The sequence below is a fragment of the Arthrobacter sp. Y3221159 genome, assembly GCF_059089885.1.
This window is the reverse complement of record NZ_JBNHFC010000012.1, coordinates 1-55,462: the sequence shown is the minus strand read 5'-3', so window position 1 is coordinate 55,462 and position 55,462 is coordinate 1. Positions and strand designations below refer to the sequence as shown.

Annotated in this window: 53 protein-coding genes, 1 tRNA gene and 2 riboswitches (1 of these 56 cut by a window edge); of the genes, 22 read left to right on the top strand and 32 right to left on the bottom strand. The window is 66.4% G+C overall.

Annotation, left to right across the window (positions count from 1 at the left end; all coding sequences use genetic code 11):
- Together AC5RT3_RS13555 and AC5RT3_RS13550 are read left to right on the top strand one after the other, a co-directional pair.
- Window positions 1–1,081 carry the 3' portion of a VIT1/CCC1 transporter family protein gene (locus AC5RT3_RS13555; RefSeq protein WP_494124412.1) on the top strand. Its footprint begins 116 nt before the window's first position, so 1,081 of the gene's 1,197 nt are visible here — the last part of the coding sequence; its start codon lies beyond the left edge, outside the window; the stop codon is at window positions 1,079–1,081.
- Between the two features lie 31 nt (window positions 1,082–1,112).
- On the top strand, window positions 1,113–2,027 hold the full coding sequence (locus AC5RT3_RS13550; RefSeq protein WP_494124411.1) for a matrixin family metalloprotease: 915 nt from the start codon (window positions 1,113–1,115) through the stop codon (window positions 2,025–2,027).
- Between the two features lie 19 nt (window positions 2,028–2,046).
- On the opposite strand, the gene AC5RT3_RS13545 is transcribed toward AC5RT3_RS13550, so the two are convergent.
- Window positions 2,047–3,180: an LOG family protein gene (locus AC5RT3_RS13545; RefSeq protein ID WP_494124410.1), complete on the bottom strand. Its 1,134-nt coding sequence runs from the start codon at window positions 3,178–3,180 to the stop codon at window positions 2,047–2,049.
- 219 nt (window positions 3,181–3,399) lie between these two features.
- Here AC5RT3_RS13545 and AC5RT3_RS13540 point away from each other — a divergent pair, with 219 nt between their 5' ends.
- Together AC5RT3_RS13540 and AC5RT3_RS13535 are read left to right on the top strand one after the other, a co-directional pair.
- Window positions 3,400–3,759: an ArsR/SmtB family transcription factor gene (locus tag AC5RT3_RS13540; RefSeq protein ID WP_494124409.1), complete on the top strand. Its 360-nt coding sequence runs from the start codon at window positions 3,400–3,402 to the stop codon at window positions 3,757–3,759.
- Window positions 3,756–4,238, top strand: a complete 483-nt coding sequence (locus tag AC5RT3_RS13535) for an SRPBCC family protein (RefSeq protein ID WP_494124408.1) — start codon at window positions 3,756–3,758, stop codon at window positions 4,236–4,238. Before AC5RT3_RS13540 ends, AC5RT3_RS13535 begins: the two co-directional genes overlap by 4 nt.
- A gap of 146 nt (window positions 4,239–4,384) precedes the next feature.
- Here AC5RT3_RS13535 and sucD read toward each other — a convergent pair whose 3' ends face one another.
- From sucD to AC5RT3_RS13505, 6 genes are all read right to left on the bottom strand, one after another.
- Entirely contained in the window at window positions 4,385–5,287 is a 903-nt protein-coding gene (sucD, locus tag AC5RT3_RS13530; protein WP_494011683.1) for a succinate--CoA ligase subunit alpha, read from the bottom strand.
- Between the two features lie 11 nt (window positions 5,288–5,298).
- On the bottom strand, window positions 5,299–6,468 hold the full coding sequence (sucC, locus tag AC5RT3_RS13525; RefSeq protein ID WP_494011684.1) for an ADP-forming succinate--CoA ligase subunit beta: 1,170 nt from the start codon (window positions 6,466–6,468) through the stop codon (window positions 5,299–5,301).
- Between the two features lie 223 nt (window positions 6,469–6,691).
- Complete coding sequence (locus tag AC5RT3_RS13520) at window positions 6,692–7,399, bottom strand: hypothetical protein (protein WP_494124407.1); 708 nt, start codon at window positions 7,397–7,399, stop codon at window positions 6,692–6,694.
- Window positions 7,400–7,447: 48 nt separating this feature from the next.
- Window positions 7,448–7,921 (bottom strand): glycosyltransferase, encoded by a 474-nt coding sequence (locus AC5RT3_RS13515; protein ID WP_494052830.1) that lies wholly within the window; start codon window positions 7,919–7,921, stop codon window positions 7,448–7,450.
- A 337-nt stretch (window positions 7,922–8,258) separates the two neighbouring features.
- Window positions 8,259–10,778, bottom strand: coding sequence for a DNA helicase PcrA (gene pcrA, locus AC5RT3_RS13510; protein WP_494124460.1), 2,520 nt, complete (start codon window positions 10,776–10,778; stop codon window positions 8,259–8,261).
- A gap of 97 nt (window positions 10,779–10,875) precedes the next feature.
- Window positions 10,876–11,706, bottom strand: coding sequence for an inositol monophosphatase family protein (locus AC5RT3_RS13505; RefSeq protein WP_494124406.1), 831 nt, complete (start codon window positions 11,704–11,706; stop codon window positions 10,876–10,878).
- A gap of 32 nt (window positions 11,707–11,738) precedes the next feature.
- Between AC5RT3_RS13505 and AC5RT3_RS13500 the strand changes: the two genes are divergently transcribed.
- Window positions 11,739–12,368: a hypothetical protein gene (locus tag AC5RT3_RS13500; RefSeq protein ID WP_494124405.1), complete on the top strand. Its 630-nt coding sequence runs from the start codon at window positions 11,739–11,741 to the stop codon at window positions 12,366–12,368.
- Here the strand turns inward: AC5RT3_RS13500 and AC5RT3_RS13495 are convergent.
- Window positions 12,361–13,119, bottom strand: coding sequence for a DUF998 domain-containing protein (locus tag AC5RT3_RS13495; RefSeq protein ID WP_494124404.1), 759 nt, complete (start codon window positions 13,117–13,119; stop codon window positions 12,361–12,363). The genes AC5RT3_RS13500 and AC5RT3_RS13495 overlap by 8 nt on opposite strands.
- A gap of 77 nt (window positions 13,120–13,196) precedes the next feature.
- Here AC5RT3_RS13495 and AC5RT3_RS13490 point away from each other — a divergent pair.
- The 3 genes from AC5RT3_RS13490 (at window position 13,197) to AC5RT3_RS13480 (ending at window position 14,187) form a co-directional block, all read left to right on the top strand.
- A tRNA-Arg gene (locus tag AC5RT3_RS13490) sits at window positions 13,197–13,269 on the top strand.
- 1 nt (window position 13,270) lies between these two features.
- Window positions 13,271–13,762 carry a DUF6314 family protein gene (locus tag AC5RT3_RS13485; RefSeq protein ID WP_494124403.1) on the top strand — a complete coding sequence of 164 codons (492 nt, stop codon included), beginning with the start codon at window positions 13,271–13,273 and terminating at the stop codon, window positions 13,760–13,762.
- Window positions 13,759–14,187, top strand: a complete 429-nt coding sequence (locus AC5RT3_RS13480) for an NUDIX hydrolase (protein WP_494052824.1) — start codon at window positions 13,759–13,761, stop codon at window positions 14,185–14,187. The genes AC5RT3_RS13485 and AC5RT3_RS13480 overlap by 4 nt, the downstream gene beginning before the upstream one ends.
- Before the next feature lie 19 nt (window positions 14,188–14,206).
- Here the strand turns inward: AC5RT3_RS13480 and AC5RT3_RS13475 are convergent, their stop codons facing one another.
- Together AC5RT3_RS13475 and abc-f are read right to left on the bottom strand one after the other, a co-directional pair.
- Window positions 14,207–16,120, bottom strand: coding sequence for an ABC transporter ATP-binding protein (locus tag AC5RT3_RS13475; RefSeq protein WP_494124402.1), 1,914 nt, complete (start codon window positions 16,118–16,120; stop codon window positions 14,207–14,209).
- A gap of 30 nt (window positions 16,121–16,150) precedes the next feature.
- Complete coding sequence (abc-f, locus tag AC5RT3_RS13470; RefSeq protein ID WP_494124401.1) at window positions 16,151–17,818, bottom strand: ribosomal protection-like ABC-F family protein; 1,668 nt, start codon at window positions 17,816–17,818, stop codon at window positions 16,151–16,153.
- Between the two features lie 238 nt (window positions 17,819–18,056).
- Between abc-f and AC5RT3_RS13465 the strand changes: the two genes are divergently transcribed.
- Both AC5RT3_RS13465 and AC5RT3_RS13460 read left to right on the top strand, forming a co-directional pair.
- Window positions 18,057–18,794 (top strand): hypothetical protein, encoded by a 738-nt coding sequence (locus AC5RT3_RS13465; protein WP_494052821.1) that lies wholly within the window; start codon window positions 18,057–18,059, stop codon window positions 18,792–18,794.
- Window positions 18,791–19,528, top strand: coding sequence for a hypothetical protein (locus AC5RT3_RS13460; RefSeq protein ID WP_494124400.1), 738 nt, complete (start codon window positions 18,791–18,793; stop codon window positions 19,526–19,528). Before AC5RT3_RS13465 ends, AC5RT3_RS13460 begins: the two co-directional genes overlap by 4 nt.
- A gap of 259 nt (window positions 19,529–19,787) precedes the next feature.
- Here AC5RT3_RS13460 and AC5RT3_RS13455 read toward each other — a convergent pair whose 3' ends face one another.
- From AC5RT3_RS13455 to AC5RT3_RS13410, 10 genes are all read right to left on the bottom strand, one after another.
- On the bottom strand, window positions 19,788–22,820 hold the full coding sequence (locus AC5RT3_RS13455; RefSeq protein WP_494124399.1) for an alpha-mannosidase: 3,033 nt from the start codon (window positions 22,818–22,820) through the stop codon (window positions 19,788–19,790).
- A gap of 118 nt (window positions 22,821–22,938) precedes the next feature.
- Entirely contained in the window at window positions 22,939–23,817 is an 879-nt protein-coding gene (gene fdhD, locus AC5RT3_RS13450) for a formate dehydrogenase accessory sulfurtransferase FdhD (RefSeq protein WP_494011698.1), read from the bottom strand.
- Window positions 23,818–23,930: 113 nt separating this feature from the next.
- Window positions 23,931–25,307: a molybdopterin molybdotransferase MoeA gene (locus AC5RT3_RS13445; RefSeq protein WP_494124398.1), complete on the bottom strand. Its 1,377-nt coding sequence runs from the start codon at window positions 25,305–25,307 to the stop codon at window positions 23,931–23,933.
- Window positions 25,304–25,597, bottom strand: coding sequence for a DUF6457 domain-containing protein (locus AC5RT3_RS13440; RefSeq protein WP_165976987.1), 294 nt, complete (start codon window positions 25,595–25,597; stop codon window positions 25,304–25,306). Before AC5RT3_RS13440 ends, AC5RT3_RS13445 begins: the two co-directional genes overlap by 4 nt.
- 15 nt (window positions 25,598–25,612) lie before the next feature.
- Complete coding sequence (mobA, locus tag AC5RT3_RS13435) at window positions 25,613–26,287, bottom strand: molybdenum cofactor guanylyltransferase (protein WP_494124397.1); 675 nt, start codon at window positions 26,285–26,287, stop codon at window positions 25,613–25,615.
- A 52-nt stretch (window positions 26,288–26,339) separates the two neighbouring features.
- Window positions 26,340–26,840 carry an HNH endonuclease gene (locus tag AC5RT3_RS13430; RefSeq protein WP_494052816.1) on the bottom strand — a complete coding sequence of 167 codons (501 nt, stop codon included), beginning with the start codon at window positions 26,838–26,840 and terminating at the stop codon, window positions 26,340–26,342.
- 290 nt (window positions 26,841–27,130) lie between these two features.
- A complete protein-coding gene (locus AC5RT3_RS13425) occupies window positions 27,131–27,904 on the bottom strand; it encodes an NlpC/P60 family protein (RefSeq protein WP_494052815.1) in 774 nt (257 codons plus the stop codon).
- A gap of 160 nt (window positions 27,905–28,064) precedes the next feature.
- Entirely contained in the window at window positions 28,065–28,748 is a 684-nt protein-coding gene (locus tag AC5RT3_RS13420) for a C40 family peptidase (protein ID WP_494124396.1), read from the bottom strand.
- 70 nt (window positions 28,749–28,818) lie between these two features.
- A riboswitch (cyclic di-AMP (ydaO/yuaA leader) is annotated at window positions 28,819–28,997 on the bottom strand.
- 128 nt (window positions 28,998–29,125) lie between these two features.
- The gene (locus AC5RT3_RS13415) at window positions 29,126–29,947 is read right to left on the bottom strand and encodes a M23 family metallopeptidase (protein WP_494052908.1); all 822 of its coding nucleotides are present in this window, start codon (window positions 29,945–29,947) and stop codon (window positions 29,126–29,128) included.
- Between the two features lie 10 nt (window positions 29,948–29,957).
- A riboswitch (cyclic di-AMP (ydaO/yuaA leader) is annotated at window positions 29,958–30,177 on the bottom strand.
- A gap of 131 nt (window positions 30,178–30,308) precedes the next feature.
- Window positions 30,309–31,004, bottom strand: a complete 696-nt coding sequence (locus AC5RT3_RS13410; protein WP_494052813.1) for an iron-dependent transcriptional repressor DtxR — start codon at window positions 31,002–31,004, stop codon at window positions 30,309–30,311.
- A gap of 282 nt (window positions 31,005–31,286) precedes the next feature.
- Here AC5RT3_RS13410 and serC point away from each other — a divergent pair, with 282 nt between their 5' ends.
- Entirely contained in the window at window positions 31,287–32,417 is a 1,131-nt protein-coding gene (gene serC / locus AC5RT3_RS13405; protein WP_494052812.1) for a phosphoserine transaminase, read from the top strand.
- Between the two features lie 82 nt (window positions 32,418–32,499).
- Here serC and AC5RT3_RS13400 read toward each other — a convergent pair whose 3' ends face one another.
- Together AC5RT3_RS13400 and AC5RT3_RS13395 are read right to left on the bottom strand one after the other, a co-directional pair.
- On the bottom strand, window positions 32,500–33,114 hold the full coding sequence (locus tag AC5RT3_RS13400) for a DUF3027 domain-containing protein (RefSeq protein WP_494052811.1): 615 nt from the start codon (window positions 33,112–33,114) through the stop codon (window positions 32,500–32,502).
- Window positions 33,115–33,120: 6 nt separating this feature from the next.
- Window positions 33,121–33,504 carry a cold-shock protein gene (locus AC5RT3_RS13395; protein ID WP_493976444.1) on the bottom strand — a complete coding sequence of 128 codons (384 nt, stop codon included), beginning with the start codon at window positions 33,502–33,504 and terminating at the stop codon, window positions 33,121–33,123.
- A 203-nt stretch (window positions 33,505–33,707) separates the two neighbouring features.
- Between AC5RT3_RS13395 and AC5RT3_RS13390 the strand changes: the two genes are divergently transcribed.
- The 7 genes from AC5RT3_RS13390 (at window position 33,708) to AC5RT3_RS13360 (ending at window position 41,276) form a co-directional block, all read left to right on the top strand.
- Window positions 33,708–33,941, top strand: coding sequence for a hypothetical protein (locus AC5RT3_RS13390; RefSeq protein ID WP_494052809.1), 234 nt, complete (start codon window positions 33,708–33,710; stop codon window positions 33,939–33,941).
- A gap of 11 nt (window positions 33,942–33,952) precedes the next feature.
- Complete coding sequence (locus AC5RT3_RS13385; RefSeq protein ID WP_494124395.1) at window positions 33,953–36,436, top strand: helicase-associated domain-containing protein; 2,484 nt, start codon at window positions 33,953–33,955, stop codon at window positions 36,434–36,436.
- A gap of 13 nt (window positions 36,437–36,449) precedes the next feature.
- Window positions 36,450–38,096 (top strand): DNA repair helicase XPB, encoded by a 1,647-nt coding sequence (locus AC5RT3_RS13380; RefSeq protein ID WP_494052807.1) that lies wholly within the window; start codon window positions 36,450–36,452, stop codon window positions 38,094–38,096.
- A gap of 43 nt (window positions 38,097–38,139) precedes the next feature.
- The gene (locus AC5RT3_RS13375; RefSeq protein WP_494124394.1) at window positions 38,140–38,640 is read left to right on the top strand and encodes a DUF427 domain-containing protein; all 501 of its coding nucleotides are present in this window, start codon (window positions 38,140–38,142) and stop codon (window positions 38,638–38,640) included.
- Window positions 38,641–38,695: 55 nt separating this feature from the next.
- The gene (locus AC5RT3_RS13370; protein ID WP_009358145.1) at window positions 38,696–39,406 is read left to right on the top strand and encodes a response regulator transcription factor; all 711 of its coding nucleotides are present in this window, start codon (window positions 38,696–38,698) and stop codon (window positions 39,404–39,406) included.
- A gap of 2 nt (window positions 39,407–39,408) precedes the next feature.
- Window positions 39,409–40,881 (top strand): sensor histidine kinase, encoded by a 1,473-nt coding sequence (locus AC5RT3_RS13365; protein ID WP_494052805.1) that lies wholly within the window; start codon window positions 39,409–39,411, stop codon window positions 40,879–40,881.
- A 107-nt stretch (window positions 40,882–40,988) separates the two neighbouring features.
- Window positions 40,989–41,276 carry a WXG100 family type VII secretion target gene (locus AC5RT3_RS13360; RefSeq protein WP_494052804.1) on the top strand — a complete coding sequence of 96 codons (288 nt, stop codon included), beginning with the start codon at window positions 40,989–40,991 and terminating at the stop codon, window positions 41,274–41,276.
- A gap of 19 nt (window positions 41,277–41,295) precedes the next feature.
- Here AC5RT3_RS13360 and AC5RT3_RS13355 read toward each other — a convergent pair whose 3' ends face one another.
- The gene (locus tag AC5RT3_RS13355) at window positions 41,296–42,324 is read right to left on the bottom strand and encodes an RNase H family protein (protein ID WP_494052803.1); all 1,029 of its coding nucleotides are present in this window, start codon (window positions 42,322–42,324) and stop codon (window positions 41,296–41,298) included.
- Between the two features lie 216 nt (window positions 42,325–42,540).
- On the opposite strand from AC5RT3_RS13355, the gene AC5RT3_RS13350 reads away from it, so the two are divergent.
- Window positions 42,541–43,851 (top strand): ABC transporter substrate-binding protein, encoded by a 1,311-nt coding sequence (locus AC5RT3_RS13350; protein WP_494124393.1) that lies wholly within the window; start codon window positions 42,541–42,543, stop codon window positions 43,849–43,851.
- A gap of 98 nt (window positions 43,852–43,949) precedes the next feature.
- Here AC5RT3_RS13350 and groL read toward each other — a convergent pair whose 3' ends face one another.
- The 5 genes from groL to AC5RT3_RS13325 form a co-directional block, all read right to left on the bottom strand.
- Window positions 43,950–45,578 carry a chaperonin GroEL gene (gene groL / locus AC5RT3_RS13345; RefSeq protein ID WP_138134342.1) on the bottom strand — a complete coding sequence of 543 codons (1,629 nt, stop codon included), beginning with the start codon at window positions 45,576–45,578 and terminating at the stop codon, window positions 43,950–43,952.
- 297 nt (window positions 45,579–45,875) lie between these two features.
- A complete protein-coding gene (locus tag AC5RT3_RS13340) occupies window positions 45,876–47,144 on the bottom strand; it encodes an ABC transporter substrate-binding protein (protein WP_494124392.1) in 1,269 nt (422 codons plus the stop codon).
- On the bottom strand, window positions 47,141–47,347 hold the full coding sequence (locus tag AC5RT3_RS13335; protein WP_494011715.1) for a cold-shock protein: 207 nt from the start codon (window positions 47,345–47,347) through the stop codon (window positions 47,141–47,143). Before AC5RT3_RS13335 ends, AC5RT3_RS13340 begins: the two co-directional genes overlap by 4 nt.
- Window positions 47,348–47,517: 170 nt before the next feature.
- Window positions 47,518–48,162, bottom strand: a complete 645-nt coding sequence (locus AC5RT3_RS13330; protein WP_494052800.1) for a LytR C-terminal domain-containing protein — start codon at window positions 48,160–48,162, stop codon at window positions 47,518–47,520.
- Between the two features lie 42 nt (window positions 48,163–48,204).
- A complete protein-coding gene (locus tag AC5RT3_RS13325) occupies window positions 48,205–48,546 on the bottom strand; it encodes a DUF3263 domain-containing protein (protein ID WP_494124391.1) in 342 nt (113 codons plus the stop codon).
- A gap of 138 nt (window positions 48,547–48,684) precedes the next feature.
- Here AC5RT3_RS13325 and AC5RT3_RS13320 point away from each other — a divergent pair, with 138 nt between their 5' ends.
- Together AC5RT3_RS13320 and AC5RT3_RS13315 are read left to right on the top strand one after the other, a co-directional pair.
- Complete coding sequence (locus AC5RT3_RS13320; RefSeq protein ID WP_494124390.1) at window positions 48,685–49,455, top strand: uracil-DNA glycosylase; 771 nt, start codon at window positions 48,685–48,687, stop codon at window positions 49,453–49,455.
- 14 nt (window positions 49,456–49,469) lie between these two features.
- Window positions 49,470–50,309, top strand: coding sequence for a siderophore-interacting protein (locus AC5RT3_RS13315; protein ID WP_494124389.1), 840 nt, complete (start codon window positions 49,470–49,472; stop codon window positions 50,307–50,309).
- Window positions 50,310–50,347: 38 nt separating this feature from the next.
- Here AC5RT3_RS13315 and AC5RT3_RS13310 read toward each other — a convergent pair whose 3' ends face one another.
- The 3 genes from AC5RT3_RS13310 to AC5RT3_RS13300 form a co-directional block, all read right to left on the bottom strand.
- A complete protein-coding gene (locus tag AC5RT3_RS13310) occupies window positions 50,348–51,955 on the bottom strand; it encodes a threonine/serine exporter family protein (RefSeq protein ID WP_494124388.1) in 1,608 nt (535 codons plus the stop codon).
- 51 nt (window positions 51,956–52,006) lie between these two features.
- Window positions 52,007–53,323, bottom strand: a complete 1,317-nt coding sequence (locus AC5RT3_RS13305; protein ID WP_494124387.1) for a peptidoglycan bridge formation glycyltransferase FemA/FemB family protein — start codon at window positions 53,321–53,323, stop codon at window positions 52,007–52,009.
- Between the two features lie 105 nt (window positions 53,324–53,428).
- Complete coding sequence (locus AC5RT3_RS13300) at window positions 53,429–54,562, bottom strand: lipid II:glycine glycyltransferase FemX (protein ID WP_494052794.1); 1,134 nt, start codon at window positions 54,560–54,562, stop codon at window positions 53,429–53,431.
- Window positions 54,563–54,640: 78 nt separating this feature from the next.
- Here AC5RT3_RS13300 and AC5RT3_RS13295 point away from each other — a divergent pair, with 78 nt between their 5' ends.
- Window positions 54,641–55,186: a TspO/MBR family protein gene (locus tag AC5RT3_RS13295; protein ID WP_494124386.1), complete on the top strand. Its 546-nt coding sequence runs from the start codon at window positions 54,641–54,643 to the stop codon at window positions 55,184–55,186.
- A 33-nt stretch (window positions 55,187–55,219) separates the two neighbouring features.
- Here the strand turns inward: AC5RT3_RS13295 and AC5RT3_RS13290 are convergent.
- Window positions 55,220–55,462 (bottom strand): L-serine ammonia-lyase, iron-sulfur-dependent, subunit alpha (locus tag AC5RT3_RS13290; RefSeq protein WP_494124385.1); only part of this gene is annotated, 243 nt, incomplete at its 5' end.

Below are 55,462 nucleotides of genomic sequence, written 5' to 3'. Positions count from 1 at the left end.
GGCCCCCACGGCTGCAGACATCAAGCGGTGGCGCCAATACCTCGCCGACGAGCGTGCCGAGGCCGCCGTCTACCGCGATCTGGCACAGAACCGGCAGGGCGAGGAACGCGAGATCCTTTTGGCGCTGGCCGAGGCGGAGGGCCGGCATGAGGCCCACTGGCTGGCACTGCTAGGTGACCAGGCAGGCAAGGCGCGGCAGGCCTCGTTCCGCAGCCGGTTCGTCGGCTTCCTGGCCAGGCATTTCGGCTCTGTGTTCGTGCTGGCACTGGCCCAGCGGGCGGAGGGCCGCTCCCCTTACGCCAAAGATCCCAACGCCACCGATGCCATGGCCGCGGACGAGCAAATCCATGAGGAAGTTGTCCGCGGGCTGGCGACACGCGGGCGCAACCGCCTGGCCGGAAGCTTCCGTGCCGCTGTCTTCGGCGCCAACGACGGCCTGGTCAGCAACCTGTCCCTGGTAATGGGCATGGCCGCCTCCGGGGTCGCCAGCAGCGTTGTGCTGCTCAGCGGCATCGCGGGCCTGCTCGCAGGCGCCATGTCCATGGGCGCCGGCGAGTTCATCTCGGTCCGATCCCAGCGGGAGCTGTTGGCTGCAACCCGGCCCACCCAGATCACCCTGGCCGCCGCCCCCAAACTGGATATCGAGCACAACGAACTCCTCCTGGTCTACCTGGCCCGGGGCATGTCCCACGAAGCGGCCGAACACCGCGTCCAGGAACGCATGGGACTGCTGTCCTGCGACTGCGACCCGAGCCTGTCGCTGCAGCCGGAACTGCCCGAGGACGAGGACCAGCACGAGGCCGTCGGCACCGCATGGGGCGCGGCACTGTCCAGCTTCTGCTTCTTCGCCTCAGGCGCTGTCGTCCCCATCCTGCCGTTCATCTTCGGGCTGACCGGAGTGGCGGCCCTGGTGGTGGCGGGCGTCCTGGTGGGCATCGCCCTGCTGGCCACCGGCGGCATCGTGGGCCTGCTCTCCGGCACGTCCCCCCTGACGCGGGGACTGCGCCAGCTTGGCATCGGGCTGGGAGCAGCCGCGGTGACCTACCTGCTGGGGCTGGTCTTCGGCACCGTGGTGGGTTGATGGCCGGCATTGCCGCCCTGGCACGGACCACATGACCGAGACCCGTCCGCCGCGCCACGCCGGCGACAAACCCCGCGCGGGGCTGGGATACCGGTCCGTGCTGGCAGGCGCACTCCTGTTGGCGGCAGTATCAGGCGGCGCGCTGGTGCTGGACGATTCCCGGGTCAAACACCTCCTGGACGTCCGGATCGGCCCCGGGAATCCGCAGGCCAAGCCAAAGGAAGGCAGCAACCCTTCGGGTGGCGCCGGCGCGCCACAACCTGCCGAAGCCCACGTTGACACTCCTCCCCCGGGCTATGAGGAAGCAGACGCCCCGCTGGCTACCCCCAGCCCGCCCGCCGTCGGCAGCGACTCCTACCGTTTCCTGGCCGTCAATGGCGACGGCAGCCCGGTAGGGTATTCGCCCTGCCGCCCGCTCCACTACGTGGTCAACGCGGACCTTGCCCCAGCGGGCTCGGAGCGGCTGGTTCCGGACGCCATTGCCACGATCTCGGCGGCAACGGGCATTTCGTTCATCTACGACGGCACCACCGATGAGCAGCCGTCACCGCAGCGGCCGCCGTTCCAGCCTGATGCCTACGGCGAGCGCTGGGCGCCGCTGCTCATTGCCTGGACGACGCCCGAGGTCGCCCCGCAGCTCGAGGGGAAAGTGATCGGCACCGGCGGCAGCACCCATTTCAGCTACGACGGCGGACCCAAGACCTTCGTCACCGGCGGGCTGGACCTGGACGCGCCGCAGATCGCCAACGAACTGCTGAATCCGGACGGCCACCTGTATGCAACCGCGGTGATCCTGCATGAGCTGAGCCACGTGATGGGCCTGGACCATGTGGAAGACCCCCGGCAGCTCATGTACCCGGAGATCGGCACACCGGAGGGGCTGTCCGCCGGTGACCTGAACGGCCTCTACGAACTGGGCAAGGCGCAGTGCCGGAAGGACCTCTGAGCAGCCGGACTCGACGCCGCTAACCCCGGAGGACTGCCACGGCCTCGTCCACGCTGTCCACCAGGAATATCCGCTCTTCCATGGCCCGGCCCGACGCCATCTTGCGCAGCAGGGGCCACGCCGGATATTTCTGTTCCCAGTGGCGCCTGCCCACCAGGATCATCGGCGTGACCTTCTCCCTGGCCCCGTAGTAGTTCTCGCAGGCGTCCTGGAAGATCTCCTGGATGGTGCCTGCCGCTCCGGGCAGGAAGACGATGCCGCCTTGGCACAGTTCCAGCAGGATGGCTTCGCGGATGGCATTGGCAAAGTACTTGGCGATGGCAGTGGCGAAGTAGTTGGGCGGCTCGTGTCCGTAGAACCAGGTGGGGATTCCCAGTGACGGCGTCCCGCCCGGAAAGCGTTCGACGACGGCGGACGCCGCGCGTGCCCACGCCGAGACCGAGGGACGGAAGCCGGGAACGGCGGCGAGCATGTCCAGCGCAGCCGGGAGCGCGCCGTCGCCCGCTTGGCTGAGGTAGGCGCCAAGGTTGGCCGCCTCCATGGCGCCCGGTCCCCCGCCGGTGGCAACAGAGAATCCGTTTTGTGCCAGGAGGCTGCCGAGCCTTGCCGCCGCGGCATAGTCCACGCTGCCCCGCTGGGCCGCGTGTCCGCCCATGACGCCCACCGTCGGGCGCCCGGACCAGGGAGGGGATGCTGCCAGTTCTTCAAGAGCGTCACCAATGGCATGGTCGTGCAGGGCAGACGCCAGTGTTGCGTCCACCCGGTGGCGCTGCCCCGGTTGGACGCTCCACTGGTAGATCCGGGCGTCGGGCAGGTCCTCGTAGCGCGCTTCCGCCAGGCCTGCGTAGAGCTCCCCGGGCGAGTACAGCGTGGAGCGGTATGGGTTGAAAGGCACCCCCGCAAGCCGGGGAAAGATCAGCGCGCCGCGCCGCCGCAGGCCGTCTTCCACCCCGTCGTCGAACATGCAGCCCATGAACAGCGCGCCCGCCACGTCAAGGCCGTCAAGAACCGTGGACCTGCCGCGCAGGTCCAGGGACTGGGCATGCCAGCCCTGCAGGTGAACCGCGCCGGCGGATACCAGTCGGTCAAAACTTTCGAGGTCCTCCACCTCCAGGCTGTGGGGGTTGGGCCCCAGGTTTCCGGAGAGATTCATGCGCGCCGCCACCTTCCGCTGCTCATCTCCACAGCGTAACCAGAAGTCATTCCTGTACAGCAAGACGCCGGAGACCACGCCGGTGGCGTAGCCGAAAAGCAGGCCCCCCACGTCCATGCTCGAAACCGGGGAAGCCTGGGTCTTGAATCCCTCGGAAGCTGGTTGTACTCTTAAACAACCAAAAGGTTGATAAAGCAGTTAGTTGATTAAGAGGCTGGTATGGACTCCGACAACATGGCATTGGACTCGGCCTTTATGGCCCTGGCCGATCCTGTCCGGCGGAGCATCATTGCCCGGCTCAGCCGGGGCCCGGCCACCGTGAATGAGTTGGCGGAACCATTCGAAATTTCCAAGCAGGCAGTTTCGAAGCACATCCAGGTCCTCGAGCAGGCGCAGTTGGTCACCCGCACCAGGGAAGCCCAGCGCAGGCCCGTCCACCTGAATCCCGCACGGCTGGAGGCGCTCACCGCCTGGATCGACCAGTACAGGCTGGTCCGGGAGGGGCAGTTCCGCAGCCTGGATGCCGTGCTTCAATCCAGCGCCGGGCATGACGGCGCCAAGGCAAAGGACAAGAAATGACCAACGCACTGAAGCTCTCCGTTCCCGAAGGTGTGCCCTTCATCGACTACGAACGCGAGTTCGATTTCCCTGTCGCGGACGTGTTCCGGGCCCACAAGGAGCCGGACCTGATTGTGCAGTGGCTCGGCCCGCGGGGCTACAAGATGGAGATCGGCCACTACGACTTCCGGACCGGAGGCAGCTACAGCTACCTGCACACGGGACCGGAAGGTGTCCCGTATGAGTTCAAGGGCATCTTCCACACTGTGCGCGAGAACGAATTCGCCATCCAGACCTTCGAGTTCGGCGGATACCCGGACGTGGTCAGCCTGGAATTCATGACGTTCGAGGACCTCGGAAACGGCCGGACCCGGCTCCGTGGACACTCGGTCTACCCCAGCCAGGAAGCCCGGGACGGGATGGCCCAGTCCGGCATGGAGGGTGGAATGAGCGAGGGCTACGAGCGGCTCGATGAGTTGCTGAGCAGCGCCAAGGTATAAGGGGCACCAGAAGGGCGACGCCGGGCGGCGCGTCACCGGGAAAGGCGCCGCCCGTCGTCGTACTGAAAACAAACGCGGGGCCCTCCACGGCCGCTCCGAAAAGTGGAACGGCCGGGGAGTGACCCCGCAGTGTCTGTAAGGAGACCCTAGAGGGCTGCGTATACCTCGCGCAGCAGCTTGGCGGTCTCGGACGGCGTCTTGCCGACCTTCACGCCGGCAGCCTCGAGGGCTTCCTTCTTGGCCTGAGCGGTACCGGCGGAACCGGAGACGATGGCACCGGCGTGGCCCATGGTCTTGCCTTCAGGAGCGGTGAAGCCTGCCACGTAGCCGACAACCGGCTTGGTGACATTGGCCTTGATGAAGTCGGCGGCACGCTCTTCGGCGTCGCCACCGATCTCACCGATCATGACGATTGCCTTGGTCTCGGGGTCAGCCTCGAATGCGGCCAGGGCATCGATGTGCGTGGTGCCGATGACGGGGTCACCGCCGATGCCGATGGCGGTGGAGAAGCCAAGGTCGCGCAGTTCGTACATCATCTGGTAGGTCAGGGTGCCGGACTTGGAAACCAGGCCGATGGGGCCCTTGCCCGTGATGTTGGCGGGGGTGATGCCCACCAGAGCCTCGCCGGGAGTGATGATGCCGGGGCAGTTCGGTCCGATGATACGGGTGACCTGGTTGCCGTCGGCGTCCACCTTGGACTGGGCAAGTGCCCAGAATTCGGCGGAGTCCTGGACCGGAACACCCTCGGTGATGACAACCACGAGGCCGATGCCGGCTTCGATGGCTTCCACAACGGCGTTCTTGGTGAAGGCCGGCGGAACGAACACGATGGAGACGTCGGCGCCGGTTTCCGCCATGGCTTCCTTGACGGTGCCGTAGACGTTGATTTCCTGGTCGCCGTGCAGGACCGTGGTGCCGGCCTTGCGGGCGTTGACGCCGCCAACAATGTTGGTTCCGGCCTTCAGCATCAGGGCGGTGTGCTTGGTGCCTTCGCCGCCGGTGATGCCCTGGACGATGACCTTGGAGTCCTTGTTCAGATAGATAGACATGGTGCGTCCCTTTACTTAGCTGCGTTGGCGAGCTCGGCGGCCTTGTCGGCGCCCTCGTCCATGGTGGCGGCCAGGGTAACCAGCGGGTGGTTGGCCTCGTTCAGGATGCGGCGGCCTTCCTCGACGTTGTTGCCGTCAAGGCGGACTACCAGCGGCTTGTTCGCGGTGTGGCCGAGCTCTGCCAGTGCGCCGACGATGCCCTTCGCGACGGCGTCGCAGGCGGTGATGCCGCCGAAGACGTTGACGAACACGGACTTGACCTGCTCGTCGCCGAGGATGACGTCCAGGCCGGCAGCCATGACCTCGGCGGAGGCTCCGCCGCCGATGTCCAGGAAGTTTGCGGGCTTGACGTTGCCGTGGTTTTCACCGGCGTAGGCAACGACGTCGAGGGTGGACATCACGAGGCCGGCACCGTTGCCGATGATGCCGACTTCGCCGTCGAGCTTGACGTAGTTGAGGTCCTGCGCCTTTGCCTTGGCCTCAAGCGGATCGGCGGCGTCCTTGTCCTCGAGCAGCGCGTGCTTGGCGTGCCGGAACTCTGCGTTTTCGTCCAAGGAGACCTTGCCGTCAAGGGCGATGATCTCGCCGGCGCCGGTCCGGACGAGCGGGTTGACCTCCACCAGGGTTGCGTCTTCCTTCTTGAAGACGTCCCAGAGCTTGAGGATGACGTCGGCCACCTTGCCGCGCAGTTCCTCAGCGAAGCCGGCCGTGGCGACGATTTCGTCGGCCTTGGCCTGGTCGATGCCGACAGCGGGGTCGATGGCTACCTTGGCCAGCGCCTCCGGGCGTTCGACGGCGAGCTGCTCGATGTCCATGCCGCCTTCAACCGAGCACATGGCCAGGTAGTTGCGGTTGGCCCGGTCCAGCAGGACGGAGAAGTAGAATTCCTCGGCGATGTCCGCACCCTGGGCAATCATCACCTTTTTGACGGTGTGGCCCTTGATGTCCATGCCCAGGATGTTGGTGGCGTGCTCGAGTGCCTCGTCAGCGGACTTTGCGACCTTCACGCCGCCGGCCTTGCCGCGGCCGCCGATCTTGACCTGTGCCTTGACGACGGTGACGCCGCCAATCTTTTCGGCAGCTGCCTTTGCTTCTTCTGGGGTGTACGCCACGATGCCGGCCAGCACGGGTACACCGTGCGCCTCGAACATATCGCGCGCCTGGTATTCAAACAGGTCCACGGTTTAGTGTCCTTCTACGTCGAAGTAGTTTCTGTACAGTCGGACACCATCGATAGACGATGACCGGGCTGCGGATTGCACGCACCGGCGGCCTGTCTGGAAACGAGCCACGCGGCGTGATGCTCCTCTGGGAACTCTAGTCCTTAATGGGGACCGGCCCGTCCAAGACTACCGCTTATGTGAGTAAGGACACTATTCTATGAGGCGTAGAAAAACCGCGGATTTACGGGGTTTTTGGGGCCTCGGCCGGTGCCGGTGAGGCCACTCCCCCGGGCCCTGGAATCAGTTCGTAGCTCCCGGATGACACGAAGAATCCGACGCCGGCAGACACGTTTCCGCATGCCACGCCGCCGTTGTAGGCCGAGCACCGCAGCCCGTTGCGTTCCAGGTTCTGCCCCTCGGCCAGGACCGGCAGCTGGGCCAGCGCACCTGTGCGGCTGCCCTTGGGCCCGTAGGTCGCCTCCATTTGTGTGACGCCGGACCGGCACTCCCCGTACCAGGCCTTGTCCGGCGTGAGTAGGGCAACACCGCCGAGATAACCGAGCCCGGTTCCGGCGCAGTCGTCCCTGACGTCGTCCGCGCCGGGCTTGGGGTAGGTTGCCAGTTCGCAGTGCGCAACCGGGACGATGGCAAACCTGTTGTTTGCCGAATCGCTGTAGCCGTTTGTTTCATACGGGAGGTTGATGTGCTCCCCCCGGGCGGACGTGAGGGAGCATGCCACAGTGCGGTCTTCGGTGATGAACGAGAGGATGTCCTCACCATTGGAAAAATCCTGGGGGTTGGCCAGGGCGGCCTGTTTCAGCTGGTCCATGGGCGCGGGCGGAGGCGGCGGCACGTAGCCGGGATCCTCAGTGGTGACAGTGCACCCGGTGGCAGCTGCCAGGAAAAGGGCGGCGAGAATCCCCCGTACAGTCCGTCGCATGGCCCCCATTATGCTTCATGACTGGGCGCTCCTGGATCCGCCCACGCTTTCTATAACTTATGCTGCGGCCTGGGCAGGATCGTGCCGGGCAAAGTCATGCTGCATCTGTTGCGCCCGGTTTTTCCACTTCGGATCGGACAGGATGGAACGCACGGCTGCTCGAATCTTCTCCGGCGATGGGGAGTCGGTCCGCAGGTCGATGCCGGCACCGGCAAAGTCCACGCGCGCGTTGACGTCGCTCTTGCCTTCATTGATCCCGGACACCACCAGCGGGACCCCCTTGGAGAGGGCCAACTGCACCCCGCCGAACCCGCCGTTGGTGACGAAGACGTCCGTGGACTCAAAGACGGTGGCGAAGTCCACATAGTCCCGGATATGGGTGTTCGGCTGCGGGTAGCGGTCGCGCAGCTCCCTGGTTTCCCTGCCGCCGGTGGCCACAATGACCAGGGCGTCCAGATCCTTGAGTGCCTCCAGCGCGGGCTTGATGAGCTTGTTCTGGTCGGCGTTATCCACGGTCCCCTGGGTGACCACAATTGTTGTGCCGTATCCCAGCGGCAACGGTTCCTGCTGCGTTGCATCGAGGCGCCGGTAGGGCAGGAGTGCCCCACGTAGTGGACCCGGGGATTGATGTTGCGGCGGGGGAAGTCCAGGGACAGGGTGCCGGCCTGGATGATGGCCGCCGAGCAGCGGTAGGGCTCGTCCGTCAGCCTGCCCCCTTTGGGAACTTCCTGCCCGTAGAGGTTGTGATGATGCCGGTAGCTACAGCTCGCCGGGCGGAGGATGAGCTTGTCCGACAGCAGCCCGGCGGCTGTCTGAAGGACCTTCGCGGAAGCGGGCAAGGGCCCGCTCCCGCGGTTAATGGGCGTCCCTAGGCGTCCAGCTTGGTCAGCGGCGCGTAGCGGAGCAGGAGCCGCTTCTCGCCGACGTCGAACTTCACCTTGGCCACGGTCTTGTCCCCGACACCTTCCAAGGCAAGCACGGTCCCGTTGCCGAAGCTTGTGTGGTTCACCTTGTCCCCCACTGTGACGGCGATGATTTCCTTTTGCGGCTGCACCCGGTTCCGGGCGATGACCGCGGGAACGTCGGCGTCGAAGCCGGCAGCGGCACCGCGGGAGGTACCCGCGCCCCAGAAGGATCCGCTGTACTTGCCGGAGCCGATGGACCCGCCGCCGCTCCAGGCTGCCTGCCTGCTGGTGCCTTCCCGCTTCCACTCCAGGAGTTCGGCAGGGATTTCCTCGAGGAACTGGCTGGCGGGGTTGTACTGGCTCTGGCCCCACATGCTGCGGACCTCGGATCGGGTGACGTAGAGCCGCTTCCTGGCACGGGTGAGCCCCACGTATGCAAGCCTGCGTTCCTCGGCCAGTTCCTTGGGGTCCGTGGCCGAGCGCTGGTGCGGGAACAGTCCGTGCTCCATGCCGGTCAGGAACACCACGGGGAATTCAAGCCCCTTCGCGGTGTGGAGCGTCATCAGGGTGACGACGCCCAGCCGTTTGGCCTCGGCCACCGCGGAATCGATGTCGGCGCCCGGGGCGTCCGGGATCTGGTCGGCGTCGGCCACCAGGGACACCTGCTCCAGGAACGCCTCCAGGGTCCCTTCCGGGTTGTCGCGCTCATATTCACGGACGACGGCCACGAGTTCCGCCAGGTTCTCCACCCGGGACTCATCCTGGGGGTCGCTACTTGCCCGCAATGCTGCCAGGTAGCCGGTTTGCTCCAGGACCGCTTCGAGGGCGGCGGCGGCGCCGGAGCCGGCTGCCACCTCGGCGAGGTCGTCCAGCAGCTTCACGAAGCCAAGGACGGCGTTGACGGAGCGGGTGGCCATGCCCGGGGCCTGTTCGGCGCGGCGGGCGGCGGCCATGAACGAAATCCGTTCACGCTGGGCAAGGGCGGCGACCGCACCTTCGGCGCGGTCACCGATCCCCCGTTTGGGTTCGTTGAGGACACGTCGGAGGTTGACGTCGTCGTCGGGGTTGACCAGGACCCGGAGGTACGCGAGGGCGTCCTTGATTTCCTTGCGCTCGTAGAACCGGGTGCCGCCCACTACCTTGTACGGCAGGCCCACCCGGACCAGGACGTCCTCAATGGACCGGGACTGGGCATTGGTCCGGTAGAAGATGGCGACGTCACCCGGGCGCAGGTTGTCCTCGTCCTGGAGCCGGTCGATCTCCTTGGCGATGAACTGGGCTTCGTCGTGCTCGTTCTCGCCCACGTAGCCGATGATCTTGTGGCCTTCCCCCTCTGCGGTCCACAGCCGCTTTTCGGGGCGGTTCGGGTTGCGGGAGATGACCGAGTTCGCAGCACTGAGGATGTTCTGCGTGGAGCGGTAGTTCTGCTCCAGCTTGATGGTGCGGGCCTCGGGGTAGTCCTTCTCGAATTCGACGATGTTGCGGATGTCTGCACCACGGAAGGCGTAGATGGACTGGTCCGAGTCGCCCACCACGGTGAGCTCCGACGCCCCGGGTCCCTCCCCCACGATCTCGCGCACCAGGGCGTACTGCGCATGGTTGGTGTCCTGGTATTCGTCCACCAGGACGTGCCGGAACCGGCGGCGGTAGGACTCGGCGAGCGCCGGGAACGCGCGGAACATGAACACGGTCTCGGCGATGAGGTCATCAAAGTCCATGGCGTTGGCCTGGCGGAGCCGCTGCGTGTAGCCCTTGTAGACCTCGGCGACGGCCTGTTCGAAGGGATCGTTGTAGTTCGCGGCCGAGGCGTAGGAATCGGCGTCGATAAGCTCGTTCTTGAGCGCCGAGATCTTGTGCTGGATGGCCTTGGGGGCGAACTTCTTGGGGTCCAGGTCCAGCGCCTTGGACACCTGGGTGACCAGCCGCAGGGAATCCGCGGAATCGTAGATGGAGAAGTTGGACTTCAGGCCCACATTCGCAGCTTCCTGGCGCAGGATCCGCACACAGGACGAGTGGAACGTTGAAATCCACATGATCTTGGCGCGTCCGCCCACCAGCGCCTCGATGCGCTCCCGCATTTCCGCTGCGGCCTTGTTGGTGAACGTGATGGCCAGGATTTCACCGTGATGGGCACGGCCGGTGGCGATCAGGTAGGCAATACGGTTACTGAGGACGCGGGTCTTGCCGGACCCTGCACCGGCCACGATCAGCAGCGCGGAGCCGGCGTGCTTGACCGCTTCCTCCTGCTGCGGGTTGAGCCCCTCCAGGAGCTTGGCGGCGTCGAGCCGGGACTTGCCAGGGTGCTGCCCCGGGCCGCCACCGGGGTGCCCGCCGCTTGCCTCCCGGCCGCCGGCAGGAATCCCGGCGGGGACACTGCCGCCCGGACCGGCCGCCGTGACGACGCCGTCCGGGCGCGCCTTGGTGCGGGCAGCAGCTGCGGGAGCGGCCTTGAACGGTCCGTCAGAGTACGGGTCAAACAACATATCCATGGTGCCTACAAGTCTAGGCGGTGGGACCGACACGCACTTCCGGCCTGTGGATTACGCCACGGAATCTACCGGCATTGCCCCGTCCCCCGGCTTAGGCCACCGAGCCTGACTTGAGGGCCGCACGCAACTCCCGCACCGCCGTCGTGCCTCCTGCCATGAACCATTCCAGGCCGTTGACCCGGACAGTGTCCACGGCGCCCCCGGCGGCACGCACGATGGCCTTGCCCGGCAGCCAGTCCCATTCGGGGCAGCTGTGCTGGAACCAGCAGCCGAGCTGCCCGTCCGCCACCCTGCCCAGATCGCAGGAGCCGGAACCCAGCATGCGCAGGGTTGCGGCGGAGGTTGCGGCGGCGTGCCAGGGCATGGCGCACATCGGATCCATCAGCCAGCGGGGATGGATGTACGTGGCGGCGCCGAGTTCGGCGACGGCCGTTCCGTTGCGTTCGCCGCGGTTGTCGTGGAATACCGTGAGCGGCTCGCCGTTGAGGGTGGCAGGGTGCGACCGTCCGCCCAGCCAGAGCTTGTCCTCCTCCGGCTGGTAGATGGCCCCGAGCAGCACGTCGGTTCCGTCCTTCAATGCAATGGCGGAGCACCAGTACGTGGAGCCGTGCAGGAAGTTGTAGGTGCCGTCAACGGGGTCGATGACCCAGGTCCGGCCGCTGCTGCCCTGTACTGAAGCGCCCTCTTCACCCAGGATGCCGTCCTCGGGCCGGCAGCGCTGCAGCTGCTCCAGCACGTAGGCCTCGGCGGCGTGGTCCGCGGCCGTCACCACGTCCGAAATGGATGTCTTCTGCTGGGACTGCAGCCCGGCCATCCGCATCAGGAGCGCCAGCTGCCCGGCCTCCCGCACCAGGGCTGCTGCCAGCTGGTGGTCATCCAACGAAGGGTCAAGTTCAACAGCGCTGTGCCGGCCAATGGTCATGGCTTCAGTGTATGGGGCGGAATAATGGTGCCATGGCCAAGACCCCTGCCCAGCGGATCAAGAAGCACGGCGCCAAGGCGGCCGTGCCGCAGCACCACCTGCCGCCGGTTATCAACCCGACCACCAGCCGGACACCTGAAAAAGCCCAGAGCAACAGCAACCTGATCCTGGTCGCCGGCGTCGTGGCCAGCCTGTTCCTGTTCTGGTACCTGCACCTGCTGACCCTGGACCAGCTCCGGCAGCTGACCGGCGGGCTGGCGATGCCGGACTCGCTCATCGGCGGCTTTGACCCGGCCTACATCGGCCAGCTCCAGGCGGTGATGGACGCTGATGCACGCGGCCAGCTCAACTACGTCCACAAGACCGCCGGCACGCTGTTTCCGCTGATCTTCGGCTTCACGTGGCTGCTGCTGATCGGCACCAACGTCGCCCGCAAGGCACTCCGCTGGGCACTGTGGGCGTTGCCGCTGCTGTTCGTGGTGGTCCGGCTCTGGGGCAACGTTGCCATTGACGGCGTGCTCGCTGCGGAAGCGCCCGACGCCGGGCAGGTGGCCCTGGCGTCCGGCCTTACCGTTGCCGGGTGGGTCCTTTTGGTCCTGAGCCTCCTAGCAGGCGCCGCAGCCGTGCTGCTGAAGGCGCGGGGCAGGACAGCCGTCAGCTGACGGCCGCTGCCGCCTGTACCTGCTTCCGGTGCCGGTGCACCCGCTGCGCAATCACCAGGCCGGCCGTCGCCATTCCCACGGTGACGGGATAGCCCATGAGGCGCTCCAGCGTGCCGGGCTCGGGAATGTCCATCCGGGTCAGGCCGCCGGTGACCAACGCGGCCAGGGACACCCCGCCGCAGACCAGGATGAACCAGGCCATGGCCGATTTCCGCAGCCAGAGGATGCCGAGCACCAGCAACGCCGCGGCGCCGGCAAGGAAGTACATGACGGCACCGGTGAAGTGCCAGCCGGAGCCGGCGTCCTCGGGAACCAGCCCCACAATGACGGTGCCCGCCCCGGCGGTTCCGGTCAGGATCCGCACCCAGAGAGCCGCGAGCCAGGGCCTGCTGCGGCCCGGCTGGACGCGCGCACCCGCCCGCGCCGCCACGCACAGCAGGCCCGAGCTCAGCAGGATGGCGCCCAGCAGCATCCCCAAACCCTGGACCACAAAGGAGGCGTTCATCAGCCAGTTCAGCGGGGAACACACCTCCCGCCCGTCGAAGATGCCACAGTTCAGGGCACCCAGGTCGCTGATGTAGCCGGTCCGCAGGTCGTAGGGTCGGGGGCCTGCCCACGCCGCGATCACCGCAGCTTCTGCGGCAAAATACTGCAGCACGCTCAAAACCGACCACGCACCGATGTACTGCCGGGTGGACGCGGTATCCGGAATGAACGCCGCCGCTGGCGCCGTGGACGGTGCTGGACTCATGCCTTGAGCGTAGTACGGCCCGGCACCTTGTATGCTTGTAACCGTGTTCGAGCCGGTCCGCCGGTCACCGGATGCCAGCCCTCGTAGCTCAGTGGATAGAGCACGGCTCTCCTAAAGCCGGTGTCGTTGGTTCGAATCCAATCGAGGGCACTTGAACCCTGATCCCCGGGAGTTGAACCTCCGCGCCTACCTGCTCGGCACCGGCGGGCGCAGCCCCGCCGGCAGCACGGTGGCGGGCGGCCTGTGGACGGTTGAACGTGAATTGCTGGACCGGGCCAGCGGCACCCGCGGAACCTTCACCGGCGTCGTACGTTTCGTCCCGGACGACGACGGCGGCCTGGCCTTCCGCGAAGAAGGCACCGTGCGCTGGCCTTCCTTCACCGGGCCCGCCTTCCGGGAGTACCTGCTGCGGCCCGCCGGGCAGCCCGACGCCCTGGACGTGTTCTTTCCCGACGGACGGCCCTTCCACCGGATGAGCTTCACCCCGCACGACAACCTGGACAACCACTGGTGCGATCCCGATACCTACCGCGTGGCCTACACCTTTGAAGGCCCTGGCCGCTTCAGCTACAGCTGGGACGTGTCCGGCCCCCGCAAGGACCTGCTGCTGACATCGCACCTGGTCCGGGGCGTTGCCGCATGAAGGCCCGGATTGTGGTGTCCGCCGTCTGCGTGTTCGATCCCTCCGGCCGGCTCCTGACCGTCCGCAAGCGGGGCACGGGCATGTTCATGCATCCCGGCGGCAAGCCGGAGGCCGGCGAATCAGCTGTCCAGGCGGCAGCCCGTGAGCTTGCGGAAGAGGTGGGCATCGTGATCGATCCGCAGGACCTGGAGCTGATGGGCGTCTGGATCGCGGACGCGGCGAACGAGGCCGCCACGGATATCGAAGCCACCGTGTTCCGCGCGCCCGGCACCTGGCATGCCCACCCGTCCGCAGAAATCGCCGAGATCCGCTGGCTGGACCTGGCTGCCCTCCACAGCGGGGAGGCCCTGCCTCCAGACCTGGCACCGCTGCTGACGGACCATATCCTTCCGGAACTGGCCGCGGCGCGGGACGCAGGCGCGTAGCCGGCGCCACGGCGGAAGGCTACAGCTCGGGAACCGCCTCCTGCGCCACGGCGGCGGCCTCCGCGAACTGGGTGCGGTACAGCTCCGCGTAGCGGCCGTCCGCGGCGAGCAGCTCGGTGTGGGTGCCCCGCTCCACGATCCGACCGTCCTCCACCACCAGGATGGCGTCGGCGGCGCGGATGGTGGACAGCCGGTGGGCGATCACGACGGCGGTGCGCCCCTCGAGTGCAGCGCCCAGGGCTGCCTGCACGGCTGCCTCGTTGGTGGAGTCCAGGGCCGCGGTGGCTTCGTCCAGGATGACCACCCGGGGCTGGGCGATCAGCAGCCGGGCAATGGTGAGGCGTTGGCGCTCACCGCCCGAGAGCCGGTAGCCGCGCTCCCCCACCACGGTCTCCAGCCCGTCCGGCAGGGACCGGATCATCGTTTCCAGCCGCGCCTGCCGGATGACGTCCCACATGTCCTTCTCGGTGGCGTCGGGCCGGGCCAGGCGAAGGTTGGAGGCGATGGTCTCGTGGAAGAGGTGGCCGTCCTGGGTGACCATGCCCAGCGTGTCCCGGAGTGAGTCGAAGGTGGCATCCCGCAGGTCCAGGCCGGAGCCCGGCACGCTGCCGCCCAGCCGGATGGCGCCGGAATCGACGTCGTACAGCCGGGCCAGCAGCTGGGCAATGGTGGACTTGCCGGCGCCGGAGGACCCGACCAGCGCCACCGTCTGCCCGGGTTCCACCCGGAAGCTGATTCCGTGCAGCACTTCCTCGCCGCCACGGGTGTCCAGGGTGGACACTTCCTCCAGCGAGGCCAGTGAGACCTTGTCCGCGGACGGGTAGGCGAAGCGGACGTCGTCGAACTCTACGGACACCGGGCCCGGCGGAACCGGAACGGCGCCGGGCTTCTGCTGGATCAGCGGCTGGAGGTCCAGGATCTCAAAAACGCGTTCAAAGCTGACCAGGGCGCTCATGATCTCCACCCTTGCGTTGGACAGCGCCGTCAGCGGAGCGTACAGCCGGGTGAGCAGCAGAGCCAGGACCACCACGTCGCCCGCGGCCAGCTGGCCGGTAATGGCAAACCAGCCGCCCAGTCCGTAGACCAGCGCCAGGGCAAGGGCGGATACCAGGGTCAGTGCCGTCACGAAGGTGAACTGCAGCATGGCTGTCCGGATGCCGATGTCGCGGACCCGGCCGGCGCGGACGGCGAACTCCCGGGATTCGTCCGCGGGCCGGCCGAACAGCTTGACCAGCGTGGCGCCCGGGGCGGAGAAGCGTTCGGTCATCTGGGTGCCCATGGCCGCATTGTGTTCGGCCGCCTCGCGGCGCAGGTCTGCCAGCTTGGATCCCATCCGCCGGGCGGGGACCAGGAACACGGGCAGCAGGAGCATGGCCAGGACCGTCACCTGCCACGAGGTCCCCAGCATGACCGCCAGGGTCAGGACCAGGGCCACCACGTTGCTGACCACGCCGGACAGGGTCCCGGCGAATGCCGACTGTGCTCCGATGACGTCATTGTTCAGGCGGCTGACAAGGGCGCCGGTCCGGGTGCGGGTGAAGAAGGCGATCGGCATTTTTTGCACATGGTCAAAGACGCGTGTGCGCAGGTCGAGGATCACGCCTTCGCCGATGGTGGAGGACAGCCAGCGGTTGACCAGGCCCAGGCCCGCTTCGGCAACGGCGACGACGGCGATCAGCAGGGCCAGCCGGATGACCTCGCCCTCGCTGGCGCGCGCCACGATGGCGTCCACCACTTGGCCGGCCAGGACCGGGGTGGCCACGGCAAGGAAGGCCGTCGCAACGGACATGGCGATGAAGGCCAGCAGTTTGCCGCGGTGCGGCCGGGCAAAAGCCAGGACCCGCTTGAGGGTTTCCTTGGAGAACGGCTTGGATCCGCTCTTGGCCCTGACGAGGTTGTAAAGGGAACCCCGGGCAACCTGTTCCATGCTCATCGATACTGCTCCGCGGTCAAAAGTTGTTCCCTAACTGTCGGTCCTCATGCTGCTTGAGATGTGCTGCTCGGTGACCGTGCCGTTGTCCAGTTCCCAACGTACATCCAGCCGCACGTTCTCGAGCAGCCTGCGGTCGTGGGTCACCAGCAGGAGGGCGCCGTCGTAGCTGTCCAGGGCCTCTTCGAGCTGCTCGATGGCCGGCAGGTCGAGGTGGTTGGTGGGTTCATCCAGGACCAGCAGGTTCACGCCGCGCGCCTGGAGCAGGGCCAGCGCGGCCCGGGTGCGTTCCCCGGGCGAGAGGGAATCAACGGGCCGCCCGGTGTGGTCGGCCTTCAGGCCGAACTTGGCCAGCAGGGTGCGGACCTCCGCCGGGGTCATGTCGCCAAGGACTTCCCCGACGGCGTCAGCGAGGGCCAGGTGCCCCTGCAGCAGCCCGCGTGCCTGGTCAATCTCGCCAATGGCAACGGAGGCGCCCATGGACGCGCTGCCTGCGTCGGGCTCAACGGCGCCGAGGAGGAGGCGGAGCAGCGTGGACTTGCCTGCACCGTTGGGACCGGTGATGCCGATCCGCTCCCCCGCGTTCAGCTGCAGGTTGACCGGTCCCAAGGTAAACCCGCCCAGGCGGACCTCGGCCTCGCGGAGGGTGGCCACCACCGAACTTGACCGCGGGGCCTGGCCGATGGAGAACTGCAGCTGCCATTCCTTCCGCGGTTCCTCCACCGCATCCAGCCGCGCGATCCGGGATTCCATCTGCCGGACCTTCTGCGCCTGCTTTTCCGAGGACTCCGTGCTGGCCGCGCGGCGGATCTTGTCGTTGTCCGGGCTCTTCCGCATGGCGTTGCGGACGCCCTGGGAGCTCCACTCCCGCTGCGTCCGGGCACGGGACACCAGGTCCGCCTTCGTGGCGGCGAACTCCTCGTACTTCTCGCGGGCGTGGCGGCGCGCGACTGCACGTTCCTCCAGGTAGGCGTCATACCCGCCGTCGTACACCGAGACGGCGTTCTGTGCCTGGTCCAGCTCCACCACGGTGGTGACGCAGCGGGCCAGGAACTCGCGGTCGTGGCTGACCAGGACCACGCCGCCGCGCAGCCCCTTCACGAAGTCCTCCAGCCGGGCGAGCCCGGCCAGGTCCAGGTCGTTGGTGGGCTCGTCCAGGAGCACCACGTCGAACCGGCTCAGCAGCAGGGCAGCCAGCGCAACCCGGGCGGCCTGGCCGCCGGAAAGGCCGGTCATGGGGGCGTCTGCGCCCGCTTCCAGGCCAAGATCGGCAAGGACGGCAGGGATGCGGTCGTCTAGGTCGGCGGCGCCGGAGGCCATCCACCGGTCGAAAGCCCGGGCGTACGCATCGTCGGCGCCCGGCGCGCCGCTGCCTAATGCCTCTGCCGTGGATTCCATTTCAGCGGTGGCCTGTGCGCAGCCCGTACGGCGGGCGATGTAGCCGGCCACGGTCTCTCCCGGCACCCGCTCGTGCTCCTGGGGAAGCCAGCCCACAAACGCGTCCGCCGGAGCCAGGCTTACGGCCCCGGCCTGCGGCTGGTCCGCGCCGGCGAGGATCCGCAGCAGTGTTGTCTTGCCTGCCCCGTTGGCTCCAACCACTCCCACAACATCGCCGGGCGCGACGGTCAGGGAAAGTCCTGCGAAGAGCTGGCGGTGGTCATGCCCGCCCGCGATGTTCTTGGCAACGAGGGTTGCAGTCATTGGTCCATCCTTTCACCGGTACAGCCCGGTTTTCTGCCGGACCAGGGCCGGCGCCGCCGTGCGGAATACCGGGGATCCCGGACGCAGGGCATGAAAGAACCCGCTGGTCCGGACTTGGGGGGTGTACGGACCAACGGGCTCGACCATCAAGCATAGTCGAAACAGCATCGGCGGTAAAATCGGCCGAATTGGCGGCACGCTAAAATTGATTCACCGTCCGTTCTGCAGAGAGCACCCCATGACCCTTCCTGCCAAGGCGTTCCAGCGCTGGCTGCAAGGCATCGCCCCCGATGCCAGCACCGCAGACGTCTGCAGGGTCTCCGGGATCAAAAGGACAACGCTCGCCCAGCAGCTGGTCAGGGGCAAGGTCTCCGTGACCACCGTGGTCAGCATCGCCCGGGCCTTCAACGTCAATCCCGTGGCCGCATTGGCGTATTTCGAAGACTTCCGTGAACTGGCCGGCCCGCTCCCGCCGCCCACGCGCTGTGAGCTGATCAGCCAGATCTCCACCCCGGACCTGCTGCAGGCGGCGCTGGCGCGCCCCGCTATGGATCCCTCCGGAAACCCAAGACCGCAGCCGCCGGCCCTTAGCCCCGCCCCGCACCCCACCTCGGTGAAGAACTGGGTTGACGCCATAGACGACGGCGAGGTGCGGCACCGCGTCTCGGCTGCCACCGGGGTGGCACCCCAGAACTACTCCGCCCAGCTGACTGCCAACCGGCTCTCCCCGGAACTTGCCCTTGCAACGTCGCGGGCGGCCGGAGTGGGACCCACAGGGGGCCTGGTGGCCACAGGGCTGGTCACGGAGGAAGAGGCAGGCTGGCCGCCGGGTGCGCGCCAGGCGGCCCTGGACAGCATGTCCGACGGCGACCTGGCCACCCTTGCCGGTGACAGGCTCCAGGCGCTGGGCAAGGTATTGCGGCGCCAGGAGCAGGACCAAGCACAGACAGAAAAGATCTGGGAGAACCTGGGATGATTGAAATCCTGCAATGGACCACGCTGGCAGTCTGCGGCCTTACCGCCATAGCGCGGATACCCAGCCTGCTGCGGGGTGAGAACCGGTCGCCCTTCTACATCTTCGCCCTGATGACCCTTGCCATCCTGCTGAGCATCGAGGCGCCCTATGTGCTTATCGACCAGGCACTGGGCGGGATCAATCTGGCCAACCTCCTGCTGCGGTTCGTCATCTTCGCCACCATCTTCCTCCTGGGCATCCGCGTCACCAAGGGATTTGGTGCCGAGGGCGCTTACCGGCTGGTCACCGGAAGGGCCGGCATGATGGTGCTGCTGGTCATTTCCGTGGTGATGGTGGCCGTGTTCTTCCTCATGGATACCGCCGGATCGTCGGCAGGGCTCATGGGCCCGGCCCGGCGGGACGCCCGCAACGCTGTCCTGGTGGAGTACTACGGGGCGGCGGGCCGGGCCTACCCGTCCTATGTTTCGCTGGTGCTGTTGCCTGCCATGGTCCGTGCCGTGCGCAGCCGCCTGCCCATCCTCATACGAATAGCGGCCGGGCTCCTGGCACTGGGCGGAGTTGCCATCGCCCTGTCACTGCTGTTCCCGTTCATCCCCCGCTCCTGGGACGCCATAGAGTTCGTCGTGAACTACACGGCGGTGCTGTGCTTCGTGATCGGGCTCGCCCTGATCTGGGCCGCAAGGGTGAAAAGCGGAAAGAGCATCGGCAGGCAAAGGACATCTACCGAAAAGTAACAAGGCAGCTTTCACAAATTCATTAGAATGTGAAACAATCATGAATGTGTGAAGGTGGGACCGAGCGGCGTTTACGAACGGGGATAAATTCTTGAACGCCTCCTGTCCCGGGGGCCTTTGCACGCATTGGGGGGATGAGTGGTGGCGGCCGTTGGGGACCGCCCCCACTCAGCCTATTTAAGGCCTGTTTCCCGCGAAGTTTTTGGGCAGATACGGCGCCCTCCGAGGCCCTGAAGTCGCCATATCTGCCCAAAAACTCTTACCCGCGGGCGAACCTCAGCGTGACCAGCTGGAACGGGCGGAGCCGCAGGGCAGCAACGCCGGCCCCGGCTTCCACTCCCGGCGCCTGGACATCGCGCTCCAGCAGGTCCACGGCGCGGACAGCCGCTGCCGCGAAATTGGCAGTGACGCGCCCGGCGGAGCGCTGCCCCAACGATTCGTACAGCCTGACGACCACATCGCCGGAGCCATCCTCGGCAAGCTTGACGGCTTCGATCACCAGGGCCGGGTTGGTTACAGCGAACAACGGCTCAACCGGCGCGGCCCCATGGACTATCCGGGGTGCGAGGTTGGTGCGGTAGCCCTCCTGGACAGCCTCGGCAATGCCGGCGCCGGGCCGGATGGTGACGGTCAGGTCGTGAAGCCCGCGGTCCGACTCCGGGTCCGGGAACTTGGGCGCCCGCAGCAGGGACAGGCGCACGGTGGTGGTGGTGCCGCCGTCGGACTCCCGGATGTTCCGGGCCACGTCATGTCCGTAGGTGGACGCGTTGGAGACCGCCACCCCGTAGCCGGGTTCGGCAACGTGGATCCACCGGTGCGCGCAGATCTCGAATTTCGCTGCTTCCCAGGAAGTGTTGGTGTGGGTGGGCCGGAAAACGTGCCCGAACTGCGTCTCGGCGGCGGAGCGGTCTGCCCGGACGTCCAGGGCGAACCCCAGCTTCAGCAGCTTCTCCCGTTCCTGCCAGTCCACGGCGGTGGTGATGGACAGCGAGGGGCTGCCCGGCTCGAGCGCTATCCGCTGGGTGATCGCAGAGGCTCCGGCCAGCCGTTCCACCACCACGATGGCGGTTCCGCCCTGCCTTTCCAGCCGGACCGATTCCGCGCTGGTCAGTGCAGTGACGTTGCGCCGGTAGAACTCGTCGATGTCCCAGGCATCCCACTCATTGGGGGTATCCCGGTGCAGCTCCAGCAGGTTGCCGTACTGGTCCGGGGCAATGGCTTCCCGGCCGCTGGCATAATCCCGCAGGGACGTCAGGAGGCCATTTCCGTCCAGCACCGCGCGGATAACCCCGTTGTCCAGGACGTATGCGCCCGCTTCGGCCGTTGCGCTGACGGCTTCGGAATGAATGCCCGGCTCTGCCGCCGCCAGGGCGGGCACGCCGTCCCTGGCATGCGGTGCGGCATTGAGGAGGAACTTCCGTTCCCCCGCACCCAGCACCGCGGAAGCGGCCTGGCCGATCAGTGCTTCCAGCCCGGCTTCGATCGCCTGGTAGTTGCGCTCCGCATCCTGGTGGACCCAGGCGATGGAGCTGCCGGGAAGGATGTCGTGGAACTGCTGCAGGAGCACCAGCCGCCACAGGCGCTTGAGCTCGGCTGCCGGGTAGGCATAGGCGCCGTCCGTCCGGACCGCTGCCGTGGCGCACCACAGTTCGGCCTCCCGCAACAGGTGCTCGCTGCGCCGGTTGCCCTTCTTGGTCCGGGCCTGGCTGGTGTACGTTCCGCGGTGCAGCTCAAGGTACATCTCACCCACCCAGACGGGCAGCGAGGTGTAGTCCTGTTCGGCCTGCCGGAAGAAACTCTCCGCAGACCCGATCCGCACCTTCGGCGAGCCCTCGAGGTCCGCGGTGCGGGCCGCCGCAGCAAGCATCTCCCGGGTAGGTCCGCCGCCGCCGTCGCCAAAGCCGAACGGCACCAGTGACACTGTTCCCCTGCCGTGGTCCCGGTAGTTCCGTTCGGCGTGGGCCAGCTCCCGCCCGCTGAGTTCGGAGTTGTAGGTGTCCACCGGCGGGAAGTGCGTGAAAAGCCGGGTGCCGTCGATGCCCTCCCAGTTGAAGGTGTGGTGCGGCATCCGGTTGGTCTGGTTCCAGGAGATCTTCTGGGTAAGGAACCAGCGGCTGCCCGCGGACTTTACAATCTGCGGAAGGGCTGCAGAGTACCCGAACGAATCCGGCAGCCACGCTTCCCGGCATTCGATGCCGAACTCCGACAGGAAGAAGCTCTTGCCCTCCAAGAACTGGCGGGCCATTGCCTCGCCGCCGGGCATGTTGGTGTCCGATTCCACCCACATGCCGCCCACGGGCACGAACTGGCCGGAACGGACCTTTTCGCGGATCCTGCTGAAGAGTTCCGGGTAGAACTCCTTGATCCACGCCAGCTGCTGTGCGGATGAGCAGGAGAAGACGAAGTCCGGGTTGTCGTCCATCAGGGACACAACATTGGAAAAGGTCCGCGCGCATTTGCGCATGGTTTCCCTGACCGGCCACAGCCAGGCGGAATCGATGTGGGCATGGCCGGTGGCAACCAGTTGGTGGGCGGATGCGTAGGCGGGCCTGGCCAGGACGCCGGCGAGGGCTTCGCGGCCGGCCGCCGCCGTTCCGGCAACATTATCCGGGTCCATGACGTCCATCATGCGTTCAAGGGCGCGGAGGATTTCGTGCCGGCGGGGAAGCTCCAGCGGCAGTTGCTCCATCAGTCCCGCGAGGGTCCAGACGTCCTGCTGGAGCTCCCACACAGTCTGGTTGAGTTCAGCGATCGCAATGGTCCCCAGCCGGTATTGCGGCGCCGTTCCGGCAGTGGACTTGTCCCCATAGGGTGTTGCGGCAAAGGTCCAGCCCTGGGCAACGTCAGGATTGGCGGCGGCTTCCACATAGAAGTCCACTGCCATGCCGCCACCCAGCAGCTTCAACGGGATGTACTGGTTGCGCGGGGAGACGGCCTTGATGATGGTTCCGTCCGGCCGCCAGGCAATGCCCTCGCACTGGAAACCCGGCGTCTCGATGGTGAAGCCCAGGTCCACCACCACTTCCACCGTGGTGTCCGGCTCGGTGCCCCATGACTCAGGGACCTCACCCTGGAGTCGAAGCCACTTGGTGCCCCACGGTTTGCCCCAGGCAGCACCATGCTCCTGCGGGAGGAATTCCTGCCGCATGGCCTCCAGCGCAGGGACCGGCTCATCCGGCACATCCCAGCTGCTCAAGGCAAGGGGAAGGCTCCGGCCGTAGACGGAAGGGGTGATGCGCTCACGCACGAACCTCTCGAGGCGGACTTCCGTTATCCGGCGGTCGTCATGCAATGTGTGCCTTCTTTAGAGTTTGGAAGTGGACCATGGTGTCCATTCGATGGACAAATCTACCCGCTAGTAGCCTCTTATCCAACCCCTCCAGAATGATCCGTGGCCATCTGCAGCCGCCTCAGGACGCCGGCACTTCCGCCGCCGGCCTGAGCACCCGGGCATCGCCGGCGTATACGTTGAGGCTGGTTCCCCGGCTGAAGCCCGCCAGCGTCAGGCCGCTCGCCTCCGCAAGTTCCACCGCCAGGCTGGATGGCGCGCTGACCGCGGAGAGTACAGGGATTCCCGCCAGGGCAGCTTTCTGCACCAGTTCAAAGGATGCCCGGCCGGAGACCTGCAGCACTGTGCCGCGCAGTGGAAGGAGGCCTTCGCGCAGGGCCCAGCCCACCACCTTGTCCACGGCGTTGTGCCGCCCCACGTCCTCACGGAGGCACAGAAGCTGGACCCCGCCGTCGTCCGCAATCCTGAACAGCCCGGCCGCGTGCACTCCCCCGGTTTCCTCAAAGACGCGCTGGGATTCCCGCAGCAGCGCCGGCAGCGACGCAAGCACGTGGGCGTCCACGGTGACGGGATCGTCCTGGGGGCTGTAGTGCGAGGATTTCCGGACCGAGTCGATGGAGTCAGTACCGCAGATACCGCAGGAACTGGAGGTGTAGACGTTGCGTCCCGTGTCCGGGAGGGGAACGTCGGGCCGCAGCTGGGCTTCCACCACGTTGAAGGTCTGCATGCCGTTTTCGTCCTCGCCGGCGCAGAACCGGAGGGACACCAGCTGGTCGGCACTCCAGATGACGCCCTCGGACACCAGGAATCCCGCCACCAGGTCAAAGTCGTCGCCGGGAGTACGCATGGTGACGGAGAAGGACATCCGTCCCAGCCGGATTTCCAGCGGTTCCTCCACCGCCAGGACGTCTTCCCGGTGCCGGACCGGAAACTCGAGGGCCTTTGGCGAGCCGTCCAGCAGATACTTGTGCACCTTGCGGCGCTGGGTTACGCGTCCCATGCTTCCTGCCTGTTCATAACTCAATCATTGCAACCGCAGTGCCCCCGCTCAACTGGAGGGCAGTGTTGCCCTTAACGTCCTGCGGGAACTCTTTCGGTCGGGGGGAATACTGCCTAGCCAAGCAGGGCGCTCCAGTCCACCGGGCCGGTAGGAGCCGGCTTACCCGCGGCCCGGCCAGCCCGGCTGCTCTTCGGCTTCGCTTTGGCGGGGGTGTCCGCCGGCTCGGGAATGGGCGGACCCCACGGCAGCGCAAAAGCCGGTACGGGCTCCCCCAACTGCACCCCATGCGGCGGCACCACCATGACGCCGTCAGCGGAAGCCAGTCCCCGCATCATCCCCGGACCCGTGTGCTGGGCCGGCGACGCCATGCCGTACAGGAGGCGGAAGGGCATCAGCCGCGTCCGCCCGGGGTCGGGTTCGATCACTGTGCCGGACGGAACCTGCTGCACGGCCGGCATGGCTCCGTGGCCCAGCGCAGCGAGCAACGGAGCACCTACGGTGCACAGCGCCATCATCGCGGCCAGCGGATTGCCCGGCAGCCCCAGCACGAACCGGCCGTCCGGCAGCTCAGCCAGCACGGCGGGATGCCCGGGCCGCATGGCCACGCCATCCACCAGGAGCCGCCCGCCCAGTTCGGCCACCGCCCTGCGCAGGTGGTCAGTACCGGAGCGGCCGGTCCCGCCTGTGGTAATCACGACGTCGGCGGGCAGGTCCGGCACGCCCGGCACCTCCGGGACCACATCCTCCAGGGCGGCGAGCCATTCCTGGTAGGAGTCACCGATCTTTTGCTGGCCGCCGGCGATGCCGCCCAGCATCGTGACCACCGCAGGAAGCTGCGGGCCGAACGTGTCCCGCACCTTGCCCGGAACGGGAAGTCCCTGCGCCACCACCTCGGAGCCTGTCAGCAGGAGCCGCACCAGCGGTTTGCCCTGGACACGCAGCTCGTCATACCCAGCGAGGGCAGCGAGGGCCAGATGGGCCGGATTCAGCTCCACTCCGGCAGCGACCAGGAGGTCACCCTCCATGGCTTCCTCGCCCGCCTTCCGGATATGCTGCCCCATCCGGGGCTCGCCGGGGCGGGCATTGCCGCCCGTTGTCAGGATCGGCAGACCGTCGTCGTCTTTGCCCAGCACGGCATTCTCGCTGCGAAGGACGGCCTTGCCTCCGGGGGGTATCAGGCCGCCTGTCACGATCGGGCTGGCCTGGTGCGGCGCCAGCCTTGTCCCCGGTTCCGCCGGAATCCAGGGCCCTGTCCCGTTGACTACCCACCCGTCCATCGCGGAGGACGCATAGTGGGGCATGTCCTGCAGTGCCACAATGTCCTGGTCCAGCCTGCGTCCAAGGGCCAGGCCGAGCGCTACGGGCCCGGCAGGGATCGGCGTTGCGGCATCAAAAGCGGCCTGCCGGGCTTCTTCCCAGGTGTGGGCGAGATGGTGATGCGCGTCCTGCCCTTCGGCTTCGCCGGCTTCTGAGGGGGCCTCCTCCGTCATTCGCCGGGAGTCCCGGCAGCTTCAGCATCGTAGTCGGCGGCCAGGGAGCGGGCTACGGCGAGGGCCGAGTCCATGGAGGCGGCGTCTGTTGCCCGGCCTGCCCCTGAGGCGAGGCCGGCGGCGTAGCCTGCAATGAAAGTGGTCAGCGGGGCGGCCGGGCGCACCACGGAGTGGGCAGCCACTCCGGCGAGCGAGAGAATGGCATTGACATCCACCTGGACGTCTTCGAGTTCATAGGCCTGGAGCAGTGACCTGCACCATTCCTCCAGCGTCTCTTCCTGGCTTTTCATGAACTGCCTCCCAAGTTAACTGCGGCTGCGCCGGCCCTGGTCATCGTCCTGGTGGCCGGCGGAAATCCCTAGCGCGGCAGCATCGTCCCACGTATCCACATCAGCTGTTGAGGCGGCGGATACGGTGACAAGCTGCACGTCCAGACTAGCAAGGAGGGAGCGGACAGAGCCGTTGATTAAGGCTCCCCTGGCGGCGAGCTCGTGCACGGCTTTTTTTAGCCCGGCCGTGCGGTAAAAACCCGCCAGCGGCTGGGCTCTGCCTTGGGGAGTGCCATCGTCAGATGCGGCCATAACCACGTCGGGCCTGCCGGCACCGCCGCCAGCCAGTTCCGCTGCCAGCGCAGAGGAGAGCCGGGCCACGGCGTCCGACACCAACGGCATGTCGCAGGCCAGCACCAGCGTGTACTCCGCTTCGCTGCCAGCCCTTGACAGCACCTCCAGCCCGGCAGCAATGGCGGCGGCGGGGCCTGCAAACTCTGGCTGCTCCCGGCAGGACAAAACGCCCTCCGGCAGGCGCCCAGGATCGGGACCGACCACCACAGTCCGGCGGGCACCGGACGCCGCATCAAGGGATCGTTCCAGCAAGGTGGCACCGCGGAAAAGCAGGTGCTGTTTCGGTACTCCGCCCAGCCGGGAGGACCGGCCTCCGGCGAGGATCAGGGCATCGAAATGCGGCATTGGCTCTTGCACCGTTCCAGCCTAGCCAGCGGCAGGCAGGGACGCACAAACAGGGAAGGACCGGTCAGGCAGCGCGCTCGGGCAGCAGGAAGGGGTCCCACGCGGGGGTGGGCTTCTCCAGCTCCTTGATCTGCCAGATGGTGCCGCGCGGAGGCTCCGGAACGATGCGCAGTTTCCAGCCCATTTCCGCGGGCGTATGGTCACCCTTGGCGTTGTTGCAGCGGAGGCAGGCAGCCACGAGGTTTTCCCAGGAGTCGGCTCCGCCGCGTGATTTTGGGTGGACATGGTCGATCGTGTGCGCAGCCTTGCCGCAGTAGGCACACTTGTGCCCGTCCCGTCTCAGCACACCCCGCCGGCTGACGGCGGTGGCCTGGTTGTAGCGCGGGCGGATGTAGCGGTTGAGGAGGATCACCGAGGGACGGCCCAGTATTTCCTGTGGACCCACCACGGGGTCGTCCCCTTCGGCCACCACGCTCGCCTTGCCCGTGAGCACAAGCACCAGCGCCCGGCGGAAAGTGACAACCGCCAGCGGTTCATATCCAGCATTCAGAACGAGAGTGCGCATGCACGTACCTCTTCACGGCCGCACCCGTCAGGGGCACGAGGGCCGGCTGCCCTCGGCATGTCCGGGCTATGGATCGACACCACAAGAGTAAACACAGAAGCGCACTATCAGCTAATCGCCCTCGGGAAGGCATTTGATCCGTCCGCTGGCAGGCCGTCTCCTGGAGCCCTCCGCACGGACCGGCCGCAGGCCCCGCCTGCTTCCCTTAAAAGGGAAAGGACCCCTGCTTTGTGGGCAGGGGTCCTTCCTCCATCGCCGGCCGTCGGGGGCGCCGGCCGGGGACGCGGGGACTAGTTGACGCGGATGAAAACCGGGCCGGAGCCAACGTTGGCGCTGAAGACCACCGTCTGGTTGCCGTTGTAGCCGCCGTGGACCGCCTGGCCGTTGCCTGCGTAGACAGCAATGTGCGCCATGCCGGCGCCGCCGTCAGCGTAGTAGATCAGGTCGCCGGGCTGGGCTTCGGCAGCGCTCACCGTGCGGCCCAGTGACAGGTAGCCTGCAGGCCAGTCGTGGAAGTTGATGCCAACGGCCGCCAGGGAGTTGGTCACCAGCATGGTGCAGTCCTGCATGACACCCAGCTGGGCGTAGGCGGCGGACAGGATGGCTGCACCCTTGCCGCTGGCGGAAGCGGGCGCGGCAGGAGCAGACGCAGCAGAAACCTTGGCGGTGACCTTCGGAGCGGGAGCGGTCTGGGCAGCCGGGGCAGGGGCCGCCGGCGCGGCTTCCTCTACCTCAACCTCCGGCTCTTCCACGACCACGGGCGCCGGCGTGGTGGTCACGGCAGGCTTCTCGTAGGTGATGGCGATGGTGGAAGCAGCGGAGATGGGAGCTTCGATGGCCGATTCAACTTCCAGGGCGGACGCCGGAGCGGAGTCCCGCTGGATGTTGGCGTCGGCAGCGTTGGCGGCGACGCCGCTGGTCAGCACCAAGCCGGAGGCGGCAGCGATCACGGCGGCCTGGCGACCTACGCCGCCGGCGTTGTCGCCCACAGCCTTGGCAATGACGGCGATCGAGCTGGTTTTGGTGACCTCGGCACGGTGCCGTGCGGTAGCACGAGTAGTCATCAGTTCTCTCTTTCGATTACCTCGGGGCCTGTGGGCAACCCGAGAGTTTTGGACGCGCCGGCATCTTGGGGGTACGTCGGCGCGCCCCGAACGGGGATGGTGGTTTAGCGAAAAAGTGCGGGCAAAGAAATAGTTCCCGGGGCCGAAGCCCCAAGAACTATTAGCCTGCGAGGGTGAAGAAGGAGGAGGTGCCGGTAGCGGCGACGGAGTGCAGCAGAGTGCCCTGGGAGGGGTTGAGTGCGCTGATCATCATGCCGTTGCCGACGTAGATGCCGACGTGTGCGCCGCCGTTCTGCATCACTAGGTCACCCGGCTGGGGGGTGGAGGTGGGGGTCATGGCGGTCCATGCGTTCACGCGCGGGATGCTGATGCCGGCCTGGGCGTAAACCCACTGGGTGAAGCCCGAGCAATCCCAACCGGAGGTGGGGCTGGTGCCACCCCAGACGTAGGGGCTGCCAATGCCGGTGTAGGCGATGGCCGCGAGGCCGGTGGTGGCCGCAGAAGCGGCGGTCGCAACAACCTTTTCTGCCGCGGTTGACGCGGTTGACTGGGCGGAAGTGGCGGTTTCGTCCTCGTCGTCGGAGGTTGACTGCACGGTCACGCGTTCAACAACGGGGGCGGCGACGGTGGTGACCACCGGGCGCTCGAAGGAAACGGTGGCGGTAGGTGCTGCGGTGACTGCAAGTGCTGTCTGCGCGGAACCGGACTCGGTGGAAGCGGAGACACCGGCGGTGGTGTCCGCGGTGGCCGGCAGACCCATGGCAAGGACAAGGCCGGAAGCGGCTGCAACAACAGCTGCCTGGCGACCCACTGTCCCGGCGTTGGCACTAACAGCTTTGGACACGGCGTCCAAAGGGTTGGTACGGACCGGTTGCGCACGGTGGCGCGCAGAATTATGGCGTGAAGACACGAAGGTAGCCTCTCCCAATGCCTGCGAGGTGAGCTGTCGGATTCGGATGGGAGTCACCCGGCCGCGCCGCTTCAAGGAAGCTTTGCGACTTAACCCCAAGGCCTTCCGTGAAGAAGGCCAAAATTGGTTCCCCCGCCCCTGCCAGACGATGAAATGCGAACGGACCTTGAGCGGTGGCAGAGTTAGGCAATCCGCACAAGAGCGTCAACTTCGGAAAAGTTGACGCGAGTTAGACGGTACAGGAGTTTTGACCGAATGTCACATTCAGGTCACGGCTGGTCACGTCAATTCGAGAGTCAGCAACCATTTGACTAGAGCCAGCCCGTCGGATCCACTACTTCGCCGTTGACCTGCACCTCAAAGTGCAGGTGGCATCCGGTGGAGGCTCCGGTGGTTCCGCTCAGTGCCACAACCTCGCCGCGCGAGACCGTCTGGCCCTCAGTCACATTGAAGGACGACAGGTGGTTGTACGTGGTCTCCAGGCCGTTTCCGTGGTCGATCACCACACGGTTGCCGCCGCCGAACTGGTGCCAGCCTACAAACGTCACGGTGCCGGTGGCGGCCGCGAGAACTGAGGTCCCGCACTGGGCAACGTAGTCCTGCCCGCGGTGGAAGTCGCCGGAACCACCCGTGATGGGGCTGACGCGGTAACCGAAGGGCGAGGCTGTGGTCAGCGACGCCAGCGGGGCGCCCAGGCTTCCGGTGGATGCGGCGCGGGAAACAGCGCCGGCGGACTGGGCGCTCAGGAGCTGCTTGAGCTTGCCGTCCGGATCCGCCTGGGTCACTACGGCCGAGCGGCTGAAGTCGATCTCCGCTCCGGCTTCGGCGGAGATAGCGGGCTGCGGGGTCACAGCGGTGGCCGCAACAGGCGCAAGGCCCGCCCCGTCGGTGGCCATGACCGGGCTGGTGGCCGGAACAGTCACGGTGAGCACCAGACCGGTGGCAGCCAGTGCCATGCCGGCCTTCTGGCCGATGCCGCTCGCCGAGGCGAACTCGGTGATTTGCCGGAACGGACCCCGACGGCGCCGCGCATCACGGTGGAGATCGCGGGGGCGCTCCGTGTGGATGACTTCGGCGACGCGCGGTGCCGAAGCGGGGCCAGCGGCGCGGCGGCGCCCCCTGGAGGTCTGCATGGACAAGAAGGATTCCTCTCTGGAAAGCCTGCGAAGTTAGCTGTCGGATTCGGGTCAGAGAGTTCAAAGACCCGGCCCGCCGTAAGCAAGCTTCGGCACAGAGATATCCGCTGAGGGATTCCTTCACTGGAAGAGGCTTGCTGCTGACGGACTTCACCCCAAGGCAGTCCCCCGCTGCCGCTTGTGGTTCCCCCGCCTCTGCCAGTTAGTGACTCGTGCTCCCGATCCGCTGGCAGAGCTCGGCTCCGGATCAGGTAACGCTTTTGTATCAACGCTTGGTTCAACTATAGGGGCTTAAGGCCCTAGGTAACAATTCCGTTATCTTGGCGTTACCGGCGTCACACCGGGTGGTCCGGCCTTCCTAGCGAACGTGAACGAACACGTGCGCGGCAACCTCCGGCGGAAGTTCCAGAGCGCCTTCAATGCCGGGCACGCGGACCGAGATGTAGTCGCCCACACGTTCAAGGGTTACCGCCGCGCCTGGGCGGATGCCTCCCTCATCGAGCTGGGACAGCAGTTCCGGCTCCACCTGGATGGGCTCTGCCAACCGGCTGACCGTGACCTCCGACGCAGGCCCGTAGGACTTCATGGCTTCCAGGAGGCTCGTCACCGTATCGCTGGAGGCAAGTGCGGGCTGGCCACCAAGTGCGGCAAGGCCCGGAATCGGATTGCCGTACGGCGATTCGGTGGGATGGTCCAGCATCTCGTAGATGCGCCGCTCCACCCGCTCGCTCATCACGTGCTCCCAGCGGCAGGCTTCGTCGTGCACATAAGCCCAGTCCAGCCCGATCACGTCGGCCAGGAGCCGCTCGGCCAGGCGATGCTTGCGCATGACCTCGGTGGCGCGCTTGCGGCCGACTTCGGTGAGCTCCAGGTGCCGGTCGCCGGAGACCACCACCAGGCCGTCGCGCTCCATCCTGCCGATGGTCTGGGACACCGTGGGACCCGAGTGGCGCAGGCGTTCCGCGATACGGGCCCGCAGGGCAACGATGTTCTCTTCTTCCAGTTCCAGAATGGTCCGAAGGTACATCTCCGTAGTGTCGATCAGATCCGTCATCCAGCTCAGCTCCTCGAGCGCAGTACCTTGCGTTGTCCCACCGTATCGCTGTTCACCGCGACGTAGTCCGTTGGCTAGCTTAGCCTATTTTGACTTAGTCCGAATAGTTGGAAGCCGCCTGGCAACCCGTCTCAGTAGCTGGACTATGACGGTCCCGGTTCCCGCCGAATCAGCTGTTCAGGCAGAATGGGAAAGGCCTTCGATGCAGTCATTGCCGACTGCGCGCCAGCGACCATCCACCCGTTCGGACCTAAGCGCGTCCACGCCGAAATTGGAGCCCCCGTGAGCGAACCAAGCATCACTATTCCTGCCGATCTCCTCCCCAAGGACGGGCGGTTCGGCGCCGGACCTTCAAAAGTCCGCCAGGAGCAGATTGATGCGCTGTCCGCCGCATCGAAGAACGTCCTGGGCACCTCGCACCGGCAGGCTCCGGTCAAGAACCTCGTCGGTTCAGTGCGCGAGGGCCTCAGCCAGTTCTTCCGCGCCCCGGAAGGATATGAGGTTATCCTGGGCGTGGGCGGTTCCACGGCGTTCTGGGATGTTGCCAGCTTCGGCCTGGTGGAGCAGAAGGCCCAGCATTTGTCCTTCGGTGAGTTCGGTTCCAAGTTTGCGGCCGCCACCAACAAGGCACCGTTCCTGGACGCCTCCTCCATCATCAAGTCCGAGCCCGGCACCCGGCCGGTGGCGCAGGCAGAGGCCGGTGTGGACGTGTATGCCTGGCCGCAGAACGAGACCTCCACGGGCGTGTACGCACCGGTCAAGCGGGTGGCAGGCGCGGATGAGGATGCACTGGTGCTGGTGGATGCCACCTCCGCAGCCGGCGGCCTGGACGTCGATGTGGCTGAGAGCGACGTCTACTACTTTGCCCCGCAGAAGAACTTTGCCTCCGACGGCGGACTGTGGCTTGGCCTGTTCTCCCCTGCTGCGCTGGAACGCGCCGCACGGGTCAAGGCAAGCGGCCGCTGGATTCCCGATTTCCTGGACCTGCAGACCGCCATTGACAACTCACGCCTCAACCAGACGTACAACACCCCGTCCCTGTCCACCCTGGTGACATTGGACGCCCAGGTGCAGTGGCTGAACTCAAACGGCGGGCTGGACTTCGCCGCGGCCCGGACAGCCGACTCGGCAGGGCGCATCTACAGCTGGGCCGACGCCGCCGAGTTCGCCACCCCCTTTGTCGCCAACCCGGATGAGCGCTCGAACGTCATTGCCACCATTGACTTCGACGAATCAGTGGATGCCGCCGTCGTAGCCAAGGTCCTGCGCGCCAACGGCATCGTGGACACGGAGCCGTACCGGAAGCTGGGCCGCAACCAGCTCCGGATTGCCACGTTCGTTGCCATCGAGCCTGACGACGTCTCCGCACTGCTGGCCAGCATCGACTACGTGGTGGGCGAGCTCCGCAAGTAGCCTTTCCTTAAGTACGACGGCGCCGCCCGGGTTTCGCCCGGACGGCGCCGTTTGTGTATCCCGGCAAGGGGACGTTCAGCAGTTACTCGCTGCCGGCGTCGTTCGCCGTCGCCTGCGTGGCAGGATCATCCGTGAAATCGGCATCGGCGGCGTCGGATTCCGTGAAACCGGCATCGGCGTCAGGTTCGGCAACAGCAGCGACGGAAACTGCCGGTGCGGTTTCTTCAGATTCGGAGGCTTCCCGTTCCTGCTGCTGCTCGTCCTCCGGACGGACGCGCTCAGCCCACGGCACCCATTCAGGAGCGAGGATCGAATCCTCGGACGGCAGCAGGCCCAGCTCGCTAACGGTGACCACCTTGGAGCGGGAGTTACGGGTTACCACCGCATACCATTGCCAGCCGGCGTAGCCGGCGAGCTTCGACTCGAACAGGTGCGTGACCAAACGGTCGCCTTCGCTCTTGGCTGCGAGGTGCCGCCCGATGTCCCCGGCGGCCGTGATGCCCTCCAGCGCGGTGCGGGCCGTATCGACGGCACCGGCAAGGAAGGCGTCCGGCTTGCCGGTCCGCCATACCGGCACGCCTGCCCGGCGCTTTGGCGCGTTCCTGGCTACCGCCGGGGCTGTTCCCGCTGCAGGAGCCGTCGCGGCACCTGCAGCGTCGTGCACCTGCGTCTGCGGCTGTTCAGCTTCCGGACTCATCGGCTGCTAAACGTCCAGCTCGTCGGCAACCTTACGCAGGGCAGCCGCGATTGCCTTGCCCTTGTTGCCTTCCGGGTATTTGCCTTTGGACAGCGTGCCGGACAGATTGTCCAGCACGCTCACCAGGTCCTGGACCAGCGGTGCGAGGTCCCGGGCGGCGGGCCGCTTTGCCTTGGCGATGGACGGCGTCTTGTCCAGAACCCGCAGGCCCAGGGCCTGGGCGCCCTTGCGTCCGTCGGCCACGCCGAATTCCACTCGGGTGCCGGCCTTGAGCTCCGTCACGCCCTCGGGCAGCGACGATTTGGGCAGGAAAACCTCCTGGCCGTCCTCGCCTGCCAGGAACCCGAAGCCCTTGTCCTTGTCATACCACTTGACCTTGCCGGTAGGCACGTAATCAACCTTCTTCTGCTGTCATGAGACACGGCCAGCCGCCACCGCATCCGCATTGTTGTGCGGGTTCAAGGTATGGCTGCTCTAAACCGTGTTGGTCTATATCCTTCAAGGTTATCCTGCCCGGTGCCCTATTCACGCTTCCAACAGGGCCGGGCAACAGCGTTCACGCCGGGTGCCCGGAGCGCTGTAGCGTTACATTCATGACACCCTCGCGCTACCGGCGGCCCATCATGATCGCGGCCGCAGTCATTGCAGTGCTTTCCCTGGTGGCCGTGGGAGCAGTGATGGCCCTCGCTTTTGCCGGGTCGGTGGCGCCGTCATTGGTAACGTACGCGGCACTGTATGGCCTGCCGGTAGCGTTTCTCCTCATGCTCTTCCTCGTCCTGGACAGTGTTGCCGGGCGGCGCCGGGCAGGAAAGCCGGACCAGCGGTAACGTTGGGACTGATGTCCCTCATACGCGCGCTCGGCAAGGATCTGGAATCACGCAGCGACGACTCGTTGCGTGCGCTTTTCGCCGCGCGGCCGGACCTGATCTCCCCTGCTGTTCCCGATTTCTCCGCCCTCGCTGCCCGCGCAAGTTCCCGGGTCAGCGTCCAACGGGCCCTTGAACGGCTCAACCGGCCACAGATGCAGGTGCTGGAAACCCTTCACCTGTGCACCAACACGGATACCGAGCACAGTGCTTCGGCCGCGGGGCTGCGCAAGATGATCTCCGGTGCCACCGTGGCCACCGTCGAGCAGATCCTGGCCGGACTGCAGGAACTGGCACTGGTACACCGGGCGGCCCCGCCGCACGGGACGTCCGCCGCAGGCACCAGGCAGCACTACTACCTGCCGGTCGGGTGCCTCAAGGATGTTGTGGGACTCTACCCGGCCGGCCTTGGCCGGAGCTACACGGAACTGGTGCGCCTCCAGCCGGCGTTTGCCCAGCGCGTGGTCCAGCTGGTCTCCGAGCTGCACCACAGCGGCGCCGCCATCCAGGATGCAACCACCCCCATGGAGGCCGCCCTCGCCCTGCAGCACTGGACGTCCTCCCCCGAGGCGCTGAAGGGCATCCTCGCCGGTGCGCCGGAACGGACGACGGCGTTGCTCGGCAGGTTCCGCAACTGGGCCATGGGTGCCGTCCCCCAGGCGCAACGCAAGGCTTCCGTCACGACGGAAGGTTCCGACGTCGGGCCGATTGACTGGCTCCTGGCCCGCGGCCTGCTGGTACCGCTCGATGCGGCACACGTGGAACTGCCGCACAGCGTGGGACTGTCCCTGCGCGGTGGCGTGATCATCGACGACTTCGCCCTCACACCGCCCGTTCCGGAGCTGGGCCGGACCACTGCCATGCTGCGGAGGAATGCGGCGATGAGCGCCATTTCCGAAACGCTGCGGCTGGTGGGCGAACTTCTGCACGCCGTACGGGAACAGCCCCTGATGACGCTGCGCAGCGGCGGGGTGGGGGTACGGGAAACCCGCCGGCTTGCCGATCTGCTCCGCGTTGAGCAGGCGCGGGTTGGGTTGCTGCTGGAGCTGTGCGGGCTCGCGGGCCTGATACGGCTGGATGTGGACTCGTCGTCCTGGGTCCAGCCGCCGGAGCTGGAGTGGCTTGGACTGCCCCGGCAGGAGCAATGGCTGTGGCTGGTAAACGCCTGGCTGGCCAGCGAGCGGGTCCCGTCCCTGGTGGGCCAGCCCGTCAATGGCGCCCAGGGGCTGCCGGCGGCACACCGCACCGCCTCCGGCAGCACCATCGTGCCGCTGTCCGCCGAGCCCCAGCGCCCCGACGCCCCGGTGATCCGCAAGCGCATCCTGGAGATACTGCACGAACTCACCACCGAAGCCTCGGCGCAGGATGGAGCGGCTCCCGTGCTGGACACCGCCGCCGTCCTCCAGCGCGCCGAGTGGGCCCAGCCCCGGATGGCGCGGCGGTTCAGCTCGCTGATCCGCGGCGTCCTGGCGGAGGCCGAACTGCTTGGACTGGTGGGGTCCGGGGCGCTGACGCAATTGGGCAGCGCCTTCGCGGAGGACCGACCGGACGCGGCCCTGTCGATCCTGGGAGAACACCTTCCGGCTGCCTTGAACCATGTGCTCCTGCAGGCGGACCTCACCGCTGTTGCACCCGGATACCTCGCCCCTGAACTGACCGAAAAGCTCCTTGTCATGGCCGACGCCGAGGGCCAGGGGCCCGCCACCATCTACAGGTTCACGGACAGTTCCATCCGCCGCGCGCTCGATTCCGGCTATGACGCGCCGGGGCTGCTGGAGTTCCTGCGGGAGCACTCCGCCACCGCCGTACCCCAGCCGCTCGAGTACCTGGTGGAGGACACCGCCTCACGCCACGGCCGCGTGCGCGTGGGGCAGGCGGCCAGCTTTATCCAGAGCGAGGACGAGGCGGCCTTGCTCGAGCTCCTGTCCGGGCCCAAGGCGGCCGGGCTGGGGCTGGTCAGGATTGCGCCCACGGTCCTCATCTCCACGGCACCGCCGCGGCAGGCAGCCCAGGTTCTGCGGAGCCTGGGGCTGTCCCCTGCCGTGGAAGGAGCTGAGGATCCTGCCATCCGGCTCCGGAGGAACCCCGTTCCGCAGGAAAGCCTCCGGCCCGTCTATACGCCGCCCCGCTCGGCTCCTGCTGATGAAGACGTGGATGCCCAGCTGGCGGTACTGCGCCAGGCGGGTGCCGCCGTCGTACGCCATCCCAGCGGTGACCAGGCCGGTGAAGTGGCCACCCAGCTGGGGCTGGAGGTACTGCAGCGGGCCATCCGGCTGAAGCAGCGGATCAGCATGAACGTGGTGGACAGCCTTGGGAATGCCAACCTTGAAGTTGTTGTTCCCCTATCCGTAAGCGGCGGACGCGTCCGGGTCTTTGACCCAGCAAAGGAGACAGAGCGCGTCCTGTCCATCCACCGGATCATCGATGTTGAGGCTGCGGAGGAACTGCGCCAGTGAAGGACTCCCCCGCGTGAACGACGGACCCCTGATCGTCCAAAGCGATAAAACCATCCTCCTTGAGGTGGACCACGAGCTGGCCACCGAGGCGCGGCATGCCATCGCCCCGTTCGCGGAGCTGGAACGGGCACCCGAGCACATGCACAGCTACCGGCTCACGCCGCTGGGCCTGTGGAACGCCCGCGCCGCGGGACTGGACGCGGAAAAGGTGCTGGACACCCTGCTGAAGTACTCCCGGTTCCCCGTGCCGCATTCGCTGCTGATCGATATCGAGGAGACGATGTCCAGGTACGGCCGGCTCCGCCTGGAAAAGGATCCCCAGCACGGCCTGGTGATGCGAACGGACGACTACCCGGTCCTGGAGGAAGTAATCAGGGCCAAGAAGATCCAACCCCTGCTGGGGCCCCGGATCGACGGCGAAACGGTGGTGGTGCACGCGTCCCAGCGAGGCCAGCTCAAGCAGCTCCTGCTCAAGATCGGCTGGCCCGCGGAGGACCTGGCGGGTTATGTGGACGGCACACCGCACCTGATCGCACTGAACGAGGACGGCTGGCAGCTGCGGCCCTACCAGCGGCTGGCCAGCGAGAATTTCTGGGCCGGCGGCAGCGGTGTGGTGGTGCTGCCCTGCGGTGCCGGCAAGACCCTGGTGGGGGCGGCAGCCATGGCCACCGGTTCCACCACCACCCTGATCCTGGTCACCAACACCGTTGCGGCACGGCAGTGGAAGGACGAGCTCCTGAAGCGCACGTCCCTGACCGACGACGAGATTGGTGAATACTCCGGCTCCGTCAAGGAAATCCGTCCGGTCACCATCGCCACCTACCAGGTCCTGACAACCCGGCGCGGAGGCCTGTATCCGCACTTGGAACTGGTGGACGGCCACGACTGGGGCCTGATCATCTACGACGAAGTCCACCTGCTGCCGGCCCCGATCTTCCGGATGACGGCGGACCTGCAGGCGCGCCGCCGGCTCGGGCTGACCGCCACCCTGGTTCGGGAGGACGGCCGGGAAGGCGAGGTGTTCAGCCTGATCGGGCCCAAACGCTACGACGCACCCTGGAAGGACATCGAGTCCCAGGGGTACATCGCCCCTGCCGACTGCGTGGAGGTCCGCGTGGACCTGCCCAAGGATGAGCGGGTGGCGTACGCCATGGCGGACGACGCCGACAAGTACCGGCTGTGTTCCACCTCCGAGTCCAAGACACAGGTGGTGGAGGAGCTGGTCGCCCGGCATGCCGGGGAACAGCTGCTGGTGATCGGGCAGTACATCGACCAGCTGGATGACCTTGGGGGGCGCCTGGGAGCGCCGGTCATCAAGGGCGACACCTCCGTGAAAGTCCGCCAGCGGCTTTTCGATGAATTCCGTGCTGGAGACATCCAGACGCTCGTGGTGTCCAAGGTTGCCAACTTCTCCATCGACCTGCCCGAAGCCTCCGTGGCCATCCAGGTGTCCGGCTCCTTCGGGTCCCGGCAGGAGGAGGCCCAGCGGCTGGGGAGGCTGCTGCGGCCCAAGAAGGACGGCCGGGCAGCCCGCTTCTATTCGTTGGTGGCGCGGGACACTTTAGATCAGGATTTCGCAGCGAAGCGCCAGCGGTTCCTGGCCGAACAGGGCTACGCGTACCGGATCATGGACGCCAAGGACGTCGGCCAGCCCGGCTAGGGCTAGTCGTGCAGGGCGGCGGTGCCGGGTGCACACTGGAGTAATGCACTCCAGCAAAACCCCTGTGGTTCCCCTTCCCGGCCAGGAATCGGTGTGGGACTATCCGCGGCCGCCCAGAGTGGAACCAAGCAACGAGCGGATCCGGATCATCCTGGGCGGGGAACTGGTCCTGGACACCACACACTCGCTCCGGGTGCTTGAAACGAGCCACCCGCCCGTCTACTACTTTTGCCGGCAAGACTTCCGGCCAGGATCCCTCATCCCTGCGGAGGGCAGCAGCTTCTGTGAGTTCAAGGGCACGGCCAGCTACCTGAGCGTCCTCGGCGGCGGCCTGGCCGCGGAAAGGGCCGCGTGGTTCTATCCGGAGCCCATGGACGGCTACGCGGAGCTCGCGGACCGGGTGGCCGTTTATCCCGGGAAAATGGACTACTGCGAGGTGGACGGCGAGCGCGTGCGTCCGCAGGCCGGCGGCTTCTACGGTGGTTGGATCACCAGCCGGGTGGTTGGCCCATTCAAGGGCGGACCGGGAACGATGGGGTGGTAGGCAGTTTTCAGTAAACGTCCAGACAACTCCCAGTGACTGGGAGCATGATGGGAGTATGAACAAGACCGGTCCCGAAGCCAAGCTCCTCGTCGTCGACGACGAACCGAACATCCGCGAGCTGCTCTCCACCTCGCTGCGTTTCGCCGGGTTCGAGGTTGTCTCCGCCGCCAACGGCCGGGACGCGCTGGCCGCCGCGGATACGCACGCCCCTGACCTGGCTGTGCTGGACGTCATGCTTCCGGACATGGACGGGTTCACGGTGACCCGGAAGCTCCGCGCCTCCGGCAAGCACTTCCCCGTCCTCTTTCTGACGGCCAAGGACGACACCGAGGACAAGGTCACCGGACTGACGGTGGGCGGCGACGACTACGTCACCAAGCCGTTCAGCCTGGACGAGGTGGTGGCCCGGATCCGCGCCGTGCTGCGCCGCACGCAGCCGCTGCTGGACGACGACGCCGTCATCCGCGTGGGAGACCTCGAGCTCGACGACGACGCCCACGAGGTGCGCCGCGGCGGCACCGTAATCGAGCTCTCCCCCACCGAGTTCAAACTGCTGCGCTACCTCATGCTCAATCCCAACCGTGTGCTGTCCAAGTCACAGATCCTGGACCACGTGTGGGAGTACGACTTCAACGGCGATGCGTCCATCGTTGAGTCCTACATCTCCTACCTCCGGCGGAAGGTGGACATCGATCCCGAGGCGCCGGCCCTGATCCAGACAAAGCGCGGTGTGGGCTACGTGCTCCGGACGGCAGAAAAGCGCTGACCTTGCTGGAACGGTGGAAGTCCTCCTCCCTGAGGACGCAGCTGGTGGCCATGATCATGGCCCTGCTGATCGTGGCACTGACGGTGACCGGGGCCGGCACCCTCGCGCTGCTGCACAGCTACCTGCAGGGCCAGGTGGACGAGAAGCTGAACGCGGCTGTGGGGGTTGCGCGGAAACAGGGCTCCTTCAGCCAGCTGCAGGCACCCAATCCGGTGCCCACGGATTACTCCCTGATCCTGTTTGCCCCCGGCGAGGAACCCATTCCGTTCGGCGGCGACCCCGATATCCATCCCGACATTAAGTCCATGTCGGTGGTGGCAGCGCAGGCACGGGGCGTGGTGCCGTACCAGGTCCGCGGCACGGACGGCGAGAACTGGCGGGTTGTCGCCGTTCCGGTCCAGACCAACCAGGGCGCCGGAGTGGTGGTCATTGGTCTGCCGCTGCAGAGCGTGGACGATGTCCTCAAACACGCCAGCCTGGTGGTGACCGGCGTTGGTCTGCTCACCCTGCTGCTGGCCTCCCTGATAGCCTCCTGGACGGTGTCCCGGTCCTTCCGGCCCCTGGCCAGGGTGGAAAAGACGGCGGCAGCCATTGCCGCCGGTGACCTGTCCCGGCGCGTGGAGGTGGAAAATCCAGCCACGGAACTCGGCAGGCTCAGCAGTTCGCTGAATGCCATGCTTGCGCACATCGAAACGGCGTTTGCGGCCCGCACCGCCTCGGAAGCGAGGATGCGGCGGTTTGCCGCCGACGCTTCCCACGAACTGCGCACGCCGTTGGTGACCATCCGTGGCTTTTCGGAGCTGTACCGGCATGGTGCCCTGGCAACCGACGAGGATGTGGCCACCGCCATGGGCCGGATCGAAAGCGAAGCCAAGCGCATGGGCTCCATGGTGGAGGACCTGCTGCTGCTGGCCCGGCTTGATGAGCAGCGGCCGCTGCAGCAAAAGCCGGTGGACCTGCAGCTGATAGCGCACGACGCCGTGGTGGACACCCAGGCCAGCGACCGTTCCCGCGTCATTTCACTGACCGGGCTCGACGGCGGCCCCGCCTCCCCGGCGCCAGTGCTCGGCGACGAAGCCAAGCTTCGCCAGGTGGTGGGCAACCTCGTGGGCAACGCCCTCCGGTATACCCCGGAGGGCAGCCCCATCGAACTGGCCGTGGGTGTCCGGAGCACCAACAACGAAGCCTTTTCCATCATCGAGGTCCGCGACCACGGGCCCGGGATATCGGACGAGGACGCCTCCAAGGTGTTTGAACGGTTTTACCGGGCGGACACCTCGCGTACCCGCGAAACAGGAGGAAGCGGACTGGGCCTGGCCATTGTGGCCGCGATCGTGGGCTCCCACGGCGGATCAGTCCGGGTTGCCCAGACCGACGGCGGCGGGGCCACCCTGGTGGTCAGCCTGCCCTGCCGTGAGGACAATCCTCAGCAGGCCGATGCCACCGGCAGCGACGGCGAGGTTATCCACATATAGCGATCCCCCTTGGCGCGGGACACGCCCGCGTTCCTAGGCTCGTTGCAAGCACCCGGAAAGGCCGGGCGGGGAAGCTTCTGCTGCCCACCATCGCGAAAGGCACTGCCATGAGCATCATTTCCGTCGATACCGAGCTGCTGCAGCTGAAGTCCGCCAACGTCCAGGCCACCGTGGACAGGATCAGCGCTGATGTCCAGACCATGAAGCACGGACTGGACGAACTCCAGGGCTCCTGGCGCGGCTCTGCGGCAACCAACTTCCAGGCCCTGATAGCCGAGTGGACTCTCACTCAGGGCAGGGTTGAGGCCGCCCTGGCTTCCATCAACGCAGCCCTGGCATCCGCAGCCGCCACCTACGCCCAGGCGGAACAGGGCAACACCCAGCGTTTCAGCTAGGCCGCGGGCCGTGCGCGTTTTACGCCTCCGGTGTTCCCTGGTGGAATCGCAGGCGCCAGCGGTCTCCGTCCAGGACCCACAGCGAACTCCGAAGGACGGTTCCCGAGCGGGCGAAGCTCCGGTAGGTCAGGAGGACTGCACCCGTACCAATCCGGTCTGCGCCCAGGATCTCGATGTCGGTCCGCTCCCCCGGGTCCTCCTCCAGTGCCATCATCATCGCGTCGCGCGTCCACACCCGTCCTGAACTGCCGATCTCCATGAAATCAGGGTGCAGCAGGACGGCCGTGCGGCCGATGTCACCGCGCACCAACGGCCCAAGCAGCTCGCGCTCCAGCTCCTCCACGAGGGCTTCGGGCGGAGAGGCCTGCCGCTTGGCTTCAGCGACGTCGAAAGCGTCGTTTTCGAGCTGGCTGAACAGATCCGGTTCGTCCAGGCTCCCCGGGGGCAGGGCGCCTTGTGTTCTTGTAGATTCGGCAGCACCCTGGGGGGTCACTGCCGGCTGCGTCCCTGTGCCCTGCCGCGCCTCCGCGGTTGCCTTCGCGGGCCGGGAGGCCGTGGCACCTGCCGAAATGGGGTGGTGCCCGCCCGGGAAACCCGGGCCCGAGCGCGCGGCGACGCCTTGCTGATAGGCCGTGGCCGCAGCGCGGGCGCGTTCATCCGCCGCCTCATTCAGGTCGTGCCCGGCGTGGCCCTTGACCCACTCGAATGTGTACTTTCGGCCTGCAAGCTCCCGGTCCAGCTCCTTCAGGAGCTCAACGTTCAGGACGGGCTTGCCGTCGGCCTTGCGCCAGCCTTTGCGCTTCCATCCCGGCATCCACTTGGTGATGGAGTTGATGACGTATTGGCTGTCGCAGAGGATGTGCAGGTCCTCCTCCGGGAGGTGGGCAGTGGCGCGCAGGAGGTCAAGCACCGCCATCAATTCACCCTGGTTGTTGGTCCCGTGGGGCCACCCGCCGGCGCGCCAGCAGTCGTCATTCACGTACCAGGCCCAGCCGGCCGGGCCGGGATTTCCCAAGGCCGAACCGTCAGCCGCTGCAGTAATCGTCACCGGTCCATCCTCCCAGACCGGCACGACAATGATGGCACGTACCGGCTTTCCCGTCGCCTGGGCGAAGCGGCGGCGGCCGAGAAAACGTTTACCGAAAGTTCTTGACGCGCGGGAACCGTTCGGGAAACAATCTCAGTACTACTCGAGAAAACGCTTTCCTCATCCTGAGCCGAGGACGCTTTGGGTAGGGAAGGCGGCATTCAGGAAGGCACATCAATGACGATTCGGACTGTCAGCCGGCGGAAATTCCAACTCGGCGCAGCGGCCCTGGCTCTTTCCATCCTCGCCACCGGCTGCGGAGCCCCAGGCGGCTCCGGCGGCGACGGACAGGTCACCCTCCGCTTCGCGTGGTGGGGCAATGAGTACCTCAATGCACAGACCGAAAAGGTCATCGCCGCTTTCGAGGCGGAACACCCCAACATCAACATCGAATCAGAACCGGGCGAGTGGTCCAGCTACTGGGACAAGCTCGCCACCAAGACTGCAGCGAATGACGCGCCGGACGTCATCCAGATGGACCAGAAATACATCGCCGAGTACGGCGGGCGGGGCGCCCTCCTGGACCTCGGAAAACAGGACGGGATCGACACTTCAAAGCTGGATAAGGAAGCCCTGGCGTCGGGCCAGTACGACGGTGCGCAGTACGGTTTGAGCACCGGCCAGAATGCCTATGTCATCATGGCCAACACCAAGGTTTTCGAGGCCGCGGGCGTGCCACTCCCGGACGACACCACCTGGACCTGGGACGACTACATGGACACGGCGTCGAAGATCAGCGCAGCCGGCGACGGAAAGAACTACGGTGCCGCATACGGCAGCAACGAAGCGGACCTGATCATTTGGCTGCGGCAGCACGGCGAAAACCTGTACTCTGCCGACGGCAAGCTGGACTTCGACACGGCGACGGCTGCATCCTTCTGGGCGCGCCTGAAGGAGCAACGCGACTCCAAGGCAAGCCCTCCGGCAACGGTGGCCACCGAGGACTCGGGCGCCGGCCTGGAGGAAAGCCTGTTCGGCACCAACAGGGTTGGCATGGCCTGGTGGTGGACCAACCAGCTGGGTTCACTGGAATCCACCACGGGCAGCAGCATCAAGATGCTCCGCGCCCCCAGCATTCACGGGTCCGCCGCGGACAACGGGATGTACTACAAGCCCACAATGTTCTGGTCGGCTTCATCACGCTCCAAGCATCCCGAGGAGACCGCCACCTTCATCAACTACCTGACCAACAGTCCGGAGGCCGGCGCCATCCTGATGACGGACCGGGGCGTGCCCACCAACGCGGAGATTGTGGAAAGCATTACCCCCGACCTGAAGCCAGCAGACACCACGGTGGTGTCCTTCCTCAAGGACATTGCCCCGGACATGAAGGAAGCACCCCCGGTCCCGCCGGTGGGGGCTGGCAGCGTGCAGAACGTCATCAAGCGGTACACGGACGAAGTGCTCTACGACCGCCTCACTCCCCAGGCTGCCGCCGAAGCCTTCAAGAAGGAAGTCGAAGGGATGCTCTCCAGCGCACGGAAGTAGCGGCCCCGGTCCTCGAAAAATCCAGCCAAGAAAAAATGCGGCCCCTCGAAAAGAGGGGCCGCATTTCTTATAGCTGCGGGACTGGCCCGGCAGGAAGGCTAGAAGCCGCCCATGCCGCCCATCTCGTCGCCGCCGCCAACGGGAGCGGGGTTCTTCTCCGGCTTGTCGGCCACGACTGCTTCAGTGGTGAGGAACAGGCCGGCGATGGAGGCCGCGTTCTGCAGGGCAGAGCGGGTCACCTTGACGGGGTCGTTCACTCCGGCAGCCAGCAGGTCGGTGTATTCACCGGTTGCGGCGTTCAGGCCGTGGCCTGCGGGGAGGCCGCGGACCTTGTCCACCACCACGCCGGGCTCCATGCCTGCGTTGAAGGCAATCTGCTTCAGCGGGGCGTCGATGGCAACACGGACGATGTTGGCGCCGGTTGCTTCGTCGCCGGAGAGCTGCAGGTTGGCGAATGCCTTTGCGCCGGCCTGGATGAGGGCTACGCCGCCACCGGCGACGATGCCTTCTTCAACGGCAGCCTTTGCGTTGCGCACGGCGTCCTCGATGCGGTGCTTGCGCTCCTTGAGCTCAACCTCGGTTGCGGCACCGGCCTTGATGACTGCGACACCGCCGGCCAGCTTGGCCAGGCGCTCCTGCAGCTTCTCGCGGTCGTAGTCGGAGTCGGAGTTTTCGATCTCGGCGCGGATCTGGGAAACGCGGCCGGCGATCTGGTCGGCGTCGCCTGCACCCTCGACGATGGTGGTCTCGTCCTTGGTCACAACAACCTTGCGGGCCTTGCCCAGCAGCTCCAGGCCGGCGTTCTCCAGCTTCAGGCCGACTTCCTCGGAGATGACCTGGCCGCCGGTGAGCACGGCGATGTCGGCGAGCTGTGCCTTGCGGCGGTCACCGAAGCCCGGAGCCTTGACGGCGACGGACTTGAACGTGCCGCGGATCTTGTTGACGATCAGGGTGGCCAGGGCCTCGCCCTCGATGTCTTCGGCGATGATCAGCAGCGGCTTGTTGGACTGCATGACCTTTTCGAGGACAGCAACCAGTTCCTTGACGTTGGAGATCTTGGAGTTGACGATCAGGATGTACGGGTCCTCGAGGACCGTTTCCTGGCGCTCTGCGTCCGTGACGAAGTAAGCGGAGATGTAGCCCTTGTCGAAGCGCATGCCTTCGGTGAGTTCGAGCTCCAGGCCGAAGGTGTTGGATTCCTCGACCGTGATGACGCCTTCCTTGCCAACCTTGTCCAGGGCTTCGGCAATAAGCGCACCGATTTCGTCGTCGCCGGCGGAGATCGAGGCCGTGGCGGCGATCTCTTCCTTGGTTTCGATTTCCTTGGCGGAGTTCAGCAGCTCGGCGGTGACAGCGTCAACAGCCTTTTCGATGCCGCGCTTCAGGGACAGCGGGTCGGCGCCGGCGGCAACGTTGCGCAGGCCTTCCTTGACCAGGGCCTGGGCCAGCACGGTAGCGGTGGTGGTGCCGTCGCCTGCGACGTCATCCGTCTTCTTGGCAACTTCCTTGACCAGCTCGGCGCCGATCTTCTCGTAGGGATCGTCCAGCTCGATCTCCTTGGCGATGGAAACACCATCGTTGGTGATCGTGGGGGCGCCCCACTTCTTTTCGAGGACGACGTTGCGTCCACGCGGGCCGAGGGTGACCTTAACGGCGTCGGCGAGGGTGTTCAGGCCCCGCTCAAGGCCGCGGCGTGCCTCTTCATCAAATGCAATGATCTTGGCCATAACGGCAGTGGTCCTTTCGGGACGGTCGTTAAGAATGAACCTTCGCTGCAGTGCCCGCGACGGACGGTCCTTTGCCGGCGGCCTCTGTATGCCTCCGGGTGCGGACCTCACTCCAGTTAGGTGTTTCTTGGCTCCTAGCCCGATGCCGCGCACCGCCTGGTTGAAACAGGCCTTGCGTTAGCAGTCGGTACGTCAGAGTGCTAAGTCAATAATTAGCACTCCCTACGTGAGAGTGCAAGCGAAAGGCGATTGAAGCAGCGGCCGTCCGAGGAGTATTCGCTGACGGCGATCAGCGCGTCAGTTTCCGCTGCGCCCCGCTGTTTCGCTGCCGCTCGGTGCCGGCAGGTTGTCGGCACCATACGTGAAGACCCTGAAGTTCGCGGTGGTGATGTCTCCGTTGGCGTCGAACGCGACGGGGCCGGATTCGCCGTCGTAATTGATCTCATCACCCGCCGCCAGCCCCGTGACGCAGTCCTTGTAGGTGGAGCAGGCGGGAGCCTCGGCGGAAACGCCGGCAGCGCCGCCGGACACGTTGATGAGGTTGGCGGCGATGGAACGACCGGCGTCGTCCTGTGCCCGGGCCGCGGCCAGCGCCGCCAGGGTGACGGCGTCGTAGGCCTCGGCGGCGAAGGAAAGATCCTTCAATTGGCCGTCGACGGCGAGCAGCCGTTCCTGGAATCCGGCGGAGGGAAGCTGTCCGGGGACCACGGCACGGGCGCCCTCCAGTGCCTTGGCGCCCAGCTTGGACCCGTAACGGGCGAAGGCTCCATCGCTGAGGATGATGCGGGAGCCGGCGATCCCGGCACTGTCCAGTTCCGCGAGTGCGCCCTGGGCGCCTTCCCGGGCCACCAGGATCACGGCATCGGCACCGGCCTCCCTTGCCGCGCCGGCGGCCCGGCCCGCCTCCCCCGGAGGGAACTCCTCGGTTGCCGCAACGTCCAGTCCGGCCTGGCCCGCTGCTTCGGAAATGGCATCGGCGACGTCCTTGCCGTAGGCGCCTTCCTGGTACACCACGGAAACGGAGGCAGCACCGGCATTCTTCGCAAGCTTCAACAAGACGGGTGCCTGGGCGACGTCCGCGGCGGCCGTGCGGAAGTAGTAACCGCCGGAGTCCGCGCCGGTAAGTCCTGCAGCCGTGTTGGCCGGCGAGATCAGCGGTGTCCGGGCCCGGGAGAGAACATCAATGACAGCGGGTGCGTGGCTCGAATCGGTGGGTCCTACGACAACGTCTGCCTTGCCGGCCACCAGTGCATGTGCCTGTGCCGCGGCATCCTGGCCCGACTCGACCGGCAGGAGTTCCACCGGCCTGCCCTTGTGGCCGCCGGTCGCGTTGATCTCCCTGACCGCGAGCCTGGCCGCGGCAAGCTGGGAGTCATTGAGGAAACTGCTGCCACCGGTGTTGTCCAGGACCAGGCCAACCCGCAGGATGCCGTCGCCTGACGCCTCGACTGACTCTACGCGGACGTTGCCGGTGACTCCGGAACAGGCAGTGGCAGCCAGGAGGGCACACGTGGAGAGGGCGAGCGCCGGACGGATACGGACGGCGGAAACGGGGAAATGCTTCACTCGGCCGGCCGGACGCTTTCGGCCTGCGGGCCCTTCTCGCCTTCGCCGACTTCAAGCTCAACGCGCTGCCCCTCATCCAGCGCGCGGTAGCCCTCACCCAGAATGGCGGACCAGTGGACAAAGATGTCGTCGCCGGATCCGTCAACGGTGATGAAGCCGTAGCCCTTTTCCGCGTTGAACCATTTCACGGTTCCCAGTGCCATGCTGACCAACTCTTTCCGTTGAGACCGGGGACTCAGGAGCCCGAATGATGCTTGCCTGCCCCGGACCGGACCCTGGACTTCACTTTAGCCAATGCCTGCCTGGCGCTGCAGGTGTCCGGGAGTGGAGCCGGGAATAGTTATTTACGCGTGACCGGCCGGACCGGGGATGCTCACCGGTAACCGGGTCCCAGCACCACAACCAGGGGAACCTGGAAGTCCGTGCTGCTGACCAGCGTAGGGACGCCCAGCAGCCGCGCGAGGGCCTGGGCGTTGGCCAGCTGTTCAGGTCCGGCGTAGAAGATGGTGGAACCCTGCTGCGGCGCTCCGGCCCAGTTGCCAACCTGCCCCAGGGTCCAGCCGTCCGCCTGGACGGTTCCGCCCACCCGGCCCGCCAGGCCTGCCGCTCCGGTGGCGTTGTAGACGGCAACGGGCTGGGTCCGGTCAAGGAAGACCTGCGCCTGCGCCGCGGTGGTGGCTTCGGGAACAGCCTCGGCACTGGGCGATGGCCCGGTCGACGCCGATGGCGTGGCTTCCGCAGTAGGTTCCGGGGTGCTTTCAGGACTGGCCGAAGGCGTTGTCCCCGTTTCCGCCAGCGGGGCCGCTTCCTGGCTGGAAGATACCTGGGCCCCCGTGCCGCTGAAGCCAAGTTTCGGAAGGATCAGGAAAGACACCAGCCCGATGGCCAGCGCCGCCACCCCTACTGCCAGGATGGGCCAGAGACGTACCCGCGAGGGCGCAGAAGCAGTGCGGTGGACACCTTGCCGCTGGGGGTTTTCCGGGACCTTGTCGAATTCGTCGCGGGCGTATCTGGTCATGGCTGACTTCCTTGGGAATTGCGGCTGGGGGCGCGGGTGGTCCTAGGTGTCGGAGCCCAGGCGCCGGGCGGTCCGGGCACGGTGGCGGGACGTACGTAGTCTACGCAGTCTTTTGACCAGCATGGGATCGTGGGCGAGTGCATCCTCGCGGTCGATCAGGGCGTTCAGCAGCTGGTAGTAGTGGGTGGCAGAGAGGTCGAAGAGCTCCCGGATGGCCTGTTCCTTTGCCCCGGCGTACTTCCACCACTGACGCTCAAGCGCCAGCATCTGCTGCTCGCGTTCATTGAGCGGGGACTCGCGCAGCGTGAAGTCCGCCAGCAGGGTGTTCCGTGGTTCCTGCGCCGGCAATTCCTCGGGCAGATGTTCCCGGGCCGGTTCCGCCACGGCACACTCCTTCGAGGTCTAGGGGAAAATGTCTTACCCCCATGCTACGGACGAATAACAGCCTTGTCATTTGCGTCGGCGAGGGCCGGGACCCTCATCCGAGCCTAAGTGCCGCCGCTCGCCTGCAAGAATGGGACGGTGCCTGAATCAGACGCCTTGTTCGAATTGGAGCAGGACCCCGCCGGAATGGAAGAGTTCGCCGAACTCGCGCGGCGCCCGCTGACGGACCTCGTGGCTCCGGACTGGGCCGAGGCGCTGGCGGGGGTGGAACCCGAGCTTCGCGCCGTCCTCGGCTTCCTGGCAGATGAGGTGGCGGCCGGGCACCAGGTGCTGCCGTCGCCGTCGAACGTCCTGCGCGCGTTCCGCCAGCCCCTTGCCGGTGTGAAGGTCCTGGTGGTGGGCCAGGACCCCTACCCGACGCCGGGTCACGCCGTCGGCCTCTCATTCTCCGTTGACAGGCGCACGCGGCCCATCCCCCGCAGCCTCGCGAACATCTACCGCGAACTGGAGGCGGACCTTGGCATCCCAGCCCGGGTGCACGGCGACCTTTCCGCCTGGGCGGAGCAGGGTGTGCTGCTGCTGAACCGGGTGATGACCGTGCGTGCCGGTTCCGCCGGTTCCCACCGCGGCAAGGGCTGGGAGAAAATTACGACGGCGGCCGTCGCCGCGGTCGCCGCCCGGCAGTCCCCGTACGGCGCGCCCTTGCCGCTGGTGGCCTTGTTGTGGGGCAAGGAAGCCGAATCAGTCCGTCCGCTGCTTGGTGATACCCCGGTGGTGTCCAGCGCCCATCCGAGTCCGCTGTCGGCGTCCCGCGGCTTCTTCGGCTCCCGGCCCTTCAGCCAGGTCAACCGGCTCCTCCGGGAGCAGGGCGCCCGGGACGTAACCTGGGAGCTTCCGCCAGTTCCTTAGCTTAGGCTTACCTTATGAGCACTGTTCCTGCCGCCACCAGCGCCACCAAGAAGAGCCGCCCCCAGATCAATTTGGAGGTCCTCCGCCGGGAACAGCTCTCGCCGCACATGGTCCGCATCGTGGCTGGTGGCCCGGGCTTTGCTGACTTTGTCAACAACGGCTTCGTGGACCGGTACGTGAAGATTGTCTTTCCGCAGCCCGGCGTCCAGTACCCGTCTCCCCTGGACCTATGGAGCATCCGGGAAACCATGCCGCGCGAGCAGTGGCCCTATACGCGCACGTACACCCTGCGCTGGGTTGATCCGGCCGCCCGGGAACTTGCCATCGACTTTGTGGTGCACGGCGACGACGGGCTGGCCGGCCCTTGGGCGGCCAAGGCACAGCCCGGCGATCCCATCACCTTCACCGGCCCGGGCGGCGCCTACAATCCCAACCCGGAGGCCGGCTGGTACCTTTTTGCCGGCGACGAGGCAGCCCTGCCCGCCATCGCCGCGTGCCTCGAGGCACTGCCTCCGGAGGCGACAGGCCTGGCCTTCCTTGAAGTGGATTCCGACGCCGACGTGCAGCCGCTCACCGCACCGGCAGGCGTGGAAATCACCTGGCTGTTCCGTAACGGCGTACCGGCCGGGTCCAGCGACCAGCTGGTCAGCGCTGTGGCCGGCGCCGAATGGCCTGGTGGCACGGTGGACGTTTTCGCGCACGGCGAGCGGGGCTACATGAAGGCCCTCCGGGAAGTCTTCTTTACCCAGCGCGGCCTGGAACGCAGGCAGGTTTCGCTATCCGGCTACTGGGCGCAGGGACGCGTGGAGGACGTGTTCCAGGCCGAAAAGAAGCTTCCGGTCGGCCAGATCTGACCTTCGGCACCGTCAGCCGGAACCTGCCGCGTGCCGGGTCAGCGCCGGCGGGCGCGGCGCCGCTCGTTGCTTGCCAGGCTCCGGGTCAGTGGCCGCGCCAGGGTGTCGCCCAGGACGATTCCCCCGGCCGTTCCCAGCACAATCGCGCCCGCGCTGAGCATACCCCCGGCACCCAGAAGGATCTCGGCTTCCTCGATGGTGAGTACGTACATGGAGCGGAAAATGGTGAGGCCCGGGAGCAGGATCAGCGCCGCGGGGACTGCCACCACCAGCTGCGGCGCGCCCAGGCGGAGGGCGACCACGCGTGCCAGCAGGCCGATCACCACGGCAGCAAGGGCCGGTGAAAAGCGGTCACCGATGCCGAGCAGCCCGCCGCCAAGCAGGACGAAGTAGCCTGCGACGCCCACAGCCGCGGTGGGCAGCAGGAGCTGCCAGCTGGTCTGTTCCGTGATGCAGATGGCCATCACAGCCACCGCCACGAAGATGACCAGGACCCACAGATCGTAGGCCGGCGGGAACGTCTGCGTGACGTCGATCCGCGGCATCCCCGTCAGTTCACCCACCACAAACGCGACGGCGATGCCGGCCACGATGGCGCCGAAGGTCAGCAGTGTTGAGAGGAACCGTCCGGCCGCCGTGACGGGGAACCCGTTGATGGCGTCCTGCACGGACGAGACCAGGCGACCTGTCGGGAGCAGCAGGAGGATGCCGCCCACCACCACGATCGCCGGCGAGCTGGTCAGGCCGAACTGCCAGAGCAGGAGGGCCAGCTGGGTCACCACGAAGGAGCAGCTGGCGGTAATGAAGAAGTCCGGCACACGCCAGCGTCCCAGCTGGCGCGCCAGCAGGCTGATGCCGATATTGGCAACGAACGCGATGGCCGAGGCCACCGGGCCGCCGCCCAGCACGCCCACGAACGCCGCCGCGAAAATACCGAAGGCCACCGTGACCATCCAGCGCGGAAAGGGCTTGGGGCAGGTGATCGCCTCATTCAGCCTGCGGGTGGCCTCATCCCGGCCCACTCCCCCGGCCACAATGTCCGTCACCAGCTGGTGCACTTTGGCCAGGCCGGCATAGTTGTTGGTCCAGGACCGCACCACGCGCAGCAGCGCAATGGGCGTCTGGTCCTTGGGCGCGTAATTGATGCCCACGGACTGGTTGGTGATGTCCACCTCGATGTTTTTCAGCCCCAGCGCCGCGGTGACAGCGATGATGCTGGTTTCCACCTCCAGCGCGCCGGCACCGTACCGGAACATGGTTTCAGCCAGGTGCAGGGCGAAGTCAAGCGTCTTGCGCGCTGAGGTGTCCACGCCGCCCACCTGGATGGTGGGGTTTGCATAAGGACTGCCAGCCAGCCGGTCCACGATGCTCAACGGCGCCGTCGGCGGGTTTTCACCCTGGACCAGGCGGCGCAGCATCTTCTTGGCCGCAGCGTCTTGCCGCAGTTCGGCAGCGGTCAGCGCCTGCGTCTTTGGCAGGCCGTCGGTGTGAGGCCGAACCCCGGACGAATGCGCACCGGAAGGCTGGGCCCCGGAACGTCCGGCTCCGGCCCGCTCCGGTCCTGTGGCGGCGGGTTCAGGCTTTGCAGTGTCAGGTTTTGCCCGTTGCGGGCGGCCTGCCGCCGGGCTCCCGGGTCGGTCAGTCAAGGGTCCCTCCTCCCTGTGCGGTGTGGACTGTGCTGTGGTGTGGACTGTCCGTCAGGATGTGCGCCTGCCGGGCAACCTGCCCAGTACCGTGCGGGCCACCGCGACGGCCGCCCGCGCAAGCCGGTTGGCGTGGAACACGGCAGGCCTGACGGGCATCGCGAAGTCACCCACCAGCTGGACCACCTCGCCCCCGAAGCCCTTCTTGAATTCGTAGCCGCCGTGGCCTTCCTGGTCCTGGCCGGAGATGCCAAACGTTCCGTAGAAGTTGTAGCGCGGATAGCCCTTTTCCAGGGCGTGCAGCATCATGCCCCAATACAGCGACGTGGCGCCGTTGAAGTAGATGTAATCCTGGACGGTGCCGCCGATCACGCAGACCACCTCGTCGCCGTAGCAGACGAAGTGGATGGCGGCCACGGTGGCAACACCGACGGAGTCCGGGAACCGCTCAATGTCCTTGAGGCTGCGCTCATAACTGTCCACCAGGTCCTGGACCACCTTGAGCCGGTTGGCTTTCTTCTTGCTGCCAGTCTCTTCCACTTCGCGGCGGAGGTCGGCGGCAGTGGCGGACTCACTGGCCAGGCGGTCGCTGATGGACTTGCGGTAGGCCGGGATGTCGATCTTGGCCATCATGAGCTTGGTGAACTCAGGGGACGTGGTGCGGAGCAGATGCTCGTAGTAGGCCCGCTCGCGGTAGACGAACCCCTTTTCGTCCCCGGCCCGGCTGAGGGCGGCGTAAAAGTCGTCCAGCGTTTCCAGCGTGGCCTGCTCGAGGAACACGCCGTTCTTCTCTGCCTTCCGGATTGCCTTCCGGGTGCGGTAACTGGTGCTCATGATCAGCTCTTCCGCGTCCTGGATGCCCTGGAGGCTCTTGATGAACATCCAGTTGACGTTCACGAAGTCCATGTCCAGTCCCTGGTGCCGGAATCCCAGCCCTTCCAGCTGAGCCACGAGCGGACGGTTGTCCAGCACCTCGGGGTGTTCTGCACCGTCCTCGTCCCGGGCGATGTAGTGGATGTTTGGGGAGATTCGCAGCTCGGCTGCTTTGCGTTCGCGGGCACGCTTCCGCAGGAGTCCGACGACGGCGGTCACCAGTTCCCGGTCCGCGTAGTCCATCAGGGGCCCCTTGGCGCATTCGCACACGGTGTAGCCCAGGCGGGTGGTGGTGTAGTTCAGCTTTCCGGCCGCCACGAGTTCGCCGTCCCTGCGTACCCCGAAGAGTTCCACTTCCTGGCCGCGGGCTCGCTGGAACCTGGCAAAGCCGACGGATTGCAGGAAGCTGTTCTGCGGATGCTTCAGGGCGAATGCCTCGAACTCGGCATCGCTGAGGACTGCGGGCTCAAGGCCGGTGGCCGTGGGAACTGGATTCAAGGGGCTTACCTTCTTCGGTGTTCTCGCGGCGTGGCAGGGGCCGCGGTGCGGGAGGGGCTTGAGGCGGCGCACTGCTGGCGCTGGCGGCCGCGGGACGGGTGGGGGTCAGTAGAACTGCTGGCCGGTCCGCGCCGTTTCGATCCGGCGGAACACCCTTTCTGCGCCCTTGACCCAGAGACGGTGCCGCAGTGGCGAGAGCACGTAGTCGTGGCAGCCCACAAAGTCCGTGACCGTCTTGGTGAAGCTGGTTTTGAACATTCCCATGCCGTAGAGGTTGTGGCTCTTGTCCTTGATGCGGGAGGACGGAGGTGTGCCGCAGAAGTCGTATTCGGTGCAGCCAAGTTCCTGCATGCGCCGGATTGCTGTCCACTGGACCAGGTGCGAGTCGCCGTACTGTTTTCGGTTCTGGGTGGAGCCGCCGTCTTTGTAGGTCGCTTTGGCGCCGTAGTTGATCACGAAGGCGCCCACGCTGGGCTTGCCGTCCTCGTAGGCAAAGAAGAAGTTCCCCTGGCCCCGGTTGCAGAATTCGTCCCAGAAGGCGGCGTAGTACTCGTAGCTGCGCAGAGGCATCGAGCCCTTGGCCTTGACCGTGTCCGCCATGAGGTCGTACAGGGCGCGGTACGTTTCCGGCCCCTGTTCCTTGCGCACAACTTCGCAGCCTTCCCGCTCGGCCCGCCGGATGGCGTTGCGGGCGCGGGAAGAGATGTTCTTAAGGACCGTTTCCTCGGATCGGGAAATATCCAGCAGGGCGGTGGAGTCGTTGGACTGGATGTTCGGCGCCTTGACCAGTCCGGCGGCGGCCAGCTGCGCCTGGGCATCAGCAGAGTCAATGATGTCCGGTTCGATCTTGATGGTGAAGACGTTGAGCTTGCGCCCGCGGGCAAGTGCGGCACAGGCTTCCAAGGAGGCCTTTAGATCTTTCGGCGCGGCGAGGTCCGGGCCTTTGATGAGGTACCACAGCCGGCCGAGCACGGGGAACTTCTTTTCCAGTACCAGGTTGTAGCTGGCTGTTTCCCGGCTTTCCAGCACCAGGAAGCGGACCTTCCAGCCGCTGCCGTTTTTCACCGTGGCGTAGGCGGCCGACTGCAGCATGTTGCCGCCGTTCGGGTTGGCCGTGACGTGCTTGTCCCAGTTTTCAATTTCCTCGGCGGTGGCAAAACGTGCGGTGAATTCTCGCAAGGGGGCCGTGTCCAATCGGGTTGATGCGCGGTTTCGGTACTCGTGGATGTGTGCGGACATGCAGCCTCAAGTCTAAAGCCTGCAGCAGGACCGGCCTTCCGCCTTGACTCAGGCACCGGGGCTCGCAAGGGTGGGAGGATGCAGCCAGAACGGGAACAGCTGATGCCGCCGCCGGAGGAACGCGCCCAATCCCACCGCGGCAGCATCCAGGTGGCCGCGTTGGCCGGCTTCCTGGCAGCGTCCTTCCTGGTTGCGGCGCTGGGCGGGCTGGCCACCGCCAGCAACGTTGACGGCTGGTACGTCACAGCGGACAAGGCGCCCTGGTCCCCGCCGAACTTCTTGTTCGGGCCGGTATGGACTGTGCTGTACACGGCCATGGCTGTTGCGGCGTGGCTTGTCTGGCGGAAGCGGAGGGCGAACACCAGGCCAGCGCTGACCGCTTACGCCATCCAGCTTGTTCTCAACCTTGCCTGGACTCCGGTGTTCTTCGGCCTGTACCCCATGCTGGGTTCTGCGGCGTTATGGCTGGCACTGGCCATCATCCTGGCACTGATAGCCGCCGTCGCCATCACTGTCCTGCAGTTCGGTCCGATCAGCAGGGCCGCCGGCCTGCTCCTGCTTCCCTACGTGGCGTGGCTGGTGTTCGCTTCCACCTTGAACTGGTGGGCCGCCGTCCATAACTAGCTGCCGCCGGCCGTCCCATCGAGACACCGCAGGTCAGCATTCGACGACGTTGACGGCGAGGCCGCCCATGGCGGTTTCTTTGTATTTGTCGCTCATGTCCTTGCCGGTCTCGCGCATGGTGATGATGACTTCGTCCAGGGAGACGCGGTGCGTGCCGTCGCCCCAGAGCGCCATTTTCGCGGCGTTGATCGCTTTCGCGGCCGCGATCGCGTTCCGTTCGATGCAGGGCACCTGGACCAGCCCGCCGATCGGGTCACACGTCAGGCCCAGGTTGTG

What these genes read in the sequence shown, in the direction of transcription:
- AC5RT3_RS13445 (WP_494124398.1), bottom strand. Translation starts at nt 25,307, where the DNA reads ATGACGGAGGAGGCCCCCTCAGAAGCCGGCGAAGCCGAAGGGCAGGAC.
- AC5RT3_RS13475 (WP_494124402.1), bottom strand. Translation starts at nt 16,120, where the DNA reads ATGAGCATGGAACAGGTTGCCCGGGGTTCCCTTTACAACCTCGTCAGG.
- sucD (WP_494011683.1), bottom strand. Translation starts at nt 5,287, where the DNA reads ATGTCTATCTATCTGAACAAGGACTCCAAGGTCATCGTCCAGGGCATC.
- AC5RT3_RS13360 (WP_494052804.1), top strand. Translation starts at nt 40,989, where the DNA reads ATGAGCATCATTTCCGTCGATACCGAGCTGCTGCAGCTGAAGTCCGCC.
- AC5RT3_RS13375 (WP_494124394.1), top strand. Translation starts at nt 38,140, where the DNA reads ATGCACTCCAGCAAAACCCCTGTGGTTCCCCTTCCCGGCCAGGAATCG.
- AC5RT3_RS13545 (WP_494124410.1), bottom strand. Translation starts at nt 3,180, where the DNA reads ATGAATCTCTCCGGAAACCTGGGGCCCAACCCCCACAGCCTGGAGGTG.
- pcrA (WP_494124460.1), bottom strand. Translation starts at nt 10,778, where the DNA reads ATGTTGTTTGACCCGTACTCTGACGGACCGTTCAAGGCCGCTCCCGCA.
- AC5RT3_RS13295 (WP_494124386.1), top strand. Translation starts at nt 54,641, where the DNA reads ATGCAGCCAGAACGGGAACAGCTGATGCCGCCGCCGGAGGAACGCGCC.
- AC5RT3_RS13400 (WP_494052811.1), bottom strand. Translation starts at nt 33,114, where the DNA reads ATGAGTCCGGAAGCTGAACAGCCGCAGACGCAGGTGCACGACGCTGCA.
- AC5RT3_RS13440 (WP_165976987.1), bottom strand. Translation starts at nt 25,597, where the DNA reads ATGAAAAGCCAGGAAGAGACGCTGGAGGAATGGTGCAGGTCACTGCTC.
- AC5RT3_RS13460 (WP_494124400.1), top strand. Translation starts at nt 18,791, where the DNA reads ATGATTGAAATCCTGCAATGGACCACGCTGGCAGTCTGCGGCCTTACC.
- AC5RT3_RS13300 (WP_494052794.1), bottom strand. Translation starts at nt 54,562, where the DNA reads ATGTCCGCACACATCCACGAGTACCGAAACCGCGCATCAACCCGATTG.
- AC5RT3_RS13550 (WP_494124411.1), top strand. Translation starts at nt 1,113, where the DNA reads ATGACCGAGACCCGTCCGCCGCGCCACGCCGGCGACAAACCCCGCGCG.
- AC5RT3_RS13535 (WP_494124408.1), top strand. Translation starts at nt 3,756, where the DNA reads ATGACCAACGCACTGAAGCTCTCCGTTCCCGAAGGTGTGCCCTTCATC.
- AC5RT3_RS13480 (WP_494052824.1), top strand. Translation starts at nt 13,759, where the DNA reads ATGAAGGCCCGGATTGTGGTGTCCGCCGTCTGCGTGTTCGATCCCTCC.
- AC5RT3_RS13370 (WP_009358145.1), top strand. Translation starts at nt 38,696, where the DNA reads ATGAACAAGACCGGTCCCGAAGCCAAGCTCCTCGTCGTCGACGACGAA.
- AC5RT3_RS13495 (WP_494124404.1), bottom strand. Translation starts at nt 13,119, where the DNA reads ATGAGTCCAGCACCGTCCACGGCGCCAGCGGCGGCGTTCATTCCGGAT.
- AC5RT3_RS13505 (WP_494124406.1), bottom strand. Translation starts at nt 11,706, where the DNA reads ATGACCATTGGCCGGCACAGCGCTGTTGAACTTGACCCTTCGTTGGAT.
- AC5RT3_RS13430 (WP_494052816.1), bottom strand. Translation starts at nt 26,840, where the DNA reads ATGCGCACTCTCGTTCTGAATGCTGGATATGAACCGCTGGCGGTTGTC.
- AC5RT3_RS13385 (WP_494124395.1), top strand. Translation starts at nt 33,953, where the DNA reads ATGTCCCTCATACGCGCGCTCGGCAAGGATCTGGAATCACGCAGCGAC.
- AC5RT3_RS13350 (WP_494124393.1), top strand. Translation starts at nt 42,541, where the DNA reads ATGACGATTCGGACTGTCAGCCGGCGGAAATTCCAACTCGGCGCAGCG.
- groL (WP_138134342.1), bottom strand. Translation starts at nt 45,578, where the DNA reads ATGGCCAAGATCATTGCATTTGATGAAGAGGCACGCCGCGGCCTTGAG.
- AC5RT3_RS13465 (WP_494052821.1), top strand. Translation starts at nt 18,057, where the DNA reads ATGACCCTTCCTGCCAAGGCGTTCCAGCGCTGGCTGCAAGGCATCGCC.
- abc-f (WP_494124401.1), bottom strand. Translation starts at nt 17,818, where the DNA reads ATGACTGCAACCCTCGTTGCCAAGAACATCGCGGGCGGGCATGACCAC.
- AC5RT3_RS13540 (WP_494124409.1), top strand. Translation starts at nt 3,400, where the DNA reads ATGGACTCCGACAACATGGCATTGGACTCGGCCTTTATGGCCCTGGCC.
- AC5RT3_RS13315 (WP_494124389.1), top strand. Translation starts at nt 49,470, where the DNA reads ATGAGCACTGTTCCTGCCGCCACCAGCGCCACCAAGAAGAGCCGCCCC.
- AC5RT3_RS13520 (WP_494124407.1), bottom strand. Translation starts at nt 7,399, where the DNA reads ATGGGGGCCATGCGACGGACTGTACGGGGGATTCTCGCCGCCCTTTTC.
- AC5RT3_RS13335 (WP_494011715.1), bottom strand. Translation starts at nt 47,347, where the DNA reads ATGGCACTGGGAACCGTGAAATGGTTCAACGCGGAAAAGGGCTACGGC.
- AC5RT3_RS13415 (WP_494052908.1), bottom strand. Translation starts at nt 29,947, where the DNA reads ATGCAGACCTCCAGGGGGCGCCGCCGCGCCGCTGGCCCCGCTTCGGCA.
- AC5RT3_RS13410 (WP_494052813.1), bottom strand. Translation starts at nt 31,004, where the DNA reads ATGACGGATCTGATCGACACTACGGAGATGTACCTTCGGACCATTCTG.
- AC5RT3_RS13390 (WP_494052809.1), top strand. Translation starts at nt 33,708, where the DNA reads ATGACACCCTCGCGCTACCGGCGGCCCATCATGATCGCGGCCGCAGTC.
- fdhD (WP_494011698.1), bottom strand. Translation starts at nt 23,817, where the DNA reads ATGGGACGCGTAACCCAGCGCCGCAAGGTGCACAAGTATCTGCTGGAC.
- AC5RT3_RS13425 (WP_494052815.1), bottom strand. Translation starts at nt 27,904, where the DNA reads ATGACTACTCGTGCTACCGCACGGCACCGTGCCGAGGTCACCAAAACC.
- AC5RT3_RS13330 (WP_494052800.1), bottom strand. Translation starts at nt 48,162, where the DNA reads ATGACCAGATACGCCCGCGACGAATTCGACAAGGTCCCGGAAAACCCC.
- AC5RT3_RS13500 (WP_494124405.1), top strand. Translation starts at nt 11,739, where the DNA reads ATGGCCAAGACCCCTGCCCAGCGGATCAAGAAGCACGGCGCCAAGGCG.